57 protein-coding genes and 1 pseudogene (1 of these 58 cut by a window edge) are annotated in these 56,293 nt (G+C 62.2%); 39 read left to right on the plus strand and 19 right to left on the minus strand.

What is annotated here, in order from left to right; all coding sequences use genetic code 11:
* The first annotated feature begins 147 nt into the window (after positions 1-147).
* Positions 148-552 (plus strand): hypothetical protein, encoded by a 405-nt coding sequence (locus FFI94_RS08030; RefSeq protein ID WP_138872503.1) that lies wholly within the window; start codon positions 148-150, stop codon positions 550-552.
* A gap of 7 nt (positions 553-559) precedes the next feature.
* On the opposite strand, the gene FFI94_RS08035 is transcribed toward FFI94_RS08030, so the two are convergent.
* The 3 genes from FFI94_RS08035 to FFI94_RS08045 all read right to left on the minus strand — a co-directional run bounded on the left by FFI94_RS08035 (position 560) and on the right by FFI94_RS08045 (position 4,719).
* Positions 560-754: a YbdD/YjiX family protein gene (locus tag FFI94_RS08035; RefSeq protein WP_138872504.1), complete on the minus strand. Its 195-nt coding sequence runs from the start codon at positions 752-754 to the stop codon at positions 560-562.
* A 2-nt stretch (positions 755-756) separates the two neighbouring features.
* Positions 757-3,039 carry a carbon starvation CstA family protein gene (locus FFI94_RS08040; protein WP_138872505.1) on the minus strand — a complete coding sequence of 761 codons (2,283 nt, stop codon included), beginning with the start codon at positions 3,037-3,039 and terminating at the stop codon, positions 757-759.
* A 102-nt stretch (positions 3,040-3,141) separates the two neighbouring features.
* Positions 3,142-4,719: an FMN-binding glutamate synthase family protein gene (locus tag FFI94_RS08045; protein WP_138873668.1), complete on the minus strand. Its 1,578-nt coding sequence runs from the start codon at positions 4,717-4,719 to the stop codon at positions 3,142-3,144.
* 91 nt (positions 4,720-4,810) lie between these two features.
* Here FFI94_RS08045 and FFI94_RS08050 point away from each other — a divergent pair, with 91 nt between their 5' ends.
* From FFI94_RS08050 to FFI94_RS08070, 5 genes and pseudogenes are all read left to right on the plus strand, one after another.
* Positions 4,811-5,257: a CD225/dispanin family protein gene (locus FFI94_RS08050; protein WP_138872506.1), complete on the plus strand. Its 447-nt coding sequence runs from the start codon at positions 4,811-4,813 to the stop codon at positions 5,255-5,257.
* A gap of 70 nt (positions 5,258-5,327) precedes the next feature.
* Positions 5,328-6,407, plus strand: coding sequence for a redox-regulated ATPase YchF (gene ychF, locus FFI94_RS08055; protein WP_138872507.1), 1,080 nt, complete (start codon positions 5,328-5,330; stop codon positions 6,405-6,407).
* 129 nt (positions 6,408-6,536) lie between these two features.
* Positions 6,537-6,884 carry a hypothetical protein gene (locus tag FFI94_RS08060; RefSeq protein WP_138872508.1) on the plus strand — a complete coding sequence of 116 codons (348 nt, stop codon included), beginning with the start codon at positions 6,537-6,539 and terminating at the stop codon, positions 6,882-6,884.
* Positions 6,885-6,994: 110 nt separating this feature from the next.
* On the plus strand, positions 6,995-7,657 hold the full coding sequence (locus FFI94_RS08065) for a hypothetical protein (protein ID WP_138872509.1): 663 nt from the start codon (positions 6,995-6,997) through the stop codon (positions 7,655-7,657).
* Between the two features lie 876 nt (positions 7,658-8,533).
* A pseudogene (locus FFI94_RS08070) lies at positions 8,534-9,262 on the plus strand (DUF933 domain-containing protein); the annotation flags it as partial.
* A gap of 110 nt (positions 9,263-9,372) precedes the next feature.
* Here FFI94_RS08070 and FFI94_RS08075 read toward each other — a convergent pair.
* Positions 9,373-10,338, minus strand: coding sequence for a pseudouridine synthase (locus FFI94_RS08075; protein WP_138872510.1), 966 nt, complete (start codon positions 10,336-10,338; stop codon positions 9,373-9,375).
* Between the two features lie 501 nt (positions 10,339-10,839).
* On the opposite strand from FFI94_RS08075, the gene FFI94_RS08080 reads away from it, so the two are divergent.
* Positions 10,840-11,766, plus strand: coding sequence for an arabinofuranosidase (locus FFI94_RS08080; RefSeq protein ID WP_138873669.1), 927 nt, complete (start codon positions 10,840-10,842; stop codon positions 11,764-11,766).
* Between the two features lie 61 nt (positions 11,767-11,827).
* Here FFI94_RS08080 and FFI94_RS08085 read toward each other — a convergent pair whose 3' ends face one another.
* Positions 11,828-12,670, minus strand: a complete 843-nt coding sequence (locus tag FFI94_RS08085; protein ID WP_138873670.1) for a PE-PPE domain-containing protein — start codon at positions 12,668-12,670, stop codon at positions 11,828-11,830.
* Between the two features lie 109 nt (positions 12,671-12,779).
* On the opposite strand from FFI94_RS08085, the gene FFI94_RS08090 reads away from it, so the two are divergent.
* From FFI94_RS08090 to FFI94_RS08120, 7 genes are all read left to right on the plus strand, one after another.
* Positions 12,780-13,745, plus strand: a complete 966-nt coding sequence (locus tag FFI94_RS08090; RefSeq protein WP_138872511.1) for an L-lactate dehydrogenase — start codon at positions 12,780-12,782, stop codon at positions 13,743-13,745.
* Positions 13,746-13,785: 40 nt separating this feature from the next.
* The gene (locus FFI94_RS08095; RefSeq protein ID WP_138872512.1) at positions 13,786-14,169 is read left to right on the plus strand and encodes a phage holin family protein; all 384 of its coding nucleotides are present in this window, start codon (positions 13,786-13,788) and stop codon (positions 14,167-14,169) included.
* A gap of 20 nt (positions 14,170-14,189) precedes the next feature.
* The gene (locus FFI94_RS08100) at positions 14,190-14,534 is read left to right on the plus strand and encodes a VOC family protein (RefSeq protein ID WP_138872513.1); all 345 of its coding nucleotides are present in this window, start codon (positions 14,190-14,192) and stop codon (positions 14,532-14,534) included.
* A 77-nt stretch (positions 14,535-14,611) separates the two neighbouring features.
* Complete coding sequence (locus FFI94_RS08105; RefSeq protein ID WP_138872514.1) at positions 14,612-15,088, plus strand: SRPBCC family protein; 477 nt, start codon at positions 14,612-14,614, stop codon at positions 15,086-15,088.
* A 32-nt stretch (positions 15,089-15,120) separates the two neighbouring features.
* The gene (locus FFI94_RS08110) at positions 15,121-16,458 is read left to right on the plus strand and encodes a WS/DGAT domain-containing protein (RefSeq protein ID WP_138872515.1); all 1,338 of its coding nucleotides are present in this window, start codon (positions 15,121-15,123) and stop codon (positions 16,456-16,458) included.
* A gap of 12 nt (positions 16,459-16,470) precedes the next feature.
* Positions 16,471-17,034, plus strand: coding sequence for a mismatch-specific DNA-glycosylase (locus FFI94_RS08115; RefSeq protein ID WP_138872516.1), 564 nt, complete (start codon positions 16,471-16,473; stop codon positions 17,032-17,034).
* 52 nt (positions 17,035-17,086) lie between these two features.
* Positions 17,087-17,437, plus strand: a complete 351-nt coding sequence (locus FFI94_RS08120; protein WP_138872517.1) for a hypothetical protein — start codon at positions 17,087-17,089, stop codon at positions 17,435-17,437.
* Between the two features lie 59 nt (positions 17,438-17,496).
* Here FFI94_RS08120 and FFI94_RS08125 read toward each other — a convergent pair whose 3' ends face one another.
* Positions 17,497-19,194 (minus strand): fumarate hydratase, encoded by a 1,698-nt coding sequence (locus FFI94_RS08125; RefSeq protein ID WP_138872518.1) that lies wholly within the window; start codon positions 19,192-19,194, stop codon positions 17,497-17,499.
* A gap of 172 nt (positions 19,195-19,366) precedes the next feature.
* On the opposite strand from FFI94_RS08125, the gene FFI94_RS08130 reads away from it, so the two are divergent.
* The 6 genes from FFI94_RS08130 to FFI94_RS08155 all read left to right on the plus strand — a co-directional run bounded on the left by FFI94_RS08130 (position 19,367) and on the right by FFI94_RS08155 (position 25,277).
* A complete protein-coding gene (locus tag FFI94_RS08130; protein ID WP_138872519.1) occupies positions 19,367-20,401 on the plus strand; it encodes an alpha/beta hydrolase family protein in 1,035 nt (344 codons plus the stop codon).
* 10 nt (positions 20,402-20,411) lie between these two features.
* Positions 20,412-21,419, plus strand: a complete 1,008-nt coding sequence (locus FFI94_RS08135) for an alpha/beta hydrolase family protein (protein ID WP_138872520.1) — start codon at positions 20,412-20,414, stop codon at positions 21,417-21,419.
* Between the two features lie 84 nt (positions 21,420-21,503).
* Positions 21,504-21,977 carry a VOC family protein gene (locus tag FFI94_RS08140; RefSeq protein ID WP_138872521.1) on the plus strand — a complete coding sequence of 158 codons (474 nt, stop codon included), beginning with the start codon at positions 21,504-21,506 and terminating at the stop codon, positions 21,975-21,977.
* A gap of 119 nt (positions 21,978-22,096) precedes the next feature.
* Positions 22,097-22,864, plus strand: a complete 768-nt coding sequence (locus FFI94_RS08145) for a CPBP family intramembrane glutamic endopeptidase (protein ID WP_138872522.1) — start codon at positions 22,097-22,099, stop codon at positions 22,862-22,864.
* 51 nt (positions 22,865-22,915) lie between these two features.
* Entirely contained in the window at positions 22,916-24,316 is a 1,401-nt protein-coding gene (locus FFI94_RS08150) for an amidohydrolase family protein (RefSeq protein WP_138872523.1), read from the plus strand.
* 1 nt (position 24,317) lies between these two features.
* Positions 24,318-25,277: an antibiotic biosynthesis monooxygenase gene (locus tag FFI94_RS08155; protein WP_138872524.1), complete on the plus strand. Its 960-nt coding sequence runs from the start codon at positions 24,318-24,320 to the stop codon at positions 25,275-25,277.
* Here the strand turns inward: FFI94_RS08155 and FFI94_RS08160 are convergent.
* Positions 25,265-25,492: a PLDc N-terminal domain-containing protein gene (locus FFI94_RS08160; protein WP_138872525.1), complete on the minus strand. Its 228-nt coding sequence runs from the start codon at positions 25,490-25,492 to the stop codon at positions 25,265-25,267. The genes FFI94_RS08155 and FFI94_RS08160 overlap by 13 nt on opposite strands.
* A gap of 840 nt (positions 25,493-26,332) precedes the next feature.
* Here FFI94_RS08160 and FFI94_RS08165 point away from each other — a divergent pair.
* Positions 26,333-27,097, plus strand: a complete 765-nt coding sequence (locus tag FFI94_RS08165) for a DUF1906 domain-containing protein (protein ID WP_138873671.1) — start codon at positions 26,333-26,335, stop codon at positions 27,095-27,097.
* Here the strand turns inward: FFI94_RS08165 and FFI94_RS08170 are convergent.
* Positions 27,084-27,584, minus strand: a complete 501-nt coding sequence (locus FFI94_RS08170) for a nuclear transport factor 2 family protein (protein ID WP_138872526.1) — start codon at positions 27,582-27,584, stop codon at positions 27,084-27,086. The two genes, FFI94_RS08165 and FFI94_RS08170, sit on opposite strands and share 14 nt — an antisense overlap.
* Positions 27,585-27,623: 39 nt before the next feature.
* On the opposite strand from FFI94_RS08170, the gene FFI94_RS33610 reads away from it, so the two are divergent.
* Positions 27,624-27,800 (plus strand): hypothetical protein, encoded by a 177-nt coding sequence (locus FFI94_RS33610; RefSeq protein ID WP_185993158.1) that lies wholly within the window; start codon positions 27,624-27,626, stop codon positions 27,798-27,800.
* A 29-nt stretch (positions 27,801-27,829) separates the two neighbouring features.
* Here the strand turns inward: FFI94_RS33610 and FFI94_RS08175 are convergent, their stop codons facing one another.
* Positions 27,830-29,290, minus strand: a complete 1,461-nt coding sequence (locus FFI94_RS08175; protein ID WP_138872527.1) for an MFS transporter — start codon at positions 29,288-29,290, stop codon at positions 27,830-27,832.
* Positions 29,291-29,365: 75 nt separating this feature from the next.
* On the opposite strand from FFI94_RS08175, the gene FFI94_RS08180 reads away from it, so the two are divergent.
* A complete protein-coding gene (locus FFI94_RS08180) occupies positions 29,366-29,872 on the plus strand; it encodes a MarR family winged helix-turn-helix transcriptional regulator (RefSeq protein WP_260683948.1) in 507 nt (168 codons plus the stop codon).
* On the opposite strand, the gene FFI94_RS34145 is transcribed toward FFI94_RS08180, so the two are convergent.
* From FFI94_RS34145 to FFI94_RS08195, 3 genes are all read right to left on the minus strand, one after another.
* Entirely contained in the window at positions 29,863-30,162 is a 300-nt protein-coding gene (locus FFI94_RS34145; RefSeq protein WP_138872529.1) for a hypothetical protein, read from the minus strand. The genes FFI94_RS08180 and FFI94_RS34145 overlap by 10 nt on opposite strands.
* A 79-nt stretch (positions 30,163-30,241) precedes the next feature.
* Positions 30,242-31,003, minus strand: coding sequence for a hypothetical protein (locus FFI94_RS08190; protein ID WP_138873672.1), 762 nt, complete (start codon positions 31,001-31,003; stop codon positions 30,242-30,244).
* 262 nt (positions 31,004-31,265) lie between these two features.
* On the minus strand, positions 31,266-31,565 hold the full coding sequence (locus FFI94_RS08195; RefSeq protein WP_138872530.1) for a 4a-hydroxytetrahydrobiopterin dehydratase: 300 nt from the start codon (positions 31,563-31,565) through the stop codon (positions 31,266-31,268).
* 16 nt (positions 31,566-31,581) lie between these two features.
* Between FFI94_RS08195 and FFI94_RS08200 the strand changes: the two genes are divergently transcribed.
* A complete protein-coding gene (locus tag FFI94_RS08200) occupies positions 31,582-32,025 on the plus strand; it encodes a (deoxy)nucleoside triphosphate pyrophosphohydrolase (protein ID WP_138872531.1) in 444 nt (147 codons plus the stop codon).
* On the opposite strand, the gene FFI94_RS08205 is transcribed toward FFI94_RS08200, so the two are convergent.
* A complete protein-coding gene (locus tag FFI94_RS08205; RefSeq protein WP_144298282.1) occupies positions 32,003-32,224 on the minus strand; it encodes a hypothetical protein in 222 nt (73 codons plus the stop codon). The two genes, FFI94_RS08200 and FFI94_RS08205, sit on opposite strands and share 23 nt — an antisense overlap.
* Positions 32,225-32,512: 288 nt before the next feature.
* Here FFI94_RS08205 and typA point away from each other — a divergent pair, with 288 nt between their 5' ends.
* The 5 genes from typA (at position 32,513) to FFI94_RS08230 (ending at position 38,518) form a co-directional block, all read left to right on the plus strand.
* On the plus strand, positions 32,513-34,420 hold the full coding sequence (typA, locus tag FFI94_RS08210; protein ID WP_138872532.1) for a translational GTPase TypA: 1,908 nt from the start codon (positions 32,513-32,515) through the stop codon (positions 34,418-34,420).
* A gap of 156 nt (positions 34,421-34,576) precedes the next feature.
* Positions 34,577-36,364: an ABC transporter family substrate-binding protein gene (locus FFI94_RS08215; protein WP_138872533.1), complete on the plus strand. Its 1,788-nt coding sequence runs from the start codon at positions 34,577-34,579 to the stop codon at positions 36,362-36,364.
* Complete coding sequence (mshB, locus tag FFI94_RS08220; protein WP_138872534.1) at positions 36,361-37,242, plus strand: N-acetyl-1-D-myo-inositol-2-amino-2-deoxy-alpha-D-glucopyranoside deacetylase; 882 nt, start codon at positions 36,361-36,363, stop codon at positions 37,240-37,242. The genes FFI94_RS08215 and mshB overlap by 4 nt, the downstream gene beginning before the upstream one ends.
* Entirely contained in the window at positions 37,239-37,658 is a 420-nt protein-coding gene (locus tag FFI94_RS08225; protein ID WP_138872535.1) for a hypothetical protein, read from the plus strand. The genes mshB and FFI94_RS08225 overlap by 4 nt, the downstream gene beginning before the upstream one ends.
* Positions 37,659-37,672: 14 nt before the next feature.
* Entirely contained in the window at positions 37,673-38,518 is an 846-nt protein-coding gene (locus FFI94_RS08230) for a uroporphyrinogen-III synthase (RefSeq protein WP_138872536.1), read from the plus strand.
* Here FFI94_RS08230 and FFI94_RS08235 read toward each other — a convergent pair.
* Positions 38,478-40,025 carry a PH domain-containing protein gene (locus FFI94_RS08235; protein WP_185993160.1) on the minus strand — a complete coding sequence of 516 codons (1,548 nt, stop codon included), beginning with the start codon at positions 40,023-40,025 and terminating at the stop codon, positions 38,478-38,480. The genes FFI94_RS08230 and FFI94_RS08235 overlap by 41 nt on opposite strands.
* Positions 40,022-40,525, minus strand: coding sequence for a PH domain-containing protein (locus FFI94_RS08240; protein ID WP_138872537.1), 504 nt, complete (start codon positions 40,523-40,525; stop codon positions 40,022-40,024). Before FFI94_RS08240 ends, FFI94_RS08235 begins: the two co-directional genes overlap by 4 nt.
* A gap of 81 nt (positions 40,526-40,606) precedes the next feature.
* On the opposite strand from FFI94_RS08240, the gene FFI94_RS08245 reads away from it, so the two are divergent.
* From FFI94_RS08245 to dapC, 5 genes are all read left to right on the plus strand, one after another.
* Positions 40,607-40,795 (plus strand): hypothetical protein, encoded by a 189-nt coding sequence (locus FFI94_RS08245; RefSeq protein WP_033234459.1) that lies wholly within the window; start codon positions 40,607-40,609, stop codon positions 40,793-40,795.
* Positions 40,796-40,890: 95 nt separating this feature from the next.
* Positions 40,891-43,443, plus strand: coding sequence for a bifunctional FO biosynthesis protein CofGH (locus tag FFI94_RS08250; protein ID WP_138873674.1), 2,553 nt, complete (start codon positions 40,891-40,893; stop codon positions 43,441-43,443).
* Positions 43,443-44,201 carry a hypothetical protein gene (locus FFI94_RS08255; RefSeq protein ID WP_138872538.1) on the plus strand — a complete coding sequence of 253 codons (759 nt, stop codon included), beginning with the start codon at positions 43,443-43,445 and terminating at the stop codon, positions 44,199-44,201. The genes FFI94_RS08250 and FFI94_RS08255 overlap by 1 nt, the downstream gene beginning before the upstream one ends.
* A gap of 59 nt (positions 44,202-44,260) precedes the next feature.
* Positions 44,261-44,584 carry a ferredoxin gene (fdxA, locus tag FFI94_RS08260; protein WP_033234456.1) on the plus strand — a complete coding sequence of 108 codons (324 nt, stop codon included), beginning with the start codon at positions 44,261-44,263 and terminating at the stop codon, positions 44,582-44,584.
* Positions 44,585-44,589: 5 nt separating this feature from the next.
* Complete coding sequence (gene dapC, locus FFI94_RS08265) at positions 44,590-45,699, plus strand: succinyldiaminopimelate transaminase (protein ID WP_138872539.1); 1,110 nt, start codon at positions 44,590-44,592, stop codon at positions 45,697-45,699.
* A gap of 25 nt (positions 45,700-45,724) precedes the next feature.
* Here dapC and FFI94_RS08270 read toward each other — a convergent pair whose 3' ends face one another.
* Both FFI94_RS08270 and FFI94_RS08275 read right to left on the minus strand, forming a co-directional pair.
* A complete protein-coding gene (locus tag FFI94_RS08270; RefSeq protein WP_138872540.1) occupies positions 45,725-47,377 on the minus strand; it encodes a thiamine pyrophosphate-binding protein in 1,653 nt (550 codons plus the stop codon).
* The gene (locus FFI94_RS08275; protein ID WP_138872541.1) at positions 47,374-48,150 is read right to left on the minus strand and encodes a cyclase family protein; all 777 of its coding nucleotides are present in this window, start codon (positions 48,148-48,150) and stop codon (positions 47,374-47,376) included. Before FFI94_RS08275 ends, FFI94_RS08270 begins: the two co-directional genes overlap by 4 nt.
* A 102-nt stretch (positions 48,151-48,252) precedes the next feature.
* Here FFI94_RS08275 and pruA point away from each other — a divergent pair, with 102 nt between their 5' ends.
* The 3 genes from pruA (at position 48,253) to FFI94_RS08290 (ending at position 53,086) form a co-directional block, all read left to right on the plus strand.
* Positions 48,253-49,887: an L-glutamate gamma-semialdehyde dehydrogenase gene (gene pruA, locus FFI94_RS08280; protein WP_138872542.1), complete on the plus strand. Its 1,635-nt coding sequence runs from the start codon at positions 48,253-48,255 to the stop codon at positions 49,885-49,887.
* An 87-nt stretch (positions 49,888-49,974) separates the two neighbouring features.
* Positions 49,975-51,393: an acyl-CoA synthetase gene (locus FFI94_RS08285; RefSeq protein ID WP_138872543.1), complete on the plus strand. Its 1,419-nt coding sequence runs from the start codon at positions 49,975-49,977 to the stop codon at positions 51,391-51,393.
* 97 nt (positions 51,394-51,490) lie between these two features.
* The gene (locus tag FFI94_RS08290; protein ID WP_138872544.1) at positions 51,491-53,086 is read left to right on the plus strand and encodes a substrate-binding domain-containing protein; all 1,596 of its coding nucleotides are present in this window, start codon (positions 51,491-51,493) and stop codon (positions 53,084-53,086) included.
* On the opposite strand, the gene map is transcribed toward FFI94_RS08290, so the two are convergent.
* Complete coding sequence (map, locus tag FFI94_RS08295; RefSeq protein ID WP_138872545.1) at positions 53,083-53,844, minus strand: type I methionyl aminopeptidase; 762 nt, start codon at positions 53,842-53,844, stop codon at positions 53,083-53,085. The genes FFI94_RS08290 and map overlap by 4 nt on opposite strands.
* 56 nt (positions 53,845-53,900) lie before the next feature.
* Between map and FFI94_RS08300 the strand changes: the two genes are divergently transcribed.
* The gene (locus FFI94_RS08300; RefSeq protein ID WP_138872546.1) at positions 53,901-54,155 is read left to right on the plus strand and encodes a helix-turn-helix domain-containing protein; all 255 of its coding nucleotides are present in this window, start codon (positions 53,901-53,903) and stop codon (positions 54,153-54,155) included.
* Here FFI94_RS08300 and FFI94_RS08305 read toward each other — a convergent pair.
* Entirely contained in the window at positions 54,152-55,381 is a 1,230-nt protein-coding gene (locus tag FFI94_RS08305) for an HNH endonuclease signature motif containing protein (protein ID WP_138872547.1), read from the minus strand. The two genes, FFI94_RS08300 and FFI94_RS08305, sit on opposite strands and share 4 nt — an antisense overlap.
* Positions 55,382-55,619: 238 nt before the next feature.
* On the opposite strand from FFI94_RS08305, the gene FFI94_RS08310 reads away from it, so the two are divergent.
* A protein-coding gene (locus FFI94_RS08310) for a hypothetical protein (protein WP_138872548.1) crosses the window boundary here: on the plus strand, positions 55,620-56,293 show its 5' portion. 178 nt of this gene lie beyond the right edge of the window; the window shows 674 of its 852 coding nt (coding positions 1-674); it begins with the start codon at positions 55,620-55,622; the stop codon falls past the right edge of the window.

Raw genomic sequence — 56,293 nt, forward strand, 5'->3', positions numbered from 1 at the left:
TTCGGTCGGCGTGGGACTACTCCCCGCCGATGTATTTGACGTGATCTCGCTTGCCTGATCGTATCGCTGTCCGAATTACTGCAGTCCACAGGACGTTGACCGGTGATCGGTATTCGGTGGTCGGGGTGCGCGACTACCATTTCCGTTATGAAAATTGCAGCAGCAGTTGTGGCAGCAACAATCGTCGTTCTGGGTCTCACCGCGTGCAGCGAGGAGCAGACGAACGATGCACAGGACAAGGTGAACAGCGCGATCACCAGTGGACAGCAGGCTTTGGAGACCGCAAAAGAGTCAGCGGGAAATGCCATCGATCAGGGGAAAACTGCTCTGTTCGTGGCGACGTTCCGTGGTGCGTACGCGCCGTTGGCGGCTGATCGTGATGATGCGGACATCGAGAAGATCCTGACGACAACGTGTGATGAAGTCGCGAAGGGCACCGACGAGGCAGCGGTGAAGGCGGAGATCATCACTCTGGCGGAGAACAACGGAACTGTTCCGACTCAGGAGCAGGCCGGCCACATTTACTCTCTGGCCAAGGCCGCCTGCCCCTGATCGTGAGTCAGCAGCAGCGGGCACCCGGATTGTTGTCCGCTGCTGCGTGACGGCGACGCCAGAACTCTCGTTCGCTCAAGAGCGGCGCATCGCTGTGGTTCCGCCGGGTGTGCTCGACGTATCGGGCGTAGTCCAGATCGCCCATCACCGAGCGGATCCACCACAGGATGCCGCGCAATGTTGTTCCGACTCGAGCGGTCATGGTCAGTGCCCACCTGCATGCGCGGCGCCAGGTGCGCGGACCTTACCGGCCTTGATGAGCTCATCCCATTCCTTCTGAACTTCCTTCTCGGCCGGTGTGGGGATGAAGCTCGCGGGACCGAAGATCTTCGACGGTTCCTCGGGGGATTCGGTAGTGGGTAGGCCCCCGACCCTGATTGCCTTGATGCACACGATGATTCCGGCAATCACCACGACGATGACAAGCGACGCGAAGATGATCGACAACGTGCCCTGAATGAACGTATTGCGAATAACGGCATCGATTGCTTCCGGTGTCTTGGCGGAGCCGTGGGACGTCTCGCCGGCGGCTTTGGCGTCCTTGAACACGTTGTGCTGAGCCCAGTATCCGATAGCCGGATTGTCGGAGAAGATCTTCTGCCACGACGCTGTCATGGTGACGATCAAGTCCCACACCAACGGAACTCCGGGGATCCAGGCCCACTTGAACAGTCCCTTTTTCATCACGATCGTCATGACCACTGTCAGCGCGATGGCCGCGAGCAGCTGATTGGCGATGCCGAACAAGGGGAAGAGCGTGTTGATGCCGCCGAGGGGATCGGTGACACCCATCAGCAGGATTGCGCCCCAGGCCGCAACAACGATCAGCGAGCACAGCCACGCGCCGATACGCCACGACGGGTCCTTGAACTTCTTTGCAGGACCGCCGAAATTGCCCAGCGAATCCGACAGCATGAACCGCGCAACGCGGGTGCCGGCGTCGATGGTCGTGAGGATGAAGAGCGCTTCGAACATGATCGCGAAGTGATACCAGAACGATTTCAGTGAGTCGCCGCCAAAAACGTCGCTGAGGACTTCGGACATGCCGAACGCCAGCGTCGGAGCGCCGCCCGTTCGCGAGATGATCGATTCCTCTCCGACGGCCTCAGCTGCCTGGGACAGGACGTCGGGGGAGATCGGAGCGATGCCGAGGGGCAGGTTGTTGACGTATTCTGCTGCGGTTTCCGGTGTTCCACCGGTCAGTGCGGCGGGAGCGTTGAGTGCGAAGTACAGGTGCTGATCGAGGATGCAGGCGGTGACCAGGGCCATGATGGCGACAAACGATTCGGTCAGCATGCCGCCGTACCCGATCATCCTGGTCTGGCTTTCCTTTTCGAGGAGCTTCGGTGTTGTTCCCGACGCGATCAGTGCGTGGAACCCCGAGAGTGCGCCGCAGGCGATGGTGATGAACAGGAACGGGAACAGAGTGCCGGCAAAGGCAGGCCCCTCTCCGTTGGACGCGAACGGCGTTACCGCAGGCATGTTCAATACCGGTCGTGCAACGAGGATTCCGATGGCGAGCAAGGCAATTGTGCCGACCTTCATGAATGTCGACAGGTAGTCGCGGGGCGCGAGCAGAAGCCACACGGGCAGGACCGAGGCGGCAAATCCGTACGCGATCATCAGCCACGCGATGGTGACCTTGGAGAGCGTGAACCAGTCTGCGCCCCAACCGGTGTCGGCGACCCAGCCGCCGGAAACGATGGCCAGCAGCAGCAGGACTACACCGATCAGCGAGACCTCGGAGACCTTGCCGGGCCGAAGGTAACGCAGGTAGACGCCCATGAACAGTGCGATGGGGATGGTCATCGCGATAGAGAAGACGCCCCAAGGACTTTCGGCGAGTGCGTTGACCACCACGAGCCCGAGAACGGCGATGAGGATGATCATGATGACAAAGACGCCGATCAGCGCCGCGACGCCGCCGACGAGGCCAAGTTCTTCACGGGCCATCTGACCGAGACTGCGGCCGCGCCGTTTGGACGAGATCCACAGAACCAGGAAATCCTGTACTGCACCGGCAAAGACAACTCCGATGATGATCCACAAAGTGCCTGGCAGATATCCCATTTGCGCTGCCAGGACGGGGCCGACGAGTGGGCCGGCTCCGGCGATGGCGGCAAAGTGATGGCCGAAGAGAACCCGTCGATCCGTCGGCATGTAATCGGCGCCGTTTTCCATGATCTCGGCGGGCGTAGCGACGTCGTCACGCGGCTTGACGAGTTTGCGTTCGATCAACCGCGCGTAGAACCGATAAGCGATCAGGTAGGTACAGATCGCGGCCAACACGAACCAGACGGCGCTGATGTGTTCATTTCGAACTATCGCAATCATGTACCAGGCGAGGCCGCCCACCAGTCCGATGACCAGGAAGACAAAGCGAGCCGTCGGCGAGATGGGGGTGCGGTCCACCACGCCGACGGGTGGCAGGTCAGGGTCTGTTCTCAGGTACTCGACATTCGGTTCCGGCGCCGTCGTCAGGCTCATCGTCGAACTCCGTCCACTAGTACAAATGTGGCCGCCGTCACAGCGGGCCATCTGTCACTGTAGGACTAGAAGTGTGAATCCGCGCGGCACCTGGCCGGTATTTCAGAATCGATGGGCGTCGGCGTCGATCCAGTCGGTGAGCCAGCTTTGTGGCGGGGAGTCGAGGAGTTCGCCAGGCATGAGCCAGTCGAACAGATCGGCATAGGTCCGCGTCGTGAGGCCGTCGATCCGGCGGTTGAGCATCGCCGGTTCCAGCTGATCGAAGGAGTCGATACCCATCGATGCGATCATCTGTTGCGCGCTTGCGACGGTTGCCTTCTGGAATCGATACACGCGTTCGCTCTTGTCGGGGATGTCGAGGGCGCGGGTGCGGGCCGGGTCTTGAGTCGCAACGCCGACGGGACAGCGGTTGGTGTGGCACATCTGGGCCTGAATACAGCCAACGGCAAACATCATGGCGCGGGCGGCCATCGTGAAATCGGCTCCCTGAATGATGCGTTTGACGATGTCGGAGCCGCTGGCAACCTTGCCGGACGCGCCGACCTTCACGAGACCCCGTAATCCCGTCCCCACCAACGCATTGTGGACCAGCATCAATCCCTCGGTCAGCGGCATACCCATGTGGTCCTCGAACTCGACCGGACCTGCTCCGGTTCCGCCCTCGGAACCGTCGACGATGATGAAGTCGGGCGTGATGCCGCGCTCGATCATCGCCTTGCAGATGCCGAGGAACTCACGACGCGAGCCCACGCAGAGTTTCAGTCCGACCGGCTTGCCACCGGACAATGTCCGCAGAGTGTGAACGAAGTCGACCAGTTCGACGGGGGTGCTGAATGTGGTGTGCGCAGGCGGCGATATGACGGTCCGGCCGACGGGAACGCCTCGGGTGTCGGCGATTTCGGGGGTGACCTTGACCCCGGGAAGTACCCCACCCAATCCGGGCTTGGCGCCTTGCGAGAGTTTGATCGAAATAGCTTTCACCTGGTCCAAGGTTGCGCGTTCGGCAAAGCGTTCCGGATCGAATTGCCCGTCCTCGGTTCGGCATCCGAAGTAGCCGGACGCGATTTCCCAGATCAGGTCGCCACCGTGTTTGCGGTGATACGGACTGATGGCACCTTCTCCGGTGTCATGGGCAAAACCGCCCTTCGCGGCGTCCGCGTTGAGCGCCTCGATTGCGTTGGCGGACAACGATCCGAAGCTCATCGCGGACACGTTCAGAAGAGCGATGTCGTACGGTTTGGTGCAATCGCGTCCGCCGAGGCGAACTCGCGGAACAGTGTCGGGGGCGGTGCGGGCCCGGATCGAATGTGTCATGAACTCGTAGCCGATCGCATTGACATCGCGCTCGGTTCCGAAAGGTTCCTCGGCCAGCGTTCCCTTTGCGCGCTCGTACACCAGATCGCGTGTCTCCCGATCGAATGGCGTTCCATCGGTGGATGATTCGACGAAGTACTGCTGAATCTCCGGTCGGATTTTCTCGAGCAGGAATCGTGCGTGGCCGATAATCGGGTAGTTACGCAGAATGCTGTGCCGCCGCTGAGTCAGATCGTAGGTACCCACCGCAGCCAGTGCGAGTGCGACAACCGCGATCACCCACCATCCCGGCGAGACGACGCTCGCGAGCGTCGCCGTTCCGAGTCCGACAATCCATATGGCGAGCACAATCAGCATCCGAGTCACTTCGAGAGCGTAGGCGCTCACCACGACACAGCGACGCGCGCTTCCATTAGGTTCTGCGGTAGAGAACCGAAACCGAATCTTTGGGGGATTGATGACCGAACCGCAGGAACCGAAACCGACCTACGGCGAGATACCGAGCTACGACCAATCAGCCGCCGCCGCCGGCCAGCAGTATCAGCAGTATCCGACCGAGCAGTACCCGACGGGCCAGCAGTACGGCGCGCCGCAGCAATATGCAGCCCCGCAGACCTACGCGCAGCCGCAATACGGTCCGCCCAAGTCCAATGCAGGCTGGGCCGTCGCGTCGATCATCTTCTTCTGGCCGGTCGCGTTTGCCGCGTTCAACCACCTGCACGACATCTATCCCAAGTGGGCGATGGGCGATCACCAGGGCGCTCAGTACGCGTCGGAGCGGGTGAAGAAGCTCGGGCAGATCGCGCTCTTGATCGCTGTCATCGGATGGGTTCTGCTCATCGCGTTCTACGTCATCTTCCTGGTCGCGATCGTGGCGTCCGTCGACAGCTACAACTACAACTGATCACCTGCGGCGACGTGACGGTGGGGCGAGTACCCGTCACGTCGCCGCGAGGCCGTAGAATCCACAGACCGTGAGCCTTACCCTCGGAATCGTCGGACTGCCCAACGTCGGCAAGTCCACCCTTTTCAATGCACTGACCAACAACGACGTGTTGGCTGCGAACTACCCGTTCGCGACCATCGAACCCAACGTCGGCCTGGTCGAGCTGCCCGATCCGCGGCTGCAGAAGCTCGCCGAGATCTTCGGCTCCGAGCGCATCCTTCCCGCGACCGTGTCTTTCGTCGACATCGCCGGAATCGTGAAGGGCGCCTCCGAGGGCGCGGGCCTTGGCAACAAGTTCCTCGCCAACATTCGTGAAGCCGACGCAATCTGCCAGGTAGTGCGCGTTTTCGCCGACGACGACGTCATTCACGTCGACGGCAAGGTCGATCCCGCCTCGGACATCGAGGTCATCGAAACCGAGCTCGTGATCGCCGACATGCAGACTCTCGAGAAGGCTCTGCCGCGTCTGGACAAGGAAGCTCGCAAGAACAAGGAGCTCAAGCCGGCCCACGACGAGGCGCTCAAGGCTCAGGCTTTCCTCAATGAGGGCACGACGCTCTTCAGCGTCAAGGACAAGCTCGACTTCTCCTTGCTGCGCGAGCTGAGCCTGCTCACCACCAAGCCCTTCCTGTACGTCTTCAACGCAGACGAATCGGTGCTCACCGACGCCGCGAAGATCGCCGAACTGCGCGCTTCCGTCGCTCCGGCCGACGCCGTGTTCCTCGACGCCAAGGTGGAGCAGGAACTCCTCGAACTCGACGAGGAAGACCGCCAGGAAATGCTCGACTCGATCGGCCAAACCGAGCCCGGCCTGCATGCTCTCGCGCGTACCGGTTTCCACACCCTCGGGCTGCAGACCTACCTGACGGCTGGTCCGAAGGAAGCTCGCGCCTGGACCATCCACAAGGGCGATACTGCGCCCCAGGCTGCCGGTGTCATTCACACCGACTTCGAGCGTGGCTTCATCAAGGCTGAAATCGTGTCCTTCGACGATCTCGTCGAGGCAGGTTCCATGGCTGCAGCCAAGGCTGCCGGCAAGGTCCGCATGGAGGGCAAGGACTACATCATGGCCGACGGCGATGTGGTGGAGTTCCGCTTCAACGTGTAGCGACAGCGCGTATTGAGGCGCTAGTACAGTAAAAGCGCCCCAGCGGCGTAATCTGCTATGGACCAGAGGCCGATCGGGGGCGCTGTGACAAGTATAGCGCTTAGAGTCAACTGAGATCGTGGGGAGCTATTGACTGATCCGACCGCGTGGATCACCCAACGTCGCTTCGACGAGTACCTGGTGGCGGCCAACCACGATCCCGTCGCTGCGCGCGAACTTTACGAGTGGAACGTAGCTATCTCGGCGGCATTCTTCGAGTTGATTTCTCATGTCGAGGTTGCGCTACGTAACGCTGTCGACGTGGTGCTCCGGCCTCTCGAGACTCCGGAGTCGGCCCGAGTTGCCCCCTGGCAGGGTGGTGGTTCGCGAATCCGGCATTCTTGGCTGACCACGACTTGGAGTTCCACCGAACGGCACGCAGGCATCTGGGTCCCCGGGCGGACGGAGCCTCGCGCGATAAGTTTCTGGCATCTGTGACATTTGGTCTCTGGGAAAGCGTTTTTGGCCCAAAATACGAGCAATTGTTTCGGAGACACCTCGTCTACGCGTTCCCGAACAGGGCCAGGGCGGGTTTTAAGCGTGACACTGTGCATAAGAACGTGCTCGCGCTTAAGACGCTGCGCAACCGCGTCGCTCACCATCAGGCAATCTTCGATCTTCCTCTCGAAGAGCGATTCGAACAAGCGATGGATCTGCTCAGATGGATCGACGCTGATTTGGAGCGATGGGTCTCGAGCTTGTGCAGAGTGCCAACTCTGTTGGACGTGCGCCCGAAGGCAGCCGAATCCATCGCCGTCGTCGTGCCCGCACGTAAAGCATGGCCGTTCTATCTGGCGCACGGTGCCTATGTTTGCCAACCCGGCAGATACATTCGACAGGTCAGTCACGTCGCGTTCTATGCCGATGCTGCGGTGCAGCGCGAGGTACCAAAGGTACTTGAAAGGATTGACCACATCGTCTGGACGCCCGAGGAGATTGGTCGAAGGATGGTCTCGGGCACCGAAGAAGATAAGCGTATCGCGGGAATTATCAAGGGTGCCCGGGACCTTGGCTGGGAGGGGAACGAGTATCAGCTCTTTCTCCTCACTCATCCCGACGATGAGGGGCGGAGACTGGGGCACGTGACGTTGGGCACCGAGCTTCGGCGACAGGGAAGCGGGCGAGGAAGCGCGTGGGTGCAACGACAGCGATACGCGGTTGTTGCTGCAATGTCGGCGGCGCGGACTCTGGGCGACCTCGATCAGTTGTAGGGAGAATCTGTCGAAAATCCCTTCCCTGTCTCCGCATTGGCGGTTCGTCGATGCGGAGGCTGCTCAACGATTGGTTAACGATGGGACGTGGTGGGGTCCTGATTGATGCTTAACCCAGTAGTGGATCACTCAGTCTTCTCCGTAGTAGTCGCCGAGCCTGCGTGCAGCGTAACGCACTTGGACCTTGATCCGATTCTGCAACTGTTCCAAGCTCGAGGCGTTGTCGTGGGAGGTGTTTACTCGGACGTTGAAGGCTGAGCCTGTGCATCGTGAACACCAGGGGCGGTCGATAACATCTTCAGCCACCAGCGGTTGGCCGAAGATGTGCAGGGCGACGGGCCCTATATGCGGCGAGGCTGGACCCCCGTCGCTGTCGATTATGTAATCGACAGCTTGGCAGCCAAAGGGGCTACCCCAGTGTTTGACTCGTCCCCCTCCGCCTTTCGAGTTGACCACCTCGGGGCACGGTGCCTGGACGCAATACAGAGTCGGTTCACCATAGATGTTTGGCGCTATGAAATGCATATGGGGATCTGTCAATCCACATCGTTGGCACCAAGCCTGGGCTGCTCCCGTTGCGAGAGCGAGCGCCAAAACCCGGTCGTCGTCGGTGGGTACGTCTACCGTCCCTGCAGTGTCTGGTGACTGTCGCCATCCGTCGCGAGAGTAGTCGCGATTGCGAATCCACGCGGTGTGCTCCAGCGACCATTTGACCCTCATACCGCCGCCTCGATCGTGATCCAAAACCACTGCATACAGCTTTGAAAATGCATCAAGTGGATTGGTTATGCCCATGGGTCGATCCTGCACCAGATCGCGGAACCGGCGTGGGGGTTTGGGCATGATTCGATCGAGTGCATCGTGGCGCTGGTCCGTCCCGCTTCCGTGTCATTCGTCGACATCGCCGGAATCGTGAAGGTCGTCTCCGAGGGCGCCGGCCTTGGCAACAAGTTCCTGGCCAACATTCGTGAAGCTGATGCAATCTGCCAGGTAGTGTGCGTTTTCGCCGCCGACGACGACGTCATTCACGTCGACGGCAAGGTCGATCCGGCCTGGGACATCGAGGTCATCGAGACCGAGCTCGTGATCGCCGACATGCAGACACTGGAGAAGGCTAAGCCCTTCCTGTACGTGTTCAACGCCGACGAGTCGGTGCTCACCGACGCGGCGAAGGTCGCTGAATTGCGCGCATCCGTCGCTCCGGCCGACGCCGTGTTCCTCGACGCCAAGGTGGAACAAGAACTCCTCGAACTCGACGAGGAAGACCGCCAGGAAATGCTCGACTCGATCGGCCAGACCGAGCCCGGCCTGCACGCTCTCGCGCGTACCGGTTTCCACACCCTCGGACTGCAGACCTACCTGACGGCTGGTCCGAAGGAAGCTCGCGCCTGGACCATCCACAAGGGCGATACCGCTCCCCAGGCTGCCGGCGTCATTCACACCGACTTCGAGCGCGGCTTCATCAAGGCTGAAATCGTGTCCTTCGACGATCTCGTCGAGGCGGGTTCCATGGCTGCAGCCAAGACTGCCGGCAAGGTCCGCATGGAGGGCAAGGACTACATCATGGCCGACGGCGATGTGGTGGAGTTCCGCTTCAACGTCTAAATCCGTCGTACTGTCGCAGGGCAATTGTGCAGCCGCAGGGAGAACTATCCTCGCGGCTGCACAATTGCCCTGCGGCGTCTCACCCGCGCCTTCCGGCGGGCGCTCAGCAGTTAGACGGGCATCTCGCTGAGTGTCCGATGTGTGACGAACCGCCGCGGCCTCCCCGACAACGGATCGGTGAATTCGAGTTCCCGCGCGAGCAATTGGAGTGGGAGGGAATGATCGTCCGGCGCATCGGGCAGTAGGTCGGGGTATCGCCGGTCGCCCAGGATTCCGGCGCCGAGAGCCGCCAAATGTACCCGCAACTGGTGCATCCGACCGGAGTGCGGACGTAGAACCGTGTGCAGCACAGTGCGTCCGGAGGCGCTCACGCCCGTCCCTCGTGCCTCGATCATGGTCTCGGAGTTAGGTTCACGGCTGTCGTCGACGAGGACCCGCAACTCGCCGCGCCGAGCTTCGATGTGGTTGCGGTAGACGAGGGGACCGTCGGATTCGGCGAGCCCCGGTGCGCCCTGGCCACAGGGCGGTCGTGCTGACACCGCCTCGTAGACCTTCGTGACCTGACGCTTCTCGAACAGTGACTGGTACGCACCGCGCGTCGCGGGGCGGGCCGAGAACATCACCACCCCTGCGGTGCCGCGGTCGAGTCGATGGATCGGGGTCAGATCCGGGTTGTCGAGGCGGACCCGCAGTCGGACGAGCGCCGACTCACGCAGGTAGCGCCCGCTGGGTGTGGTCGGGAGAAAATGTGGTTTGTCGATCACGACGAGATCGTCGTCGACGTGCAGGATCTCCTCGTGGAACGGCACCGGGTCCTCCGCCGGCAACTCACGGTAGTACCAGACAAACTGGTGCGCGCTGAACTCTGTGCTCCGGCAGATCGGGTGGCCGTCGATACCCACGAACTCGCCGTCGTCGAACCGCCGATACAGGTTTTCGGCGTCCAGATGGTCGAACTTCGCCACGACGTACTCAGCGATTGTCGCCCACGGCCCGGACGGTGGGATGCGTAGGCGCGTCGGGCCAACGCCGTTCTTGACGGGCAGCGGTGGGGGCATTGGCACGCAGGCAATCATCCCATCGACTGCTGATCAGCGATGATTCGGTGTGGCGTCGACGGGGACGTCCCCGCGGGGACGCGGGGATTCATCTCGGAGCGTGGTCGCCGCAACCCAGAGACCGTCGAGTTACCGACACCTACGCGCAACGACCCGAGGCCCGCAGCCTGGCCAGCTGTTCAACCAACCTGAGGCGATGTTCTCTGAACCGCCGAGCAGCATCGCCGTTGCCCATGAGTTCCGCGTCAGCTAGTAGGTATTCGCAGTTGTCCAGCTGATCCGTCAAGGTCATCACCGGAAATCACCTCTCATTGCCCGAATAAGTACCTGTCAAGGATGCGGGCGGGGGAGGCTGGAGACATCCGCTGAACTACCTATGCAGGTACCTATCCGGCGCGACCACACCGCCGTCTGTAACGATCCAGATACACCTGCGGCCAATGTTGCGCATGGTGCGCTTGCGTCGTAGATACTTCACCGGTGAATCCGACAAAACGGACCGTCCTTTCCGCCATATCGATGGTGACGCTCGTTATCGCAGGATTGCTGGTCGCGGCCCCGGCCAGCGGCGCTGAACCGCCGGCCTGGCGGTACACGATGGTGGCGTTCAGCAATGGCAGCGACCGCGACATGGATGTATACGAGTCCGCGGACGGCACTGGATTCCAACTCGTCAAACCGTCGGCGTATCGGCCTCCGTCCGGGCTGGTTCGTGATCCGAGCATCTTCCGGAATACAGACGGAATGTATTACCTCACCTACACAACGGGCGGAACGAGTATCGGCTTCGCACGCAGTAGCGACCGCATCACCTGGACACCTCTGGCGAACTATTCGCTCCCGTTCTGCTGTGCCTTCATGCCAGGCACCGGGGACGGCACGGGTTCAGCGAGCCCGCCGGGCTTCTCGGGGTCGGCCGGCTTCAGCGACGGCCCGTCGTTGTCACCGTTCGTCACCAAAGCCTGGGCGCCCGAGTGGTTCGTCGACGGCGGCCGCGTCAACGTCATCGTGTCTATGTCGACCGGTGGAGGATTTGTGCCGTATCTGATGACGGCACTGGAACCGTCGCTGCGGCTGTGGAGCCTGCCTGTTCCGCTCGCCGGGATCGGTGCGGACCATATCGATACCACCGTGGTCAAGGTGGGGTCGACCTATCATGCGTTCACCAAGAACGAGACGACGAAGGTTGTCGAGCATGCGGTCGCGCCGTCGGCAACGGGCCCCTATTCCTTTGTCCCGAACGGAAATTGGGGAACGTTTGTGGAAGGTCCGGCGCTGGCTCAGCTGCCGAACGGCGACTGGCGAATCTATCTCGACGCCTATGTCGAAGGAAAGTACCTGTATTCCGACAGCTCCGATGGGCTGAACACCTGGTCGCCCGTGCAAGAGCTTCCCGGCCTTTCCGGTACGGCCCGCCACGTTGGCGTAATGGCAGAGCCGGCATAACGACGACTACCTGGAGGGCAATTCTGCAGACGCAGGGGTAACTGGCCCTGCGTCTGCAGATTCAGGCTGCGGCGGGGAGCAGCTTGACATCCTGAGCCTGTGCCATCATCCAATCGGCCAGCAGTTGGCAACCCGTGCGTCCGCTGGAGTCGAGGGGTTCGCTCGCGTAGCTGACATGCCGCCCGCCGCGGGGGTTCCGGATCTGAAAGCGTCGCCAGCTCACTCGGCTGGGTAGGTATCCCAGGACTTCGAGGAATGCCGTCTGGAGGCGTCGTAGATCTTTGCGCCACTGCTTCGGGCTGAAGTGAGTTTTCTGCGCGTTCTGAAAAGTGTTGCTTCGGAGCAGTTCCCACACCTTGTTTGCCCATACTCTCGCCTGGGTGAAGGACATCCAGCCGGTGAGGTCGGCGATGTCACGAATGTAGCTGTCGTCGCTGGCGTTACAGATCAAGTCTTGCGGGTGTCCGATCCATTTGACCGGGATCCAGGACGGAATTTCCGGTCCGTCGCCGGCGACGCCATACCCCTCGCAACCCGTGAGAACCCCGACTGGTTGTTGCGGATCGGAGATCAACCCGATCCCGATGATGTTGCTGCCGTTCACTTTCGGTAGGGCGGCGCGAATGACCGAGCATCCTTGTGAGTAGCCGATGAGCATGACGGGTCCGCGGACCTCGGCGAGAGCCACCACAAGCGCCTGGGCGCCCATTTCGGTGCTGTGACGGAAACTCGAGCCGCCGTCGGCAACAGGTCCGTACGACGCGGGGTAGGGCACCCACGTGGCGTCGAATCGATCGTCGAGTTCACGTGTCACCGCGCTCAGCAGTCCGACTACGTGGGTGCGGGTGTCACCGTCGTACGACTCGCCGGTGCCGCCGACTGCAAAAACCGTTACCTCTGCCATGTCCACCATGGTGTACGGCAATTCTGAGAGGTCTGCGATCAAAGCCTGAGAGAACGCTGGCAATCCCGATACCCTGCGAAATCGTTATAAATGGCGCACCATCAAAGCTATGACGACGGCATATCGCTCTCGGAAGAAGAAGGTTTCCATCGTCGGCGCCGGCAGTGTCGGCACGGCCATCGCTTATGCGTGCCTCATCCGTGGATCAGCGGACGTACTGGCCCTCTACGACACGAACGCCGCGAAGGTGCGTGCGGAGGTGCTCGATCTCAACCACGGCACTCAATTCACCCCACCGTGCTCGGTGGATGGTGGTGACGACATCGCCGTGACGGCAGGGTCCGATCTGGTGGTGGTGACAGCCGGGGCCAAGCAGAAACCCGGGCAGTCTCGTCTCGAGTTGGCAGCGGTCAACGTGAAGATTGCGCAGACTTTGACGGAGCAACTTCTCTCGCAGTCGCCCGAAGCGATCATTCTTTTTGTCAGCAATCCCGTCGACATCGCGACGTACGCCGCGGTTCAGGCCGCGGGTCCGCCGTACCGTCACCGGATCTTCGGATCTGGGACGGTGCTGGACACGGCACGCCTGCGCTTTCTCATGGCGTCGAAGTTGGGCGTTGCAGTCGAGAATGTGCACGCGTTCATCGTCGGCGAGCACGGTGACTCCGAAATTCCGTTGTGGTCCAGCGCCACCATCGGCGGTGTTCCGGCGACGGCATTTGTGGGTCCTTCGGGGAACACACTCGACAGCACGATCCGCGACGAGGTCGCGACTGCGGTGGTGCAAAGCGCGTATCAGATCATCGAAGGCAAGGGCGCGACGAACCTTGCAATCGGGTTGTCGAGCGCCTTCATGGTCGAGGTGGTGCTGCGCGACGAGCAGAGGGTTCTGCCGATTTCGACTCTGCAGAACGGGGTGCACGATCTGGACGGGGTATGCCTGTCGTTGCCGACATTGGTCGGCGGGGCGGGCGCCGGCCGCGTACTGGAAGTGCCGTTATCGGAGTGTGAGCGCGCGGGTCTGCATGCGTCAGCGCGAACGTTGCGCGATGTTCAACATTCTCTCGGATTGTGAAGTACTGCCATGTCGTATATCGGGCATATAGGATCAGCTAATGATTAGCTTTTTGATTCGCGCCGCGATTTTCCTGGGGTCTGCGGCCGTCGGACTTCTTGTTGCGTCGTTGATTCTTTCGGGCTTCTCGGCACCCACATCAGGATTCATCGTGGCGGTCGTGATCTTTGCGATTGCGCAATCGGTTCTGGCGCCGTTCATCGCCAAGATGGCAAAGCGCCATGCCCCGGCATTCCTCGGCGGAATCGGATTGGTGTCGACATTTGTTGCTCTGCTCCTGGCATCGGTTTTCTCCGACCTGTCGATCTCCGGTGTCTCGACGTGGATTCTGGGAACGGTCGTCGTCTGGCTGGTAACCGCAGTTGCGACGCTGGTGCTTCCACTGTTGTTCGTGCGTAAGAAAGTGCAGGAGCGGAAGGCTTAGCCGTGCGCCCGACTATCGGAATGGATTACACAGTCCTGGACTGTCCGGATCCGGCTGCGCTGGCACGCTTCTACGAACAAGTACTCGGGTGGAGAACCATACGCGCCGAGGATGATTGGCACGTGATCGAAGGGGCGCCGGGCCAGCGCCTGGCATTTCAGCTCGCCCCGGATTTCGTTCCGGTGGACTGGCCGAACGTGGGCGTGGGAATCCACCTCGATCTCGTCGTCGACGCTTTGGATCCCGCCGAAGAGTGGGTACTGAGTCTCGGTGCGGAGCGCGTCGACGCAACCCCCGAGCATCCGACTTTCCGCGTCTACCGCGACCCGGTCGGCCATCACTTCTGTCTATGCCTGCGCGATTGAGTTCTGTCTCGACGGCGTCAGCGTCAGCATGGATAATTCCGGAGACTGATCGCCTCTAGAACTTTGGAGAGAAGACTATGGCTTCACCGAATTCCGACGAGTTTCTGGTCGAACGCTCCGCCGTTGTCAATGCGGAGGCCGCTACTGTCTTCGATCTGATCAACGACTTCCACCATTGGACCGCTTGGTCCCCGTGGGAGGGCCTGGACCCGGCGATGCAGCGGACGTACTCGGGACCCGATTCCGGCGTGGGTGCGTCGTACGCCTGGTCTGGCAACAAAAAGGCCGGTTCGGGTTCGATGAAGATTACGGAATCGGTTCCGGGTAGCCGTGTCGTGCTGGATCTTTCCTTCCTCAAACCGTTCAAAGCTCAGAACGTCACAACCTTTCTTCTGGAACCGCAGAACAGTGGCGTGCGAGTGACGTGGCAAATGACAGGGAAGAAGAACTTCTTCTTCAAAATTTTCGGATTCATTTTCAGCATGGACAAGATGGTGGGCAAGGACTTCGAGAAGGGCCTCGCGCAGTTGAAAGCCGAAGCCGAAAAGGGTTGATGCCGCGGTGGTACCGTCACCCGGTGTTACGGATGACGCCCACCGACGCCCAAACATTCTGGATTTCGGAAAAGATCCCCAACGATCAACTCCTGCTGTACTGCTTCGAGGGGCAAACGGAATCGCTCGAGGATGTACGACGCGCGGTCCTCGATCGCGCGTCGTCGATGCCGGATTTGAGTGTGCGGATTCGTGAAGTGCCGTGGCATCTGGATTATCCGCTGTGGGAACCGATGCCGGTCAACGAGTCGTTGGTCGTGACGCATCGACTTCAGTACTCTTCGTGGGACGAGTGCATCAACGCGATCGAAGTGCTGCTCGAGAATCACGTCAACCCGCGCGTGACCCCATGGCTCCTCCATCTTTTCGAGGGTGTGCGCGGCGCGCCACGCTGCGATGGGCCTGCGCTGATTGCCGTTCTGCAGGTGGCTCATTCATTGGCGGACGGCAAGCGGGCGAGCGCCATTGCCCGCACGCTCTTCGCAGCAGACGAGCCGAAACGTGAAGAGATCGACCGGCGTTCGAGCAGTTCGGCAGAAATACTCGCCCGTGCGGCGCTGCGACTGCCCGGTCAGATCTACCACCTTTTCCGTGACGGTCGCGCCGGTCATCGGGCTCAGCTACAACTGGAGGCCGACACGGAAGCGGGAGTTGTTGCGCCGCAGGCTCCCAACCGGCCGAAGGTTACCTCGAACATTCCCCCCAATGCGCACCGGTTGGTGCGCATGGTGGTGCGCGACGCGGCAGATCTTCGAGCAGAAGGCGTGTCCGTGACGGTGGGGGCGATGACGGCGATCTCGGTGGCCATGACCAAGTATCTGCAGGCGGCCGATGGCGTTGTACCTCCCGAGCTAGGCGCCGAAGTGACCATCGCGAAGGACGGAAAACCGAAATCGCGCAATCACTTCCGCAACGCCGGTGTAGGCCTGTTCCCGGAGGTAGTGGATCTTCGCGAGCGTGCCCACCGCATCACGGAATCCTTGGCCGAGCGCCGGGCGAGAGCAGCGCACCCATCCAGTGCGGCGTCGGACCGGGCGCTGGAGGCTGTCCCGGGGCCGCTCATTCGTTGGGGTGTACAGCAATACGATTTCACGGCGATTCCCGAGACGGTGACGGGCAATACAGTGGTGTCGAGTGTGGCCCGCGGTGCCGCTGATCTGGTGTTCGGCGGCGCGACGGTGCGATTCACTGCCGGTTTTCCTAGTCTGTCGCCGGTCATGTCACTCACACACGGTGTGCACGGTATCGGTGACACCGTGACCATCAGCATCACAACCAGTCCGTCGGCGATTGCGGATATCGACCACTACGAACAACTGATGCATGACGCGATCGACGAGGTGCGCGATACCTTTGCGCGACGGGTCTGATGTACTGGCCCTATGGGATTCACGCGCGCGGAGTTGGAGTCGTATCGCGACGCCGAGATTGACGATCTGATCGGACCGGGCTGCCGATTGCTGTTCGTGGGCATCAATCCGGGATTGTGGACGGCGGCAACGGGTGCACATTTCGCGAGGCCGGGTAATCGTTTCTATCCGGCGTTGTTGCGGGCCGGCATCATCGAGCGGCCGATAGATCCGTCGGACGGTATGTCGGCAGCAGACACACAACACCTGATCGACCGGGGAGTGGGCATCACCAATCTCGCGGTGCGGGCAACGGCGCGGGCAGATGAATTGACGTCGGAGGAACTCGCGGCCGGCGGCGTTCGGGTGCGAAACGTCGTGCGGGAAACGAAGCCCGTAGTGGTTGCCTTCGCCGGGATCACTGCCTATCGAACAGCTTTCGGCAAGAAGAAGGCCAAGGCCGGTCGTCAGGACCACGATTTCGAAGGCTCGAAGCTCTGGATCGTGCCCAATCCCAGTGGACTCAATGCGCACGAAACGGTGGACACGCTCGCTGCCAAATATCGCGATGCGGCACGAGACGCCGGAATCTTGTAATCGATATCGGAGTTCAGTAAAAGCGGCGCAAATTAGGCGCTACAGTGCAGGTATGTCATTTCTTTACAATGTCTTTGTAGTCATTCACCTGCTCGGTATGGCGGCCCTTGTCGGTAGTTATTTCACAGTCCTGAAGGCTCCCACGGTTACCGAGGTGATGGTCTGGGGAGCGCGCCTGCAGTTCCTGTCGGGCCTCATCATCGTCGGACTCGGGGAAGGCGCTCTGGACAAGAACTACATTCACGCGAAAATTGCTGTGAAGCTGGTACTTTCACTGGTCATCGTCGCGCTGGCGGAGATCACGCGGGCCAGGCAGAAGAAGGGGCAGCCCAACCCCAACCTCGTGCACGTCGTCGGTGGACTGTCCATCGTGACCGTCTTTGTGGCCGCACTCTGGACCTGACAAACACACAAGAGCCCCGGCGAATCGAAAATCGCCGGGGCTCTTTGCTGTTGACGTGTCTACAGACCCGGACGCTTGCCGATCGTCAGAGTTACCTCACCGGTATGAGCAAAGAAGTCGTTGCCCTTGTCGTCGACCACGATGAACGCGGGGAAGTCCTCGACGTCGATCTTCCAGACAGCTTCCATCCCCAGTTCGGCGTACTCGAGGATGTCGACCTTCTTGATGCAGTCGAGGGCCAGACGAGCGGCCGGTCCACCGATGGATCCGAGGTAGAAACCGCCGTGTGTGTTGCATGCGTCGGTGACCTGCTTGGACCGGTTTCCCTTGGCCAGCATGATCATCGAGCCGCCGGCGGCCTGGAACTGCTCGACGTACGAGTCCATGCGGCCGGCCGTGGTGGGTCCGAAGGAACCGGAAGCCATGCCGTCGGGTGTCTTGGCGGGGCCGGCGTAGTACACCGGGTGATCCTTGAGGTACTGCGGCATTTCCTCGCCGGCGTCGAGGCGTTCCTTGATCTTGGCGTGCGCGATGTCGCGGGCCACGACCAACGGGCCGGTGAGCGACAGACGCGTCTTCACCGGGTGCTTGGAGAGCTCGGCGAGGATTTCGGCCATGGGCTTGGTGAGGTCGATCTTGACCGCTGCGCCCTTGCCGGTTCCGGAGATTCCGTCGGTGTCGGCGTCGAGCTGTGCGTCGGTGACCTCGGGCAGGAAACGGCCCGGGTTGAATTCGAGCTGCTCCAGGAAGACACCCTCGGGCGTGATCTTGGCCTTGGCCTGACGGTCTGCGGAGCACGACACGGCAATGGCAACGGGCAATGAAGCGCCGTGGCGGGGGAGCCGGACGACACGGACGTCGTGGCAGAAGTACTTACCGCCGAACTGTGCGCCGATGCCGATCTTCTGGGTGAGCTCGAAGACCTTCTTCTCGAGTTCGTGATCGCGGAAGCCGCGGCCCGTGATGGCGCCTTCGGTGGGGAGCTCGTCGAGGTAGTGCGCCGACGCGTACTTCGCGGTCTTCATCGCGAACTCGGCCGACGTGCCGCCGACGACGATCGCGAGGTGGTACGGCGGGCACGCTGCGGTGCCGAGCGAGCGGATCTTCGCCTCGAGGAACTGCATCATCGAGTCGGGGTTCAGGATCGCCTTGGTCTCCTGGTACAGGTAGGACTTGTTGGCGCTGCCGCCGCCCTTGGCCATGAACAGGAATTTGTACGAGTTCTCGTGTCCGGCAGCAGTATCGGCATACAGCTCGATCTGTGCGGGCAGGTTGTTTCCGGTGTTCTTCTCGTCCCACATCGTGATGGGGGCGTTCTGCGAGTAACGCAGGTTGAGGCGTGTGTACGCGTCGTAGACACCACGGGCGATGGACTGCTCGTCGTCACCGGGGGTGAGGACGTGCTGTCCGCGCTTGCCCATGACGATGGCGGTGCCGGTGTCCTGGCACATCGGGAGAACACCCGCGGCGGCGATGTTTGCGTTCTTCAGGAGATCGAGGGCAACGAACTTGTCGTTGTTGGACGCCTCGGGATCGTCGAGGATGCTCGCCAGCTGCGTCAGGTGGTCGGTGCGCAGGTAATGGGAGATGTCGTGCAGAGCCGTTTCGGTCAGCAGACGCATCGCTTCGGGCTCGACCTTCAGGAAGGTCCTGCCGTCCGGACCTTCGACTGTCGACACCCCTTCAGTGGTGAGCAGTCGGTACTCGGTGGTGTCCTCACCGATCGGCAACAGGTCCTCATAGAGGAAGTCGGCCATCATTTCTCCTGAACAAGGGTGCGTGCGAAGGTCTCGTTCAGGTTATCGTTGGGGGTTTTCCTCGATTACGCCGGGAGGTCGGACGGTGGTGGTGACTGAGTCGTTCGCCCTCGAAGCGGAACATTTCGGGCAATAATGTCCGTCTGTGCTCGGTGACTAGGGGGACGGTTCGATGAGAGGTATCCGGACAGTGGGCGGATTGATCGCTGCGGCGATTCTCCTGGCCGCGCCGTCGACGGCTGTGGCCGCCGGTCCGGCCGCGTACGGCGCAGAATCCGACGGTCCGCGAGTGATCAGTGCCGTGCCCGGCGAAGGTCGCCTCGTCGACGTCGTCGTCTACTCACCGTCGATGGATCGCGGAATTCCGGTCCAGGTGCTTCGTCCGGCCGACACGTCGACGCCGGCGCCGACGCTGTATCTGCTCAACGGGGTAGACGGTGGGAAGAACGACGCGACGTGGTCGGTGCGCACGGATGTCCCGGAGTTCTTCGCCGACAAGCACGTCAACGTCGTCACCCCGTTGGACGGCGCGTTCAGCTATTACACCGATTGGCTCAGGCCGGACCCGGGTCTCGCGAGGATCAACGAGAACAACGGTGTGAACATGTGGACCACGTTCCTCACCGCGGAACTGCCACACGTGATCGACGAGTATTTCGACACGACAGGGGAGAACGCACTCGGCGGGATCTCCATGGCGGGCACGTCGGTGTTGAACCTGGCGATGGCTGCGCCGACGGTCTACAACAGTGTCGGTTCGTTCAGCGGCTGCGCGATGACCAGTCCCGGTCCGGGGCAGGACTTCGTGAAGGTGGTCGTCGGAATCGGCGGCGGCAATGCCGAGAACATGTGGGGGCCGTACAACGACCCGGCGTGGGTGGAACACGATCCGGTGGTGAATGCGGAGAAGCTACCGCGAATTCCGATGTACATCACGACGGCGACGGGCATTCCCGGTCAGTACGACACGTTGGCCGATCCGCGGATCGACAACAGTGTCGCGGCGTTGGCCGCAACCCTGGCTCTGGGAGGGGGCATCGAGGCTGCCACGCACTTCTGCACAACGCAGTTGGCGGATCGGACCACTGCACTGGGTATGGATAACATCCGATACAACATCAAACCGGCCGGTACCCACTCGTGGGGTTACTGGCAGGACGACCTGCACGATTCGTGGCCGATGTTTGCCGCGTCCCTCGGCCTGTAAGGACTTTTGCATGCGTATCTCTCATATCGCACTGGCATGCGCCGTGTCGCTGGCGTCGGTGGTAGCCCTCCCGGTTATTGCGGCCGCCGACGAATCGGCACCGCCGGCCTACACCGTGTCCGCAGACGCGTCGCCGCGAATCGCTGCCACCACCCCGGTCTCGGATCGGGAAGTGCTGCTCGACGTCGACAGTCCGGCAATGCAGCGCACGATGCAGGTCAGAGTGTTTCTCCCGGCTGATGGTTCGGAGCCTCGCCCCGTGGTGTATCTGCTCGACGGAAACTCGGGCCAGATCGAGGACAACAACTGGTTCGATCCGAAGAAGGGCAACGCGCGGGAGTTCTTCGCGGACAAGAATGTGTTTGTGGTGGCGCCGATCGGTGGAACCGGAACCATGTACACCGATTGGCAGGAAGACCACCCGAAATTCGGCAAGCTCAAGTGGGAGACCTTCCTGACCAAGGAATTGCCGCCGTTGATCGACGGGGCTTTCGACACCAGCGGGCGCAACGCAATCGGTGGCATCTCGATGGGTGCAGAGGCTGCGCTGATGCTTGCTCAACGCGCACCGGATCTGTACGACGCCGTAGCTGCTTACAGCGGGTGCTACACGACGGTAGGCGGTTTCGGTAAGGCACTGACAGACCTTGTCGTCATCAACGGAATGGCTACGTCGGAGCAGATGTGGGGTCCGGTCGACAGTCCCGCGTGGCGCGAACACGACATCTTCGCCAACGCGGACAAGCTGCGCGGCACCACGGTGTATCTGTCCTCGGGGACAGGTTTGCCGGGTCCTCACGAAACCCTCGAGACGCCCGAGCTTGCTCGGGTTGTGATCGTCGGCGGTGTCATGGAACTGGGCTCCAATCTGTGCACCGATCAGATTGCGGGTGTACTGCGCAGCCAGGGCGTCGACGTCACACGAAGTGCGCAACCGGTGGGCACACACGGCTGGCCGTACTGGCACGACGAACTGGTGCGTTCGTGGCCGGTGATCGAGTCGGCTCTGCTCGACTGAAACGTGCGCGATGATTTAACGGGCGCGATGATTTCCGGCGGCCACGACGGTCTATCCCTACGTATACCGACGTAAGGAGTAGTCATGCCATCGATCACCCCGTGCCTGTGGTTCGACACGCAAGCGGAGGAAGCAGCACATTTTTACATCTCGGTGTTCGGAAGCGGGAAAATCCTCGAAATCGAGCGATACGGAGAGGGATCGCCGTCCGGTCAACCGGCAGGGTCGGTGATGACGGTGGTGTTCGAACTGGATGGTCAGCGGTTCACCGGGTTGAACGGCGGACCGATGTTCACGTTTTCCGAGGCGGTGTCCTTCGAGATTCCCTGTGCCGATCAGGCGGAGGTCGACCACTACTGGTCGGCTCTGACGGAGGGCGGCGAGGAAAGTCAGTGCGGGTGGCTCAAGGACAAGTTCGGTCTGTCCTGGCAGGTCGTTCCGAGCCGATTGCTTGAATTGATGCACGATCCGGATCGCGCAAAAGCCCAGCGTGTGATGGACGCGATGATGCAGATGAAGAAGATCGACGTGGCAGAACTCGAGCGCGCCGCACTCTGAGACAGCACTCTGAGAGTCGACTGTGAGTGTCGACGCAATCATGGCGGTCACCGCGGTGGCGTCGGTACACTTGAATTAGTGAATTTTCAGCTAACTGCGGCGATGGGTGACGGCCTGATATGAGTTTTTCAACCGTGTCTGATGCCGGCGTGCTCAACACGGCACCGTCCAACCCACGCTTTCCGCACGTCCACGCGTACATCGACATCGCAGTGGTCATCGCAGTCCTCGTGGGCACCAACCTGATTGCGCACTTCACCACGGTGTGGGCGAGCATCGCGACGGTTCCGATCTCGGCGCTCGTGCTCCTTGCCATGAGCAAGCGCAGAGGGCTGGGTTGGGCGGAACTCGGCCTGTCCCCGAAGCATCTCAAGAGCGGTTCGAAGTACGCGCTCATCGCGGTCGGACTAGTCCTGACCGTCGTGGCGGTCGGCGCGTTGTTGCCGCTGACCAGGCCGTTCTTCATGGCTGATCGTTACGCCACCATCTCGGGCGCCATCATCGCGTCGATGATCATCATTCCTCTGCAAACGGTCATTCCCGAGGAATTGGCATTCCGCGGTGTCCTGCACGGGACGCTCAACCGGGTCAGCGGATTCCGGGGCGTCGCCGCAGCGGGTTCTTTGACGTTCGGACTGTGGCACATCGCGTCGTCGATGGGGTTGACCAGTGGAAACGCCGGTCTGTCCGGCTTCCTCGGCAACGGGGTCGTCGGTCAGATCGCCGGTATTCTCGGCGCGGTTCTGGCCACTGCAGCCGCCGGGCTCGTCTTCACGTGGCTTCGCCATCGAAGTGGCAGTCTTCTTGCCCCGATTGCATTGCACTGGTCTTTGAACGGCGCGGGCGCTTTGGCCGCAGCGTTCGTGTGGCACGCCACCATGAACTGACCCGGACAATTCGAACGCGCGGTATCGCCCCGACTGTGATTTGCTCAATGAGTGATACAGCTGCATCGGGGCCATATCTTCCACATTTCCGGTAGCCCAACAGTCGAAGGCGCAGCCGACGCGCTCGTCTCCCTTCCTGACGGTGTGCTCGCGATCGACGACGCCGGTGTCGTGGCATTCTGTGGTGAATTCGACGCGTTGCCGCAGCATCTGCGCAGCGACGACGTCCACGATCATCGTCCAGGGTTTCTGCTCCCCGGATTCATCGACACCCACGTTCACTTTCCCCAGATCTACGCCGGCGATGCCTACGGCGGCGGACAACTTCTCGAGTGGCTCGATCTCTGCGTGTTCCCGTCGGAATCGCGACTGTCCGATCCGGAATTTGCGACCCACGCTGCGGCCGCTTTCTGCGCCCGCCGAATAGCCACCGGAACTACTGCGGCCATGGTCTTCGGTTCCGCTTTTCCGCACGCGCAGGACGCGCTGTTCGCGGAAACTCAGCGAACCGGCCTTCGCATCGTCAGTGGCCGTGGCATCCAAACCACGGGGCCCGAATCTGCAGCCGCGCTCATCACTTCCGAGGACGATGCGATCACGCTGACCCGCGACGAGATCGATCGCTGGCACGGAGCCGACACCGGTGATGTCGACACTGCTCTGCTGCACGTTGCCGTCGTACCGCGGTTTTCCTTGGCCGTGACGACGGAGACCCTGAAGAACCTGGGGGAGTTGTACGACTCGGTTCGAGACCGTGGCGTGTACTTCCACAGTCATCTCAATGAGAACAACAGGCCGGGTACCGGCGAGGTGGCAACGACGCTCGAGCGCTACCAGGTTCAGTCGTACCTCGATACGTACGACGGCAAGTTTCTGCCGGGCTCAGAGGTCGGTGGCAAGTCGTTCCTCGGGCCGCGCGCCATTCTCGCGCACTCCGTCCACTGTCAGGATTCGGAATTGGCGCGGATGGCGGAGACCGGAACGTCGATTGCGCATTGCCCGACTTCGCAGCAGTTCCTCGGTTCCGGCACGATGCCGTGGAAGCGAACGTTGGCGGCGGGAGTCAACATCGCGATCGGTTCGGACTTCGGCGGCGGCGACGAATTCCTCCTCTCACGGGTTCTGGGCGATGCATTCAAAGTGCATATTTCGGAGGACGGGGACAGCGCGCTTTCGCTGCACCCGGCCGAATTGCTGTTCACGGGCACACTGGCCGGCGCGCGTGCGCTGGACCTGGAGAACCGCATCGGAAACCTCGACGCCGGTAAGGAAGCAGATTTCCTCGTCATTGATCCTGCCGGGTGGCCGGCGCTGGGCAATCTGATCAACTTCGGCACGCGGTCGTCGGATCCGATTCTCGCGCGTGATCAGACGCTGTTCGGCTTGTTGATGGCGATGCGTGAGCCGGCGATCTCGCACGTCTACGTCCAGGGCCGCAGGGTTTCGACCTGACGTGCCCGGTTCGGCGACGGTTGTCACGGCCTTTCACCGCCCCGAAAACGGCGACGGTGAGGTGTTCGCTGGGTGGACCGCGCAGGCCGTCAGTGCAGCGAAGGCGGCTCGCGGCTATCTCGGCAGTGCTGTCAGCGACGGCTTCGGGCTATCCGATTACGGTGTGTCCCATACCTTTTCCAGCGTCGAAGAGTTGCACGGCTGGCTCGACTCGCCAGCGCATTCACGTGTCCAGGCGCAAGGCATCGAGTGCGGAGTTCGGGCCAAGAGTTCTGATCTGGTACTGGTGGAAGACGCCGCGCCCCCACCGGGCATCGGAGTGTACGACCACACGGTAGTTGCCGGACGGCAGGACGAATTTCTGCGGACCCAACATCTCTTGATCGCCGAAAGTTCACTGTTCTCGGGCTACGAGAGTGCGTTGCTGTTGTGTTCAACCGCTGATGCGACGCGGTGGCAATCGGTTCTGCGGTTCCGGACCGAGCCGCAGCTGGCAGCATGGATGCACTCGGAGCAGCGGGCGGCGGTGTTGCCTGCGCTACGCGAGGAGTTGGCGGAAGACTTCACCGAATCCGTGCGCTCCACACCTTTCGGCACGATCTTGCGCACCGAGAACGGGCAGACGCGGGCGACTCCGAACTGGAAGACCGCGATGATCGTTCTCCTGGTCCTCTACCCGACAGTGATGACGTTGTCGCGATTTCTCGGACCGGTGCTCGACGACGCAGGCGCACCGCCCTGGCTGTCGATGTGGCTGAGCCAGATCATCAGCGTTGGGGCGATGACGTGGTTCCTGATGCCGGCGGCAACGCGATGGTTCGGTCGGTGGCTCGACCCGTTCGACGGCGCGAAATTACGCGCGAACGTCCTGGGTACCGCCGCTGTCCTGGCGATATATGTCGGGACGCTCGCGCTGTTCGCGTCTGTGAAGTGGTTGCAGTTCTGGGATTACTTCGACTGAATCCTGCCGCGCTTGAAGTACGTGATCGGTCCGAAAAAGTTGATCGCGATGATCGCTGCCCATTTGGCCTTGCTGCCGTTGACCGACGCACGATCGCGCTTCGCGAGGTCGGCCCAGGCGGTGATAGCCAGAATCGACTGGATCGTGCCCATCACGATCACGACGCGACGTTGGCGCGGTGAGAGTTCACTCCATGACTTTTTGTTGCGGTTCATAAGTCAACTGTGCCCGATCCCTCTGCATCAGCCCGCCAATGCAGTGTGAATAGCATCACGTTCGCGAGAGGGCGGGGGGTTTCAGGTCCGTTGCCGACCGGCCGGGGGCGTCGTCAATGTTCTGTTAATTGCTGCCGTGGCTGGAGAGTTGCACGGCGTAGCAAATGTGGACTGACCGGGTTCGCACGGAATTGTCTCATTCCTGGTCAGGGCGACGATAGTGCTGAAACAGGAGTTCTGAAGTAAGGCTTACCAACATAAATTGGCTGGATTCGAAGATTGCGAACTAATAACCATTAATGGAAATCGTGTTCGGATATCGTCAAGAAATGGGCAAATTATCTCGATCGGATCACGCACTCCGAGCGTTACCTGTGAATATGCGTTTGCCGGGTAGGCCCGGAGATGTAACGTCCCGGACACATTTGGTGTCGCGGAAGTAACGGAAGACCTCTACTCTTAGCCCAGCAGGTCAGCAAGTCGGCCTGTAAGACCACTGATGTTTCATCTTCGACAGGAGTACACACATGACCAGCGCTGAACTCTCGGGCCAGTTCTCTTTCATCACCGACCTCCTCAGCAACGCAACTGACCTGTTCAGTGCTCTGACGTTCTTCACGTCGCTCAGCTGATAGCTTCCGGCCGCTACGGCCGATAACGATGGCCCTCGAAACGAAAGTTTCGGGGGCCATCGTTTTTGTTGTCGCTGGTCACGATGGTGGTGTGACTGGTGTTGATCAAGTGCCAGGCGGTGGCGTTGTGACTGTGGTGCAATCGAGTGAAGAAAGAAACTCGACTTTCCGCCTAGATCGGGCGGGATACGCCGATGATCGGAGCAGCGTGCACGTCTCACGAAGAAATCTGTTCAAGTACGCGGCCGCAGGTTCTGCCGCCGCAGGACTGGCCGCGCTCAGCGGCACGGCGACGGTGGCCAATGCCGGCTCGCTCGGAACTCTGCTCGACTACTCTGCCGGAGTCCCGTCGGCGCAATCGATTCGTGCGGGCGGCTACGCGGGCGCGATCCGTTACGTCTCCGACCGCCGCCCCGACGCGAACTGGATGGTGGGCAAGCCGGTCAAGGCGGGCGAAGTGAACGCACTGACCGCAGCGGGACTGCAGGTCGTGTCCTGCTATCAGTTCGGAAAAGGTGCGACGGCTGACTGGCGTGAAGGCCGCGAAGGCGGCAAGAGGCATGCAACACGGGGCCTGGAATTGCACCGCCAGGCCGGCGGACCTGAGGGGCGTCCGATCTACGCGTCGATCGACGACAACCCGACGACAACCGAGATCAACAATCTCATCCGGCCGTACCTCGAGGGATGGGCGTCGGTGGTCGGCAATCAGAATCTCGGTATCTACGGAAACACGCGTGTGCTCGACGCGATGATCGGCGCGGGTGTCGGAACCTGGTACTGGCAACACAATTGGGGATCGCCGGCGGGGTATGTCCATCCACGGGCGCACCTGCATCAATTCGAGATCGACAAGCGCAAGGTTGACGGTATCGGCGTCGACCTGAATTCGATCCTGGCGCTGGACTACGGGCAGTGGTCACTCGCCGGGTCTGTCGTACCGAATATTCCGATCGGCTCTATCGCACCATAGCGCCGAATTTTGCCAACCAGGCGCGGGCATCCTCGGGGAGGTTGCCCGCGGCTTCGGCGGCCAGGCACCAGGCTTTGGTCATCGCCAGGAAATTCATCGGGTTGTATGCGTCTTCCTCGCGTGAGAACAATCCGTCTCCGGCGTAGTGCAGGATCGTGATGTTTGCGGCGCCGTGAGTCGATCCGTCGCCCGGATCCTCCATGGGATTGTCGATCTCGCAGATGATCCACCCGCGCTCCTCGTCGATCACGTACCAGTTTGCGGGGAACTCCGTCATTCGTTTTCCCGGGAACTCGGTCATCGTGCGGGTGACCCACTTACGCACGGCCTCACGGCCGTTGAGAGTTCCGAAGGCATGTTCGACGTACACGACATCTTCGGTGAACATGTCGGCAAACGCATTCCAATCGCCACTGCGGGTGCATTCGACGACGGTGTTCTGGAAACCTGCAAAGGCCTGATCGAGTTCAGCGCGTGTCCATGCCATGTGTGACTCCTCGGGTAGACGACCGAGTCAAATTAGAACATGTTCTCGCGGCCGGGTGGTGGGGATTCGACCGATCTCGTGTGTGCGGTACCGTCGTTGCCGGGTCGGGACCCGTATTGCGAGAGGAAATATTTCATGGAGTTTCTCATCGACTTCATCTACACCCTGCTGTCGAAGCTGCAGATTGCCGGCAGCATCGACTCTTCGGAGAAGTAACACCTCCCGCAGTTCTTGCGGCCGTGTGATCAAAGCGGCCGCGACGTGGTTGATTCCCTGTGCGGCGCTGTCCGTTTGGGAATCAACCACGCGAAGATCATCGACACCGCCGCGGCAACGATCGAGATCACGAACGTGGCCTTGAACATGTCGAGCGTGGGGTAGATACGGTCGTGGACCACGATCGTGGCGCCGGCAAGCACAACACTGACCACGGCGGCGGAACTCGACGTCCCGATCGATCGCATCAGTGAGTTCAAACCGTTGGCTGCGGCTGATTCGGTGATCGGAACCGAACTCATGATGAGTGCCGGCATCGCCGAGAATGTCAGTCCCACACCCGCTCCGATCACCATTCCGGCAAGCGCGACAAGCCAGACGGCGGATGTCGCGAAGTAGGCTGTGACGTAACCGAGTCCGATGACGAGCGCTCCCGTCAGCAAGGTGATCCGCGGACCTTTCCAGTCCGAGATGCGCGCGGACACGGGGGAGAGCGCCATCATCACCAGCCCGGCGGGAGCGAGTACCAGACCGGTGGTCACCATCGACAAACCGAAACCGTAGCCGGTGTCCTTCGGAGCCATGAGAAGTTGCGGTAGCGACAGTGAATTTCCGTACATGGCAAAGCCGACGGCAATGGAGGCGAGGTTGGTGAACAGCACCTGTTTGCGTGCCGCGATTCGCAGATTCACCAGTGGTGCACCGCGTCTGAGTTCCCAGAAGCCCCACGCCACGAAGATCACGACGGACGACGCCAGCAGTCCGAGCGTCTTGGGATCGGACCATCCCCACGTGCCACCCTTGGTGATCGGCAGGAGAAGCGCGATCAAGCCGGCGGCGAGTCCGAGTGCGCCCACGAAGTCGAAACGTCCCGGCTTGCGGATGGTGGACTCGGGAATGACAAAGAACACCAACAACATACACAGGCCACCGAGAGCCGCGGACACGACGAACAGGAAGTGCCAATCGGCGCTTTGAGCGATGATCGCCGCGATGGGCAGACCGACAGCGCCGCCGACGCCCAGGGTGGCGCTCATGACGGCCATTGCGCCGCCGACCTTCTTCGGTGGCAGGACGTCGCGCAGGATGGCAATGCCGAGAGGGATGGCACCAACGGAGGCGCCCTGTAGTGCGCGTCCGATCACCAGTCCGATGAGCGACGAAGACAAGGCGCAGATAACGGAACCGAGGACCACCAGACCGAGGCTCACCAGGATCATGCGTTTCTTGCCGAACATGTCGCCGAGGCGGCCACTGATCGGGGTGATGACCGCAGCGGCGAGCAGCGTCGCGGTGATGGCCCACGACGTGTCCGCTGGTGACGCGTTCAGCAAGCTCGGAAGCTGGGGGATGATCGGGACGACCAGCGTTTGCATGAGGGCGACGACGATCCCGCACAGACCGAGGACGGTGAGGATCAGTCGTGGACGTGGGGACACTGTCGCGTCGACGACTGTATCCGCGTTCGACGGATGGGCGTGAACGGACATTCGGCTCCCGAAGTATGTGGGCGGCGCCTGCCACCTTTTCTGTGCACGCTACACATTTTGTGTATCCTGCACAACGTGACGAATGCGCGCGGAGAAATCCCGGCCACTGAGCGTGAACCTGTGGACCGCGACCTTGTCGACGTCGAATACGAACTGACGCTGCTGTCGCGATATCACGCACTGGCGCAACGCTCGGACCTTCATCTGGACCGCTCGGCGTACCTCTTGCTCGGCCGCCTCGAACTGCAACAACCGATGAGTCTGAAAGAACTGTCCTGCGCGTTCAGACTGGACATCTCGACCATCAACCGACAGATCGGCGCCCTCCGTCGACAAGGCTTGGTCGAACGCGTCGAAGACCCGGCTGGCGGATTGGCGAGAAAGGTCCGCCCCACCGCGTCCGGTCTGGCCCAGCTGCGGGCAGACCGCGTACATTCGACTGCCGGAGTGGGGAAGGTGTTGCGGGACTGGACGCCGGAGTCGCGTCGGGCATTGGGTGAGCTACTGCGGCAATTCAATCAATCGGTGGAAGATATCGAAGGCCGGGCGTGGCCGCGCCCGACGCCCGACGATCACGTCTGAGTGTGAGCCAGGGTCGAATCCGGTTCCGGCGCAATGACAACCAGTTTCGGTCGATCTTCCGGCGACGAGTGGTTTCCGCGCCACGACATCAGTGACCATCGAGACAGTGCGGAAAATGCCGATCCGAGACTGGCAAAGGAACCGGAGCTCAGGATCGAGCCGGCTGATCCGATGCTGCCGATCGACAATATCGAGAATGCGCTGCCGATCGACAATATCGAGTGAGTGCTACCGATCGAGAGAATTGATCCTTCTGAACGGATCGACAGAATTGATCTGGAATGTCCCATTCCCTGGTTTATCACGAGCACCGGACGCACAAAAGAGGCCCGCCGAAAATTCGGCGAGCCTCTTTCAAGCAATTGTGGATCAAGCCACTGCGAACATACCCACGGTCGGCAGGAAGCTGCAGGTGATGCGATCTGCGCCTTCAGACTGGGTGGTCAGCGAACCGCTGATCACGGACAGCACACGTCCCGGGCCGGTGTCGGCGATAACCGACAGGGTGGCGGGGCCGTCCGGGTTGATGTGAGCGGCCGTCGTGAGGTTCTGCGTTGCGCTACGACCGTTGTCGATGTTGATCCAGGTGACCGTCAGCGGGACGGGCTGGTCGTCGGTGGCCGGAGCAGTGCCGAGTGCGGTGAAAACAAATCCGGCCTGACCTGCGGCAGGTCCCGGAGGCGGCAGGTGCGCCGGGCCGGGAACGGCAAGTGCGGTGCCGACGGAATCAGCCGTTGCGGAGATGCAGCCCTTACCCAGCGTCGGGTACAGGAACTGTGCGATGACGGGTGCGTTCTCGTCCGGAATCGCCGGTCCGCCGCCGCCGCTGCCGTCGAGGAAGGTGATGACCTTCTCGAGCGTCGCCTTGATCTCAGGCGGGAGGCCGGCAGAATTGAGAATGGCGCGAGCCTGAGCGAGGAGATCGGCCTGCGGATTGCCGGCAACCTGGGTGACACCCTGGGCGTCGACGGGGCCTGCAGCTGCGCCGATGATGGCGGGAGCAAAGGATGCCAGGAACTCGATCGGCACACTGTCCGGTGTGGGGGCGGGAGCCGGATCGGCCATTGCCTGTGCCGGCAATGCGAGTCCTGCTGCTGCGGCAATTGCGACGGCGGTGAACGCCCTACGCATACCTCGGGTTCGAAGCACTGTTTCCCCATCCTTAGTCAGACCGCGCAGGCGCCGTAGCGACCGCGTTGACGGCTCGAGGGGTCACTCTATGTAAGTGAGCCCCGGGTTGTACAGCCGTTCAGTTTCTGAGCAGCTACGGATCCCGGTGGAGTCTATTACATGACTGGCCTCGAAATGATTGCTTGCCGACCATACCCTGTGACAGAAGTGATCAATGTGAATATTGATGCAACTGTTATGTCGGTTTAGGCGGTTTCAGACGTCAGCTTTTTGCCGCATCGGCGACGAGCGCATCGATTTTCCGAGCAAACTTCACGTCGAGTTCGGTGATGCCGCCAGCTGAATGTGTCGACAGCGAATAGGTGACTTTTCGCCACCGGACGTCCATGTCTGGATGATGATCGGCGGCTTCGGCAGCTGCGGCGACGTCCTGAAGCAATGCGATAGCTTCGGGAAATGTCGGAGATTCGACCACCCGCGTAATCGCGTTGTCGGTTCGCTGCCAGTCGGGCAGTTCCTCGAGTGCGGCGTCGATCGCGGAATCGGACATCACGGAAGCCATACTCCATCATGGTGTCATGAGCGACGAGGCTGCAAGGGGCGGCGAAGCTGCCGACGAGTACGAGATAGTCGCCGGCGCGATTTTCCGCGACGGCCGGTTGTTGCTCGCGCAGCGCATCTGCCCGCCTGAGTTGGCGGGGATGTGGGAGCTTCCCGGTGGCAAAGTCGAGGCACTCGAGACGCCGCAACAGGCTCTCGAGAGGGAACTGGCAGAAGAATTAGGTGTTGTAGTCCGGTGCGGGCGCAGAATCGGCGTCGACGTTGCACTGGGGAGCCGACGAGTTCTGCGGGCGTATCGAGTCGAAATTCTGGCCGGGGAACCGGCGGCACTCGATCACGCGCAGCTCGCGTGGGTGGACGGGGACGCTTTGGAAAAGTTCGACGTGGTGGGCAACGATCGGGCCTGGATCCCGGACCTGCTCGCCGAATTGCGCAGGCTCAGGCAGCCCGAGCCATCTTGAGGCCGACCTTCAGTTCCTTCTTGGAGGCGCCGTTGTTCTCGAGCTTCCGCATCCGCATGATCACGACCGGGCACTTCACGCAGCGAGTCTTCTTGCGGCAGCACTTTTTCTTGGGCTTGAGCTGCGAGACTTTGCTTGGCTTAACTTTTCCCATGTGGCACTGCGTCTTTCCTTCAGCGGCGATGGCGGAGAACCGCACTGCAAACAAGGTTAGCGTAACCTTAAAAGTGCTGAATTACCAGCAAAAGTTTTAACCCATGTCATAGTGGCGAAAATCACTATCTGCAGGTCGTAGCCGTGATAGAGGACGCACTTTGCGCGAGCAGTCGTTCGGAGCGAGTAGTATTTACTAGGCCGCGGTGCCTTCTCGAGGCGATTCGTGCACGTACTCGGATCACACATTCGTGCAGCGGCCACCAGAAGAGCCGTGCGATGCGAGTTTCGCGTGGCCGAATTAGCCGAATTACTCAGCCAGGAGAGCCATCGCGTGACCACCACCAGCTTCCGTAACGTTGCCATCGTCGCACACGTCGACCACGGCAAGACCACCCTCGTTGACGCCATGCTTCGTCAGTCCGGCGCCTTCGAGGAGCGCGCCGAGCTGGTCGATCGCGTCATGGACTCAGGAGACCTCGAGCGCGAGAAGGGAATCACGATTCTCGCGAAGAACACCTCCGTACACAAGCGCAACGACGACGGCTCGATCACCGTCATCAACGTCATCGACACCCCCGGCCACGCCGACTTCGGTGGAGAGGTCGAGCGCGGCCTGTCCATGGTCGACGGTGTCGTTCTGCTCGTCGACGCTTCCGAGGGCCCGCTTCCTCAGACGCGCTTCGTGCTGCGCAAGGCGCTTGCCGCCTCGCTGCCCGTCATCCTGGTCGTCAACAAGACCGACCGCCCTGACGCTCGCATCGAAGAGGTCGTCTCCGAGGCACAGGATCTGCTCCTCGACCTCGCATCTGACCTGTCCGACGAAGCCGCCGAAGCCGCTGAGCTCGCGCTCGGTCTCCCCGTTCTCTACGCCTCGGGCCGTGAGGGCAAGGCATCGACCGTGCAGCCCGAAAACGGCCAGGCACCCGACGCTGAAGACCTCGCAGCACTTTTCCAGGTTCTGATGGAGTACGTCCCGGCCCCCAAGGGCACGTCCGACGCACCCCTGCAGGCTCACGTCACCAACCTCGACGCGTCCGCATTCCTCGGCCGCCTCGCGCTGGTTCGTATCCACAACGGCGAGCTGCGCAAGGGCCAGACCGTGTCCTGGTGCCGCGAGGTCGACGGCGAGCCCGTCATCACCAAGACCAAGATCACCGAACTGCTCACCACCATCGGTGTCGAGCGCGTTCCGGCAGAGGTTGCCTACGCCGGCGACATCTGCGCAGTGGCAGGCTTCCCGGACATCATGATCGGCGACACCCTCGCTGATCTCGAGAACCCGGTTCCGTTGCCCCGCATCACCGTCGACCAGCCGGCTATCTCGGTCACGATCGGCACCAACACGTCGCCGCTCGTCGGTCGCGTCAAGGGTCACAAGCTGACCTCGCGCATGGTCAAGGCTCGCCTCGACCAGGAGCTCGTCGGTAACGTCTCGCTCAAGGTCCTCGACATCGGTCGCCCCGATGCGTGGGAGGTCCAGGGTCGTGGAGAGCTCGCTCTCGCCATCCTCGTCGAGCAGATGCGTCGCGAAGGCTTCGAGCTCACCGTCGGTAAGCCGCAGGTTGTCACCCAGGTCGTCGACGGCAAGGTTCACGAGCCGTTCGAAGAGCTGACCATCGACAGCCCGGAGGAATACCTCGGCGCCATCACGCAGCTCCTCGCAAACCGCAAGGGCAAGATGGTCCAGATGTCGAACCACGGCCAGGGCTGGGTTCGCATGGAGTTCATCGTTCCTTCGCGTGGCCTCATCGGTTTCCGTACGGAATTCCTCACGGATACCCGCGGAACCGGTATCGCCAACGCCGTGTTCGACGGTTACGGCCCGTGGGCCGGCGAGATCCGTGCGCGCCACACCGGCTCGCTCGTCTCGGACCGCTCCGGCTCCGTCACCCCGTTCGCCATGATCCAGTTGGCTGACCGTGGAACGTTCTTCGTCGAGCCCGGCGCAGACACCTACGAGGGCATGGTCGTGGGCATCAACCCGCGTCAGGAAGACCTCGACATCAACGTCACCCGCGAGAAGAAGCTGACCAATATGCGTCAGTCTTCCGCAGACGTGATGGAGACCCTCGCAAAGCCGATCAAGCTCGAACTCGAAGCTGCCATGGAGTTCTGCTCCGGCGACGAGTGCGTCGAGGTCACCCCGGAGGACGTCCGCGTCCGCAAGGTGCACCTCAATGCAACCGAGCGCGCTCGTGAGCGCTCGCGCAGCAAGTCTCGCGACAAGGCTTCACTGTAAGTCTTTCGCAGTAACAATCATGACAAGGCGAATGTGCCTTTTGCTCGGTGTTCTTCCGGCAAAAGGTACATTCGCCTTCATGGTTTCCAGGCAGTGTGTTGGCTGGGTAACCGTGGACTGAGGCTGCACGTGCCTTGAAACGGAAGGAATATCTCTGTGGTTGCTGGACGTCGGTACCTGGCGTTGGCCGTGGCGGTGACAGCGTTGTCTCTGACGGCGTGCACTGCTGATCCGCCGCCGCCTGTCGAGAGCACCGAGACGGTCAAGCCGACTACGACGCCTGTCACACCGGCAATGAAGGTCGTGTCGGTGGGGATCGATCAGGTGGGTGACGGATTCAATCCGCACCTCCTCGCCGATTTGTCCCCGGTGAACTCTGCTGTCGGTAATTTGGTGTTGCCCAGTGTATTTCGTCCGATCAGCTCGCCCGTTCAGCCTGACCAGGCCGAGTGGGTCCTCGACGACTCGTTGGCTGTCTCCGCGGAAGTTGTGTCGGAGGCGCCGTTCACGATTCGCTACCAGCTCCGCAACGAAGCGCAGTGGTCCGACGGTGCGCCGATCGCCGCCGAGGATTTCCGCTACCTGTGGCAGCAGATGATTTCGGTTCCCGGTGTTGTGAACCCCGCCGGGTACCAGTTGATTTCGGACGTCACCTCGTCCGGCGGCGGAAAGACCGTGAACGTCGTGATGCGCGCGGCGTATCCGGCGTGGCGTGAACTTTTCTCGGATCTCCTTCCGTCTCACCTGATCAAGGACACTCCCGGCGGTTTCAGTACCGGGTTGAGTGAGGGAATTCCGGTGTCGGGGGCACATTTTCACGTGCGTTCCGTCGACCGTGGCCGTGACGAGATCATCCTCGAACGCAACGACCGGTTCTGGGGAGAACCGTCGGATCCCGACCAGATCGTGATGCGCCGGGCCGGGTCGGCTGCGCAGTTGGCCGAAGCGATGCGCACCGACGATTCGCAGATCGCTCAGATCCACGCGGGAAGTGCCACCGACATTCAGCTGTCGGCAGTTCCGGGAGTGAGCACGGCATTTACTTTTGTACCCCGCACCCTCGACATGACGGTCAACGGACGCAGTGCCACCTTTGCCGACGTCCGGGTTCGCAAAGCTGTTCTGGGACTTCTGGATTCCGATCTACTGGCAGTTGTCGCCGCGGGCAGTGAATCTGCTGCGGTTCCGGCAAAAGCGCAAATCCTGTCGCCCTCCGATCCCGGCTACGTGCCGACGGCGCCGCCCAAGCAAAGTCGTGAGCGCTCGATGGAGCAATTGGTGGAGTCCGGTTACGTCGTCGTGCCGTCGGCGGGACCGGTTGTGGTCGGGGGAACAAACGGAACCGTCGTCCGTGACGGTAAGCCGCTCGAACTGACGCTTGGGGCGCCGGAAAACGACGACATCGCGATTGCGGTGGCCAACACCGCTGCCGACGAATTGCGGGACGCAGGAATTGCGGCAACCGTGAAATCGCTTCCGGCAGAGGAGCTGTACGGTCAGGAGCTCACGACAGGGAACATCGACATGGTGGTCGGCTGGATTCGCGCCGGCGTCGACCCTGCGACGTCGTTGGCATCTCGGTTCAGTTGCCCCCTGACTCCCACCGTGCCGGTGACCACAACGGAAACTCCGGAGTCGACCTCGGTCGCGCCGACGCCGACTACGGCTCGCGAGTCCGATTCCGAAGCGCCGAGCAATATTTCGGGACTGTGTGACCCGTCGCTGCAGCCGCGGATCGACGAAGCGCTCAGCGGGATCGGTGATTTCGGGGCGCTGATTGCCGACGCCGAACCCAAGTTGTGGGATCTCGCGGCGGTTCTGCCCATCGTGCAGGACCGCACGTTGGCAGCATTGGGAACCGGAGTCGAAGGTGTCACCCTGACCGGTCCGGTTCAGGTCGGAATATTCAGTGACGCAACCAACTGGGTGAGGGTGAAGGAATGACCGTCGCAAAGAAGAGACTTCTGCTGGTTCACGCGCATCCCGACGACGAAACGATCACCACCGGCGGCACCATCGCCCGGTACGTCGACGAAGGCGCCGAAGTGACCGTCCTGACCTGCACGTTGGGTGAGGAGGGGGAGGTGATCGGCGATCGGTGGGCCGGACTGGTTGCCGACGCCGCCGATCAACTCGGCGGTTATCGGATTGCGGAGCTGACCACAGCGTTGGCTCGTCTCGGTGTGAGTGAACCCCGATTCCTGCTGGGAGCCGGTCACTTTCGTGATTCCGGGATGGCCGGGACGCCATCAGCTGCGAATCCGCGGGCATTCGTCAACGCTGATCTCGAAGTTGCTGTTCGTGCCGTGGTCGAGGTGATCCGGGAGCTGCGTCCGCAGGTGGTGATCACGTACGACACCAACGGCGGGTACGGCCATCCCGATCACATTCAAGCCAACGCCATCACCACCGCTGCCGTTGCTGCGGCCGGAACATCGGTGTATCCCGAAGCCGGTGAGCCGTGGAGCCCACAGAAGTTCTACTGGACCGTGACCGAACGAAGCTCCCTGGAACGGGGAATCGCGTCGATCGCGCAGGTGCCGGCGCAGTGGCGGCTGCCGGAGCCCGGTGAGCTTCCCTGCGTGGTCGACGCGGATGTCACGACGGCGATCGATGTCGGTGCCGTTCTCGAATCCAAGGCCGGCGCCCTGTCCGCGCACGCCACACAGGTGACTGTCGCGCCGAGTCGTACCGAGTTCGCGTTGTCCAACAACGTCGTGCAGCCCATCGCTCCGGTCGAGCATTTTGTGCTCGTTCGCGGTGAGTTGGGCCCGGTCGACGCAGACGGCCGTGAGTCCGACCTCTTCGGTGGGATCTCATGACCAGTGCTTCACCGGAGACACCACAAGACGGTAGGTGGGCGTTTCTCGACCCGGTCATCCTCGGCGTCTTGATCTTCGACGGATTTCTGTGCGCGGTACTGTCGGTGATTTTTCTCCCGAGCTACCTCGGCACCACGCCGTTTCCGGTCAGCATTCTGGTGGCCGCCGTGGTCAACCTCGCGTTGGTGATCGCGGCGCGGACCGTGACGACAACCGGTAAGGCGGCGCTTCCGCTGGCCGGCTGGATCGCCGGATTCCTGTTCTGCATGGTCGGCGGGCCAGGCGGCGACGTTCTGGTGTTGTCGTCGCCGCTCACCTTCCTGCTGCTTGTGGGCGCGCTGGCTCCGGCGATCGTGTTTTTGTTTCGAGTGGCAAGCAAGGCTCTCGCGTCTACCGGTACTTCGAAGCGTTCATAAGGGACACTTGCTGTGTGGCTGAACTAGATCTTGCGGGCGTCACGATCGCCCTGACTGCAGAGCGTCGCTCGGAAGAATTTGCGACGCTCCTCGAACGGCGAGGTGCGGAGACGGTCCGGACCCCGGTGATTCACGTGCTTCCTCTGGTCGACGACGCTGATCTGCGAGTTCAGACTCAGGCGTTGATCGCGGATCCGCCGGAACTCGTGGTGATCAGCACCGGAATCGGGTTCCGCGGTTGGCTGCAGGCGGTGGAGTCGTGGGATCTGACAGAGCAGTTTCTCGGCGCACTGAGCCGCACCCGGATCGTGGCTCGCGGCCCGAAGGCAATGGGGGCGATCCGCGGCGCGGGTTTGCGTGAAGACTGGTCGCCGTCGGGGGAGTCGTCGGAGGAAGTCCTGGCGCACCTGGCGAGCGAGGGCGTCGATGGCGTTCGGGTGGCTGTTCAACTGCACGGAATCATCACCGAATGGGAACTGCTGACCGATCTGAGTGCGTCGCTGGCCGACATCGGCGCCGTGGTCACGGCCGTCTCGGTTTACCGGTGGATTCGTCCGCCGGATCAGTCGCAGGTGCGGGCACTGGTCTCCGCTGTGCGATCGGGCAGCATCGACGCACTTACTTTCACCAGCGCCCCGGCTGTGTCGTCGATGCTCAGCACGGCCAAGGAGATGGGGGAGCTGGAACGCTTTGTCGCCGCGATGCGAACCAGCGTGCCCACCTACTGCGTCGGCCCGGTGACGGCCGCGCCGTTGGAACTTCTGGGGGTCCCCACCATCCAACCGGAACGCTCGCGTCTCGGTGCCTTGGCGAAGTTGATCATCGAGGATTTGCCCAGACGTCGCGCGCTCCGGGCGTGACGGCTTCGATCAGGCCCCACGCGTTCTCGGCGGGCAGGTCGATGACGTCGTAGCTCCCGGTACCGGCCGGTGTTGCGGCGATGACGGTGGCAACGCCGGCGCGTCGCTGGAAGAACGTTTCACGAACCGTCCAGCCGATCACGCCGTCGGCTTCGAGGCTGTGCCGCTTGCGGTCGAGGGAACCGCTGCGGGTGATGAGCCATCCGGGTAGTACCGCGTGTCCGAGACCGTTGTATCGGTCGTAGGCAAGCCCTGCTCCGCCCGCAGCGAGCACGACAACGCCGACCCAGACGTAGGTGGGCACGTGAACTCCGAACCCCGTGCAGATCGCGGCCGCCACTGCAGCGATCACAGCGGGGAACAAGGCTCGGGTGTATCGGCGTCGACGGGCGGCGCCGCCGTGGGAGCGGAGCGGGACGGACGCCTGGCGCGAGTCTCCGATGACCGTTGCCATGACGCGTTCGGCTTCGGCCCGTGGTCCTTGCGGCAGCAGGAGTGAGGATTCCTTCTTCTCCGCACTCACACCCGTCATGATCGCGTCGAGGCGCGCACCGCCTGCAAGTCGAAGCAGGAGAGGCTCTTTGAGCGTCGTACCGCGGAGCCTGGCCCGGTCCAGAGTTGTTGCCCTGGTCTTGAGCAGTCCGTGGCTGACGTGCAGGATGCGGCCGTTGTCGGTGAGTGTCATGTTGCCGAATGCGATCAGATACTGAATGCACGCAAAGGCGCTGGAGAGGATGAGCAGCGCCACCAGCAGAACGATGACCAGCACGGTGACGCCCAGACCCTCGAGCGATTCGACGCTGCCGGTGACCGCGGACGACTTCGCGATCGCGGTGCCGATGCCGTATTGGAAGGCGATGCCGACGATTGCCGCGATGATTGCGATTCCCGTGAAGGAGAAGGGTGCAAACCGAACCCAGCTCACCTGCCAGTGACCGATTTCGGCGTCGGCAGATACCGGCGCGGTCGGAGTTTCGGGCGTTGGTTTGCCCCGAGATTCGCTCAGCAGCGCCGCGCGCAGATCGGGAACCAGTGCGCTCGAGAGTGCGTTGAGTTCGAACTTGTTGGAATCGTGACCGCTTCCGGCGCGTTGCCCGGTGCCGATTCGTACGATCGACAGCCCCAACACGCGGTGCAGCACTCCGGCTTCGACGTCGACGGACCGAATGCGACTGCGCGGTACCGAGAGCAACTTCTTCTGGAAGACACCGGTGCGCAGCTGAACGTGGACGGGGCCGATGCGATACGTGGTGGTGAAATAGCGCAGGAGACCGTAGATCACGAGCAGCGTCACCACGCCGAGTCCCCAGTAGTGGTTACCACTCTGGCTGCCGAGAACAAAGGAAATCAGCAGGACCGGAAGCAGTTTGACTACCTCGTTGATCGGATGGACCAGCAGCATCCGTCGGTCGAGGCGAAGCCACGGCTGTTCCTGCTCCGCTGCTTCGGCAGCCGCGGACTCGGCTTCGTCGGGAATCTCGATCATGAGTTTGTCGATCTCGCTCATGTCGCGTCACTCGAATTGGTGCCGGCAATTGCAGTCAGTTGTGCAACCGTACGGTCGGCGACGTCCTGATCGAGGGCAGAGATCTTCACCGCGCCCGCCGACGACGCCGTCGTCACGGTGACGGTCGCGAGTCCCAGCATCCGGTCGATGGGGCCACGTTCGGTGTCGACGGTCTGGACCCGCGAGATCGGGGCGATGCGTCGTTCCTGCGTGAACCATCCCGTGCGGGTGTACACGGCGGTGTCGCTGATTTCCCAGCGATGCACCCGGTAACGCCACACCGGCACCATCAGAATGTGCACAGCTGCGCAGAAAACGGTGACCGCACCTACTACCCCCACCACCCAGGTAGGCAGGCCGGAGATGAGGATTGCGCACACGATTTCGGCGACGATGACCGGTGCCCAGAAAAGTGCTGCGGTGATGGCCCACAATCGGGGTGCTTTGGTGCTCGGACGCCACAGCGGATCGGCCATGGTGATGGTGCTAGACGCGGTCATGATGCTTACTTTGGTCGAGTTGAGGCGATCTGTCGACAACCACCCTATGGTGGAGTGTGGCGACCATGAAGGGAGCACGTGATGACTGAACAAGATTCGGCATTCAGCTCGGAGGCACCGGAGTCCGATGCTCTGGAACAGGCAACACCGGTAGATCCGAATACTCCCGACGAACCTGACCTGACCGATATTCCCCTCGACGCACCCGCTGCCGATGTTGTCGATCAGCGGCGTGAGGTGGCGATCGACGAGGAGTATCCACCTAGCTGAGTTCTGGTACTTCCGGCACCGAGTGGCAGTAGTCGTCGGGTATGGCGCATGATCGCTAGGTGAACCGAACTGGTGATGACTCCGGCAAACCCACCATGCTTCCGATGCCTGGCCTGTCTGCGTCGGCAACTGGGGCCGCGTCGCCGAGCCCATCGGCAATGCGACGCGTGCTGCGTCGCGCTCGCGACGGCGCGACATTGAACGTCGACGAGGCAACGACGCTGCTGCAGGCCCGCGGAACAGATCTTGCGGACTTGTGCGCGTCGGCGGCCAAGGTCCGGGATGCGGGATTGTTAGCCGCCGGGCGCCCGAACACGGTGACGTACTCGCGCAAGGTGTTCATTCCGCTGACCCACCTGTGCCAGGACAAGTGCCACTACTGCACGTTTGTCACGGTCCCCGGCAAGTTGCGGGCCGAGGGACGCGGCATGTACCTCGAACCGGACGAGATCCTCGAGATTGCTCGTCAGGGTGCTGAATTGGGTTGCAAGGAAGCGCTGTTCACGTTGGGGGACCGCCCGGAAGCGCGGTGGCCGGAAGCGAAGCAGTGGCTCGACGAGCGCGGATACGACTCCACTCTCGACTACCTGCGGGCGATGTCGATTCGCGTACTCGAGGAAACCGGCCTTCTTCCGCACCTGAACCCGGGTGTGATGAGCTGGCAGGAACTCTCGCGTCTCAAGCCGGTGGCACCGTCGATGGGCATGATGCTCGAGACCACCGCTACCCGGCTGTTCACCGACAAGGGTGAATGTCATTACGGCAGTCCGGACAAGGACCCGGCCGTCCGGTTGCGCACCCTGACCGATGCGGGGCGCCTGAACGTGCCGTTCACCACCGGCATTCTGGTGGGTATCGGCGAGAACTTTGCCGAGCGGGCCGAGTCGATCATGGCGATCCGTAAGTCGCAGAAAGCTTTCGGCCATATTCAGGAAGTCATCATCCAGAACTTCCTGGCCAAGCCCGATACCGCGATGCGGGATTCCCCGGACGCGTCTCTCGACGAGTTCCTGGCCGCGATCGCCGTGGCGCGGCTGCTGCTCGGTCCGTCGATGCGGATCCAGAGCCCGCCGAATCTTGTCTCCAACAGCGAGTGCCTGGCACTTCTCGGTGCGGGCGTCGACGACTGGGGCGGGGTGTCGCCCCTGACTCCGGATCACGTCAATCCCGAACGCCCGTGGCCCAACCTCGACACTCTGGCAGCGATCAGCGCGGAGGGCGGCTTCACTCTCACCGAACGCACCGCCGCTCAGCCTGCCTATGTGCTGGCCGGTGCTCCCTGGATCGACCCGCGTATCGCCGGTCACGTTCAGGCGCTTGCCGATCCGAAGACGGGACTGGCCAAACTCGACACCAAGCCGGTGGGCCGGCCGTGGCAGGAACCGGACGAATCCTGGGAGTCCAGCGGACGCGTCGACCTCAACACCGAGATCGACACCGACGGCCGTAACACCGAGACTCGTAGCGATCTGGGCAGTGCTTTCGGCGACTGGGAAACCGTGCGTGAGCAGGTTCTGGAATTGAGTGCTCCGGTTCGGGTCGACACGGATCTTCTTGCGGCGCTGCGCAGTGCCGAGCGTGATCCTGCCCGGTGTTCGGACGACGAGTACCTGGCGTTGGCCACCGCTGAGGGGCCGGGCCTGGAAGCTGTTGTGGCACTGGCAGATGCGCTCCGCAAGGATGCGATCGGCGAAGACGTCACCTACGTGGTGAACCGGAACATCAACTTCACCAACATCTGCTACACCGGCTGCCGATTCTGTGCGTTTGCGCAGCGCAAGGGTGACGCCGACGCGTTCACACTCTCCGCCGAGGAAGTGGCGGATCGGGCGTGGGAGGCACACGTCGCCGGGGCCACCGAGGTGTGCATGCAGGGTGGTATCGACCCGGAGCTGCCCGTCACCGGTTACGCCGATCTGGTGCGCGCGGTCAAGAAGCGGGTGCCGTCGATGCACGTTCACGCGTTCTCGCCGATGGAAATCGTCAACGGTGCCTCACGTAGTGGTGAGAGCATTCGCGACTGGCTCACGGCCCTGCGCGAGGCCGGTCTCGACACGATCCCCGGTACCGCGGCGGAGATCCTCGACGACGAGGTGCGCTGGATCCTGACCAAGGGCAAGTTGCCGACGGCGGAGTGGATCGAAGTGGTCACCACGGCGCACGAGGTGGGCCTGCGATCGAGCTCCACCATGATGTACGGGCACGTCGATCAGCCGCACCACTGGGTCGGCCACCTCAACGTGTTGCGTGGAATCCAGGACCGCACAGGCGGATTCACGGAATTCGTGCTGCTGCCGTTCGTGCATCAGAGCGCTCCGCTGTATCTGGCCGGTGCGTCGCGTCCCGGTCCCACCATCCGCGACAACCGCGCGGCGCATGCGCTGGCGCGCATCATGCTGCACGGCCGGATCTCCAACATCCAGACCAGCTGGGTCAAGCTGGGCATCACCGGAACGCAGATGATGCTCAACGGCGGCGCCAACGACCTCGGCGGAACGCTGATGGAAGAGACCATCTCGCGGATGGCCGGATCCGAGCACGGCAGCGAGAAGACCGTCGCGGAACTGCGGGCCATCGCCGAAGGCATCGGTCGACCGGCTCGTGAGCGCACCACCACGCACGCCCGGCGCGACGGGGTGGCCGTCTGATGGCGGACGTCCTGGGTGATCGGCGCGTTGTCGAGGTACTCGATCGAGCGGTCTGGGGCATCAACCCCGTCCTCGACCTCGCGTACAGCGATCCGTTCGGCATCAAGCGTCGCACCTTCGAACCCACGGATTCCGAGCGCAACGCGGCCGAGGCAGTTCTCGACGCCGTTGCCTGGGTTCTGGACGTGATCAAGTTCCCCGGTACCGCGGCGTGGTCCGTCATGACGGACGTGCAGCGATCGAAGTGGTGGACCACCCGACTGGGCGCACTCAACACGGTTGCCGTGGCATTCCCCGGAATTTTCGGGGTTTTGCTCAACAGGTTCCCGATCCAGGATTTGCTGGCCTTTGCCAACCAGGCCGTTGTCCTGGTGGCCGTCGCCCGCGAGCACGGCGTGACCGGACGCGATCAGCAGGTTGATCTCCTGGCGTCCGTTCTGTGCCGCCGCGAAGTCAGCTCTCGTGAACTGCTGGACGCCGAGGACTTCACCGAAAAGGCTGTCACCAGCACCGACGAGACATGGCGGCCATTCGCTCTGATCGCGACGCTGTGGCAAACAGCACAAACTTTTCGTGCAATCGGTGACGAACTGCATAAGCGTCCACTGCGCACCAAGCCGTACGAGATCATGGGCAAGATTCCGGTGATCGGCGTGGTCGCGGACTATTTCGGCGAGCGCGGCGCGCTTGTCCGGGCTGCGTCCGCAGGCGAGAAGTGGATCGCGATTCGGTCGCGGAACGCCACCACAGTAGGCTGAAATGTGTTAAGTCGCTTGCGCGCAGCAGGCGCACCTCTGGAAGGCAGGGAGAGAAGGCAGTGACCTACACGATTGCTGAACCGTGTGTAGATGTGATGGACAAGGCATGTATCGAAGAATGCCCCGTCGACTGCATCTACGAGGGTGGGCGCATGCTCTACATCCACCCCGACGAATGTGTCGACTGCGGCGCGTGTGAACCTGTCTGTCCCGTCGAAGCGATCTTCTACGAAGACGACGTTCCGGAGCAGTGGAGCCCTTACATCAGCGCAAACGTCGACTTCTTCGACAACCTCGGTTCGCCGGGGGGAGCCGCCAAGCTCGGCAAGGTCGACTACGACACGCCGTTCATCAAGGCGCTGCCTCCCATGGGTGAGGAATAGAAATCTTGTCTCGTACTCCGGTGGCCGCCGGGCTTCCCGATTTTCCCTGGGATTCCCTGGCGGATGTCACAGCCACGGCACACGCACATCCCGACGGCATCGTGAACTTGTCGGTGGGCACCCCGGTGGATCCGGTGGACCCGCTCATCCAGGAAGCTCTCGCATCCGTTGCGGAGATCCCGGGTTACCCGACCACACACGGCACGCTCTCTCTGCGTGAGGCGATCGCCGAGTCACTCGATCGGCGATACAACATCCCGGATATCGATCCGGCGGCCGTGCTGCCCACGATCGGTACCAAGGAAATGATCGCGTGGCTGCCGACCCTGCTGGGTCTCGGTGGCGATGATCTTGTGGTCATTCCGGAGTTGGCCTATCCCACCTATGAGGTTGCCGCGAAGCTCGCCGGCGCACGGATCTTGCGGGCCGACGGCTTGAACAAGCTCGGTCCCGAATCGGCGTCGTTGATCTTCGTGAACTCGCCGTCCAACCCCACGGGCAAGGTTCTCGGTCTCGAGCACTTGCAGAAGGTGGTGGCGTGGGCACGCGAGCGCGGCGCGATAGTCGTGTCCGACGAGTGCTACCTCGGACTGACGTGGGAATCGGATGCACTGTCCATCCTTGATCCCCGAGTCAACGACGGCGACCTGACCGGTCTGCTGGCCGTGCATTCACTGTCGAAGACGTCGAACCTCGCGAGCTACCGCGCCGGGTTCGTCACCGGAGATCCGGCCTTGGTCGCGGAACTTCTCGAAGTTCGCAAGCATGCCGGCATGATTTTGCCGTTGCCCATCCAAGCTGCGATGGAAGCCGCACTCGGCGACGATCTGCACGAGAACGTGCAGCGTGAGCGTTACCGTGAGCGTCGTACCATCCTGCTCGACGCGGTGCGCAGTGCAGGATTCACCGTCGACAATTCCGAGGCCGGTCTCTATCTGTGGGCTACACGCGGCGAGGCATGCCGAGACACGGTTGCCTGGTTCGCGGAGCGAGGCATCCTGGTTGCACCTGGCGAGTTCTACGGCCCGACCGGCGGTCAGCACGTACGGATCGCACTGACCGCGACAGACGAGCGGATTGCCGCTGCGGCAAAGCGGCTGACTTCGAACCCTTAGTGGCCCTGCCTTAGTGGCCTTGCCTTCAGTGACCCTTGAAGGCTTCGGCTAACCACCAGGATCCGCCGTCGCTGCTGATCTTGGCGTCGATGACGAGCGGGCCACTACGTGGCCCGCTCACCCAGGTGCGTACGGCGTCGAGGTCTTGGGCCGTACGTACCGTGACGCCGTCGAGGCCGTAACCGCGGGCAATGGCCGCGAGATCGGTGTCCGGAAACGTCACGGTGGTGCGGTCCATGTCCGGGTCGGTGAAATGATGGACTTCGGCCCCGTAGGCGCCGTCGTTGTAAATCACGATCACCATGGGAAGTTTCAGCCGCACAACGGTTTCCAGTTCCGAAATGCCCATGAGGAAGCCGCCGTCGCCGAGGGCTGCGACGGGTAGGCGTTCCGGCTGTGCCAACGCTGTTCCGATGGCGGTGGCCAATCCCAATCCGATGGATTGGAAAGCCTGCGTGAAACAGAACCCGAAGTGATCCGGCACCGACAGGTAGGCACTGGGGTATCCCATGAAGTTCCCCGAATCCACGGACACGGTGCGCTCCGTGGGGAGGATGGTGTCGAGTTCGAGTGAGAGCAATCGGGGATCGATCGAGTGATCGGTGCTGAGATCCTCGAACGGAACCTGGCTCCACTTCGATTCCGCTGCAATGGAGTCCCGAACTGCATCGGTGCGGTAGCCGATACGGACGGGTGTCTTGTCGAGTGCGTCCAAAGCATCGGTGGCTGTGGCAGCGCTGTCGCCGACGATACCCAGGTGAATCGGACGGTGGGCACCGAGCGCGGATGAGTCGAGATCGATTTGAACCACCGTAGTGTCTTTGCCGATCAGATGCCCCTGGCGCATGGTCCACATGTTGAGCGCGCATCCCCACCCGACAACAAGGTCGGCGCCGGCGATGAGTTCCGCGGATCGAGGGGATGAGAAACCGCCGGAGATGCCGAGGGCGAAGGGATCCGAACCGAACAAACCGTTGGCCACGGCAGACGTCGCAACCAGGGCGCCGGTGTGGCGAGCCAGTTCCGCGATCTCGGGTCCGGCGTCGCGGGCGCCGCGTCCGGCAACAAAAACTGGGCGGTCGGCGGCGGCGAGCAGTTCGAGGAACGTTTCGAGTGCAGTCCCATCCGGCCGAATGCGGTGGAGCGCAGGCACGTTGGGTGGTGTGTTGGCAGCGGTAGCGATCTGGCTTTGCACATCGAGTGGAAGATTCAGCACGACGGTGCGGCGTTCACGAAGGGCGGTGGTGAACGCTCGAACGGTATCCGCGACAGCAGAATCCGCGCTGTGTACCCGTTCGGCCACTGCGCCCACGCTGCGGGCGAGGCCGTCTTGGTCGATGGCAAAGTTGGATTGCACTGCCGCGCCGGCGGTATCGGCCGTCAGTACGATCAGCGGGGTGCGGCTCTTGGCTGCTTCGGTGATGCCGGTCAGTGCATTGGTCAAACCACATCCCTGATGGGTGGTGACCACAGCGACCGTTCCCGACATGCGTGCGTAGGCATCGGCCATGGTGGCAGCGCCGCCCTCGTGCCGGGCGGCGACAAACGGAACTCCGTGCCGCCGTAGCGCATTGGTGACGGTGAAGTTGCCGCTGCCGACCACACCGAACGCGTACCCGACGCCCAATTCGGCCAGGGTGCGTCCGACGAGGTCGGCAACGGTGTTCGGAGAAGTCACGAGCGTTCGACCAAAGCGAAGACCCGGGCCGGACTGCCCGTTCCACCGACAATCGGTAGGGGCGAGACCACGAGCACAGCGCCGAGCGTCGGTAGTTTATCGACATTCAGCAGCTGGGTCAGGCCGTATTTGTTGTTGCCCAAGAGGTAATAGTGCGCCGGGAACATCGGCTCGAAACCACCGGCACCGCCCGCATCGATTCCCACCGTCTCCACGCCGAAACCGCTGATGGGGCTGGATTCGGCCAGCCACTTCGCTGCCGCCGACGAGATCCCCGGGGTGTGCGGACCATCGGCGTCGGCGTTGGCAAAGCGCTCCGGGTCGCCCACCCGCGAACCCCATCCGGTGCGCAGGATCAGCCAGGCACCCTCGGGTAGTGGCCCGTTCTCCGATTCCCAGGCCTCGATGTGCTCGGGTTCGAGCACGAAGTCCGCGTTCTTCTCGACCTCGGCGGTGACGTCGATGACGGCAATGGGCCCGATCAACCGGTTCGGCGGGATCTGATCGACGCTCAGGCCGTCGCGGCCGCTTACCCAGTGCGTCGGTGCATCGAGGTGAGTGCCGGTGTGCTCACCGGTGTGCAGATTGTTCCAACTCCACATGGGGCCGGCGTCGTCGAAATTGCTGACGGGTTCAAGGCTGGCGGGGATGGTGTTGGCAAACGGCTCGGGCAGCGACAGGACCGGGGTGGTGGAACTCAAGGGGGCGGTGAGGTCGACGATCTCGATGCTCTGTGAACCGATTTTCGTGAGCAGGTCGTTCAGTGTGGTCATGAGCCATCCTTCGATTCGAGCGCTGCGGGTGTATTCGCACACTATCGAGGGCATTCCGGGGGAGATACTGAAGGTAGGCGTTTTTCGGTTACGGAGGTCGACATGGACGGCGTTACCGCGGTACCGATTCCGGCCAACGAGCCGGTTCATTCCTACGCGCCGGGCAGCCCCGAGCGAGCACGGCTCCGATCGGCGCTTCGCAGTCTGTCCGACGAGCACCTCGAGATTCCGCACGTGATCGGTGGAGTAGAGGTACGCGGTGCGGGTGCGCCGGTCGATGTTGTCGAACCGCACCGGCACTCGCACGTGCTCGGCACGTTTCGCAACGGCACCGGCGAAGACGCTGCCCGGGCGATCGAGGCAGCCTCGGCAGCAGCGCCAGGTTGGCGCGAGCTGTCGTTCGACGACCGAGCTGCCGTGCTTCTGAGAGCTGCCGATCTTCTGTCCGGCCCGTGGCGCGAGCGGATCGCGGCGGCAACGATGCTTGGTCAGTCGAAGTCCGTGCAACAGGCCGAGATTGACGCTCCGTGTGAGTTGGTGGACTTCTGGCGATTCAACGTGCACTTTGCGCGTCAGATCCTGGAGGAGCAACCACAATCGTCGCCGGGGGTCTGGAATCGAATGGACTACCGGCCGCTCGAAGGATTTGTCTACGCCATCACGCCTTTCAATTTCACGGCGATCGCCGGCAATCTTCCGACCGCCCCGGCGCTGATGGGTAACACAGTTCTCTGGAAGCCATCGCCGACACAAAGCGTCGCCGCTTATCTGACGCTGAAAGTTCTCGAGGAAGCCGGTCTGCCTCCCGGCGTGATCAATCTGGTGACCGGAGACGGCCCGGATATTTCCGCGGTGGCACTGCAGGATCGGCGCCTCGCGGGAATTCACTTCACGGGTTCGACTCGAACGTTCAAATCGCTGTGGGCGCAGGTCGGTGCAAACATCGACAAGTATGCAGGTTATCCGCGTCTGGTCGGCGAGACCGGCGGCAAGGACTTTGTTGTCGCGCACGCCTCGGCAGACCCGGAAATCCTCACGACGGCCCTGATCCGAGGCGCCTACGAATACCAAGGCCAGAAGTGTTCGGCGGCCTCACGCGCCTACATCCCCCGAAGCCTGTGGGCATCGATGAGAGACGGCCTTCTCGGGCAGGTCGACGCAATCAACTACGGCGACGTCAGCGATCTCGAGAATTTCGGCGGCGCAGTCATCGACCTTCGGGCGTTCGACAAGAGTGCGGCGGCAATCGAGCGCGCGGGGGTCACCGCCGGCATCAAGATCGCTGTCGGAGGTAAGGCCGACGACAGCGTCGGATACTTCGTTCGGCCAACGGTTCTGCTGGTGGACGATCCGCGTGATGAGGCCATGACACACGAGTATTTCGGCCCGATCCTGTCGATCCACGTCTACGACGACGATTCCTTTGCCGCGGTCCTGGCCGAGGTGGATGCTGCGACGCCTTACGCGTTGACCGGATCGATTTTTGCCACCGATCGAGCGGCGGTAGCTCAGGCCACCGGTGCACTGCGTTTCACCGCCGGCAATTTCTACGTCAACGACAAGCCGAGCGGGGCAGTAGTGGGACAGCAGCCTTTCGGTGGTGCTCGCGGATCCGGCACCAACGACAAGGCGGGTTCGCCCATCAACCTGTTGCGCTGGGTGTCGGCGCGCACGGTCAAGGAAACCTTTGTCGCTCCGACGGACTACCGATATCCGCACATGGGGAATGAAACGTGAAACCGTCTGCTGCGCTCACCAATGCGGCGCACCGCGACATAGATGCTGCGGCGCAGTGGGTTCACTGCGTTGTGAGATGCTGTCAAAATGCTGCTTCGATCACTGAATCCCCTTGCCATTGCCCGCGGCGACGATGTCGACGATGCGATCACCATCGGGGATACGGTTCTCTCGCGCGGCCATATTCTCGGCGCTGCGACCTCGGTTGCCGAGCGCGTTGCGCAGGCCGAGCGCGTTGCAGTGCTGGCGACCCCCACGGCAAAGACCATTCTGGCAGTAGTCGGAGCGCTGATCGCCGGTGTCACTGTTGTTCCTGTGCCGCCGGATTCGGGAACAGCTGAGCGCGAACACATACTGAAGGACTCCGGCGCCCAGGCGTGGCTGGGGGAGACCGACGAATTGTGTGTCGGCCTGCCGGTGGTTCCGGTTCGCCTGCACGCCCGTTCGTGGCACAGCTACCCCGAACCGGCGCCGCAGTCCACTGCATTTGTCCTCTACACCTCAGGAACGACCGGACCGCCGAAGGGCGTGCTGCTGAGCCGGCAGGCAATTGCCGCAGGTCTCGACGCATTGGCCGAGGCTTGGCAGTGGACGCATCGAGACACCGTTGTGCATGGGTTGCCGCTGTTCCACGTCCACGGACTGATTCTGGGCGTGCTCGGACCGCTGCGGGTGGGCAGTCGGCTGATCCACACGGTCAAGCCGACACCGCAGGCGTATGCGGAGGCCGGCGGCTCGCTTTACTTCGGGGTGCCGACGGTGTGGTCACGAATTGCCGACGACGAGGCGTCCGCCCGGGCGTTGGCTTCGGCCAGGTTGCTCGTGTCCGGAAGTGCACCTCTGCCGGTGCCGGTGTTCGAGAAGTTGCGCGACCTCACCGGCCACGCGCCCATCGAGCGCTACGGAATGAGCGAAACCATGCTGACCCTGAGCACCCGCGCTGACGGCGAGCGTCGGCCAGGCTGGGTGGGTGTACCAGTGCGCGGCGTGGAGACCCGGTTGCGCGACGAGGCCGGTAACGACGTGCCTCACGACGGCGAGAGCATCGGCGGACTTCAGGTTCGTGGACCCATGTTGTTCGACGGCTACCTCAATCGCCCCGATGCCACTGCCGAATCGTGGACCGACGACGGGTTCTTCAAGACCGGTGACGTCGCTGTCATCGACGAGGGCGGATTCCATCGCATCGTGGGGCGTGAATCCATCGATCTGATCAAGTCGGGCGGCTTCCGGGTGGGTGCCGGCGAGATCGAGACGGCCATTCTGGGGCATCCCTCCGTCGCCGAGGTCGCGGTGGTCGGTGTTCCCGATCCGGACCTGGGCCAGCGGATTGTGGCGTGGGTTGTCCGGCGGGCCTCCGCACCGGACGTTACGGAATCGGACCTCGTGGATCTGGTGAGTGCGGAGCTGTCCGCGCACAAACGTCCGCGCGAAATTCGGTTTGTCGACACACTGCCGCGGAACGCGATGGGCAAGGTGCAAAAGCGCTTGTTGCTGCCCGAATAATCTTGTTTGGTTGGTTTTTCTGTGTTTTTCGCTACACTACCCGCCGGTAAGACTTGCACCAGTTGCGCGCGCAACTGGCATCGGAGGGACAGGTTTCATGGCGGGCGGACGGCATTCGAGCGCTGACAGCGGGCGATCATTCGGTTTTTACGCAGTCGGCGGGATGGTTGCGCTGGCGCTCGTTGCCACCGGAATTGTCGTGTTCAAGGCCGTGCAACCCGATACCTGCGACAGTGTCGACGAATTCACCCTGGCCGCAGACCCGTCCATCGCGTCGTCGGTATCCGAGGTGCTGGCTGGAACGACCCCGGAGCAGACGGACTGCATGCACGTCGTCGTCGAAGCAGCACTGCCAGGCGACGTGGTCGGGCGACTGGGGAAGGGCGCCGACGCACCGGACCTGTGGATTCCGGACTCCACGTCGTGGATAAGCAAGGCGGCTCTCACCGCCGCCGGTCCGGTTGCTGCCGTCGGTGGTTCCATCGCGACGTCCCCAGTGGTGTTGGCATCCGGCGGCGAGGAGTTTGCCGATTGGCTGTCGGTGCTCAAAGTGCCGGACCTGGCCCTCGGCAATCCGCTGTCCACCGGAATCGCGTCCGCCCCGATCCAGGCTGCACTTGCCGAGAGCGGGAGCAGTGCAGATTCGGTACGCACCGCGCTGGTGCCGCACGCTCAGGCAGAGAGCGTGCGCGCTGAGGACCAACCCGTCGGCGCGAAGATGCTGACCGAACTTGTCAGTACCGGCAAGGTCGGGGTGTCGACCGAACAGCAGGTTACCCAGTTCGCGAACGCGTCCATCAGCGCCACGGTTCCGTCCACCGGAACCGTGCTGATGGACTATCCGTTGGCGGTGAGTGCCTCGGCGCCGGATCGCCACTATGCCGCGGCGCAGAAAGCCAAAGTTCTCGCCACGGTGTTCGCGAGCGACGAGGCGCAGGAAGTTCTGGCTCGCAACGGTTTTCGTGACCAGTCCGGTGAGGGGCAGGTTGCCGGCGGTGTCGGAGCCGTCCAGGCTCTGCCGGTGCCGGATCAAGCCGCACTCGACAAGACGCTCGGGGCCTGGGCGTTGTTGGCCAAACCGATCCGCACCCTCGTCGCCATCGACGTGTCGTCGTCGATGGACTTCCCGGCCGCCGGGGGGAAGACCCGCATGGACCTCACGACAGCTGCCGCACTCACCGGAAACCAGGTGTTCCCGGACAGCGTCGCCGCCGGACTCTGGGCCTTCTCCCAGGGCATGAACGGAACGCAGGACTACCAGGAACTGGTTCCGATTCGCCGCTACGACACCATGGTTGGCGGAATATCGCAGCGTGCACTCATGGCTGAGCAGACCAAGAAGCTGACACAACTCAAGCGCGGTGCAACGGGCCTCTACGACACCACGCTTGCGGCGTTTCGGAAAGTTCAGGAATCCTACGACCCGCGCGCCGTCAACAGCGTGATCATTCTGACCGACGGTGCCAACGAGGATCCCGACAGCATCACGCGCGAGCAATTGCTCGACGTGCTCGAACGGGAACAGGATCCGGCGCGACCGGTGATCATCGTGACTATCGGAATTACCGACGACGCCGATGCGGCTGCGCTGGCGGACATTTCACGCGTGACCGGTGGGTCCACCTACATCGCCCGTGATCCGTCGGAAATCTCCGGCGTGTTCGTCAACGCACTGGCTCACCGCGGCGCTTAGGCAGTCAGCACGAGTGGGTCACCGTCGGTGACGGCAATGGTGTGTTCGCTGTGCGCGGTGCGTGATCCGTCGGCTGAGCGGATAGTCCATCCGTCTTCGTCGAAGACGATCTTGTCGGTGGTGAGAGCGAACCACGGTTCGATCGCGATGGTCAGCCCGCGTCGCAGTTTCATGCCACGACCTGCGCGTCCGGTGTTGGGGATGTGCGGATCTTCGTGCATCGTGCGGCCGAGTCCGTGGCCACCGAACTCGGTGTTGACCGGGTAGCCGTAATCAGCTGCGACGCCGCCGATTGCAGCGGAGATGTCGCCGAGGCGGTTGCCTGGGCGGGCCACTGCGATAGCTGCGGCGAGGGCGCGTTCGGTAGCTTCGATGAGGCGTTGGTCCTCAGCACGGGGAACGCCGACGACGAGACTGCGTGCCGAGTCGGCAACCCACCCGTCGATGGAGACCGCGATGTCCATGGTCAGCAGATCGCCGTCCTGCAACACGTAGTCGTGCGGAAGTCCGTGCAGCACTGCGTCGTTGACGGACAGGCAGATGACATTGCGGAACGGTCCACGCCCGAAGGATGGTGAGTAGTCCCAGTAGCAGGACACGGCGCCGCGTTCTTTGATCAGGTCGCGGGCACGGTGCTCGAGGTCCAGGAGATTGACTCCTGGCTTGGCGCGAGCAGCGAGGTCGGTGAGTAGTTCGGCAATGAATGTGCCGGTGACGCGCATTGCTTCGATCTCACGGTCGGTCTTCAGTTCCACCATCGGGGGATTCCTTTCGTTGGTATTAAAATACCACTGAGGGTTGGTATGCTGTTCCCATGGTCCGTCTTCCGCTCACTCCCGCGCAGATTGCACTAGGTCAGCAGTTGGGCGCGTACCTGCGTCAAGCTCGGGGCGAGCGCACGCTCGTCGATGTGGCGGAGGCCGCCGCGATTTCACCGGAGACGTTGCGCAAGATCGAGACCGGGCGCATGCCGACGCCGGCGTTTGTCACGATTGCCGCGCTCGCCGATGTACTTTCAGTGCCACTCGATGAGCTTGCCCGGATCTGCCTCGCCCGCGTAACCGCTTAGGCGGCTTCGGGATTGGCCCACGGTATCGGGAGCGGCTGCGCGACCGACGAGTATCGGTGACCGGTCGGTGTTGTCGTGGTGAAGGAGTGCCTGGTACCGGGTGTGTGATCGTCGGTTTCGGCGTACCAGTCCAAGCCCTGTTTGGCGTAATTGCATGCCGCGCACAGTCCTGCACCGTTGACTGCGCTGGTGGCGCCGCCTCTCTGATGCTCGCGAATGTGGTCGCGATGACGAACGGGTGCATCGCACCACGGAGTGCGACAACTTCGATCGCGGAGATCGATCAACTGCGCCAGTCCCTTCGGGAAGATCCTGGACTTGGACTCCATCGCTGTCAGCTCTCCCGTCGTGGGTTGGGCATAGAGCTTCCGGATATGTGCGCTGGGGTGAGAGCCCTTGCCCGATTGTGCAATCCATTGTCGGGCAATGCCCGCTGGGATGGGTCCGTAACCGTTGACGTGCGCGGGGTCCGTGGCATCGCCGAAGAGCGTTCGGTCGGAAATTACAAGATTTACAGTGACGGGAGTGGGCGTGGCGCGGCCGATTCCGGTGACTCGCTCGACGAGGAGATCGGCCATGATCTGAGCGCGCGTGCGATCGTCTCCGTGAGCCAGGACGGAATCCGCATCTCGCATCAGCGTGGCGTGAACGGCAACGCCTTCGGCGACCGGGAGTAGAACGCTGAGATAGCACATGGTGTCTGGTGCCGGCCGCGACGTCACGCGTCGGTCGCCTACGGCTTTGCGGGCGCGCCTAACCACACTTTCGGCATCTACCTCGGCGGTGCGGGCGCGGATTCTGGCGGTCAATTGTTGGTCGCCGCAGCCGGCTAGGTTCTCGGCGTCGCAGCAGAATTCGCGATCCACTGCGGCGCGATCTTGGACTGTGAGACAGGCGGTTTCGCGCATGAGAATGGTGGCCCGTTGCTCGCTGATGCTGCCGTGGATCAGGAGCCTGAGTGTGTACGGCATCTCGTCGTTTAATGCGCGGGCAAGGCTCAGGTGTTGAGTGCCTGACCAGACTGATTCGCGTCGAGCGAGAGCAACTTGGGCGTTGATTCCGCGGCTCTGATGTACAACTGGAACGCCGCGTTCACCACGGTCTTTGCGAGTGGAAGCATCCAGATCGGCAGCGAGCAATGCTTGTGCGCCGGCGCAACTGGCTTTCAGTTCCTCGAGTGCGCGCAGCAGGTCGATGCGTGCTGCGTTGTCGACAGATCGGTCCATGTCGATGAGTAATAAACGGAACTGCTTGACCGTGTGATCTGAAACTGCCGTCGTCATCATTGCCCCCCGGTAATGTCGAACGTGCATTCGATCTTACCGTCGAACACTTACCTGCGCAATAGTTTTGACAAATAGAGAAGGTCTTTCGGCTCATTCATTGCGTCGCGGACGTCCGCAAAAGCAATTCGATCCCCGGCCATTGCCGCGCGGAGCAGATCTGGACCGATACGGTGTGCTCATGCTCCGCCGATGGTTCGCAATCATGATCGTTGTACTCGCTGTCGCCGGCATCTGGCAGCTGACCACCCCTGACCGTCCTGTTGCCGTAATTGTCGGCGCCGAGACTCTGGAGTGCGCGACCCCGTATCCCATCGGCCCACTCCAGGAGACATCAGGGGCGACGGTTCCGGACGATTTCGTACCCGTCGCGGCCGTCACGTGCGACCCGATTGTCAGCGGCGACGTGGCGGCCGACCGAACCGTCAGCTTCTCTGCGCACCGTTGGGAGGGCGATTTCGGTTGGGCGGTGGAACTGCTGAACCGCTCGTCCTCGCACAGGACCGGGTTTCCCGGCTGCGGCGACAACTACAGCTTGGCCGTGCTGGAGGAATTCTGGTTGGTCGACGACCGAGGCCGCGCAATACGGCCGGGGTATCCCTCCGACTCGTGTGGATCACCGAAACCCGGTGGCCTGGCTGCTATCAAAGAACTGACGTCGGTTGGCAGTACCGAACATCGAATACCGTTGTCCGAAGATCAGATCTACGAACTGTCGAATTGCCGGCCGACGTTCCAACCTCCGACGATCGGTACCACAATGCCGACGTCGCTGTCGGCGGGCAGCTATTTCTGTCGATTCTCCTCTACCGAATTTGTCGGTACATCGTCGACAATGGAAACCATCGACGGTCT

Source organism: Rhodococcus sp. KBS0724 (assembly GCF_005938745.2).
Lineage (GTDB): Bacteria > Actinomycetota > Actinomycetes > Mycobacteriales > Mycobacteriaceae > Rhodococcus_F.

Coding starts and splice junctions, on each gene's coding strand:
- FFI94_RS08030 (WP_138872503.1), top strand. CDS start 148: ATGAAAATTGCAGCAGCAGTTGTGGCAGCAACAATCGTCGTTCTGGGT.
- FFI94_RS08255 (WP_138872538.1), top strand. CDS start 43,443: ATGGCGGACGTCCTGGGTGATCGGCGCGTTGTCGAGGTACTCGATCGA.
- FFI94_RS08120 (WP_138872517.1), top strand. CDS start 17,087: ATGTCATTTCTTTACAATGTCTTTGTAGTCATTCACCTGCTCGGTATG.
- FFI94_RS08195 (WP_138872530.1), bottom strand. CDS start 31,565: ATGGCTTCCGTGATGTCCGATTCCGCGATCGACGCCGCACTCGAGGAA.
- FFI94_RS08100 (WP_138872513.1), top strand. CDS start 14,190: ATGGATTACACAGTCCTGGACTGTCCGGATCCGGCTGCGCTGGCACGC.
- FFI94_RS08300 (WP_138872546.1), top strand. CDS start 53,901: ATGGTCCGTCTTCCGCTCACTCCCGCGCAGATTGCACTAGGTCAGCAG.
- FFI94_RS08085 (WP_138873670.1), bottom strand. CDS start 12,670: ATGGCAGAGGTAACGGTTTTTGCAGTCGGCGGCACCGGCGAGTCGTAC.
- FFI94_RS08090 (WP_138872511.1), top strand. CDS start 12,780: ATGACGACGGCATATCGCTCTCGGAAGAAGAAGGTTTCCATCGTCGGC.
- FFI94_RS08040 (WP_138872505.1), bottom strand. CDS start 3,039: ATGAGCCTGACGACGGCGCCGGAACCGAATGTCGAGTACCTGAGAACA.
- FFI94_RS08240 (WP_138872537.1), bottom strand. CDS start 40,525: ATGACCGCGTCTAGCACCATCACCATGGCCGATCCGCTGTGGCGTCCG.
- mshB (WP_138872534.1), top strand. CDS start 36,361: ATGACCGTCGCAAAGAAGAGACTTCTGCTGGTTCACGCGCATCCCGAC.
- FFI94_RS08225 (WP_138872535.1), top strand. CDS start 37,239: ATGACCAGTGCTTCACCGGAGACACCACAAGACGGTAGGTGGGCGTTT.
- FFI94_RS08190 (WP_138873672.1), bottom strand. CDS start 31,003: ATGCGTAGGGCGTTCACCGCCGTCGCAATTGCCGCAGCAGCAGGACTC.
- FFI94_RS08285 (WP_138872543.1), top strand. CDS start 49,975: ATGCTGCTTCGATCACTGAATCCCCTTGCCATTGCCCGCGGCGACGAT.
- FFI94_RS08105 (WP_138872514.1), top strand. CDS start 14,612: ATGGCTTCACCGAATTCCGACGAGTTTCTGGTCGAACGCTCCGCCGTT.
- FFI94_RS08170 (WP_138872526.1), bottom strand. CDS start 27,584: ATGGCATGGACACGCGCTGAACTCGATCAGGCCTTTGCAGGTTTCCAG.
- FFI94_RS08135 (WP_138872520.1), top strand. CDS start 20,412: ATGCGTATCTCTCATATCGCACTGGCATGCGCCGTGTCGCTGGCGTCG.
- FFI94_RS08095 (WP_138872512.1), top strand. CDS start 13,786: ATGATTAGCTTTTTGATTCGCGCCGCGATTTTCCTGGGGTCTGCGGCC.
- FFI94_RS08075 (WP_138872510.1), bottom strand. CDS start 10,338: ATGATTGCCTGCGTGCCAATGCCCCCACCGCTGCCCGTCAAGAACGGC.
- FFI94_RS08200 (WP_138872531.1), top strand. CDS start 31,582: ATGAGCGACGAGGCTGCAAGGGGCGGCGAAGCTGCCGACGAGTACGAG.
- FFI94_RS08275 (WP_138872541.1), bottom strand. CDS start 48,150: ATGACCACACTGAACGACCTGCTCACGAAAATCGGTTCACAGAGCATC.
- FFI94_RS08160 (WP_138872525.1), bottom strand. CDS start 25,492: ATGAACCGCAACAAAAAGTCATGGAGTGAACTCTCACCGCGCCAACGT.
- FFI94_RS08305 (WP_138872547.1), bottom strand. CDS start 55,381: ATGGACCGATCTGTCGACAACGCAGCACGCATCGACCTGCTGCGCGCA.
- FFI94_RS08235 (WP_185993160.1), bottom strand. CDS start 40,025: ATGAGCGAGATCGACAAACTCATGATCGAGATTCCCGACGAAGCCGAG.
- FFI94_RS08140 (WP_138872521.1), top strand. CDS start 21,504: ATGCCATCGATCACCCCGTGCCTGTGGTTCGACACGCAAGCGGAGGAA.
- FFI94_RS08050 (WP_138872506.1), top strand. CDS start 4,811: ATGACCGAACCGCAGGAACCGAAACCGACCTACGGCGAGATACCGAGC.
- pruA (WP_138872542.1), top strand. CDS start 48,253: ATGGACGGCGTTACCGCGGTACCGATTCCGGCCAACGAGCCGGTTCAT.
- FFI94_RS08115 (WP_138872516.1), top strand. CDS start 16,471: ATGGGATTCACGCGCGCGGAGTTGGAGTCGTATCGCGACGCCGAGATT.
- FFI94_RS08145 (WP_138872522.1), top strand. CDS start 22,097: ATGAGTTTTTCAACCGTGTCTGATGCCGGCGTGCTCAACACGGCACCG.
- FFI94_RS08035 (WP_138872504.1), bottom strand. CDS start 754: ATGACCGCTCGAGTCGGAACAACATTGCGCGGCATCCTGTGGTGGATC.
- FFI94_RS34145 (WP_138872529.1), bottom strand. CDS start 30,162: ATGGGACATTCCAGATCAATTCTGTCGATCCGTTCAGAAGGATCAATT.
- FFI94_RS08245 (WP_033234459.1), top strand. CDS start 40,607: ATGACTGAACAAGATTCGGCATTCAGCTCGGAGGCACCGGAGTCCGAT.
- FFI94_RS08250 (WP_138873674.1), top strand. CDS start 40,891: ATGCTTCCGATGCCTGGCCTGTCTGCGTCGGCAACTGGGGCCGCGTCG.
- FFI94_RS08080 (WP_138873669.1), top strand. CDS start 10,840: ATGGTGACGCTCGTTATCGCAGGATTGCTGGTCGCGGCCCCGGCCAGC.
- FFI94_RS08290 (WP_138872544.1), top strand. CDS start 51,491: ATGGCGGGCGGACGGCATTCGAGCGCTGACAGCGGGCGATCATTCGGT.
- map (WP_138872545.1), bottom strand. CDS start 53,844: ATGGTGGAACTGAAGACCGACCGTGAGATCGAAGCAATGCGCGTCACC.
- FFI94_RS08125 (WP_138872518.1), bottom strand. CDS start 19,194: ATGGCCGACTTCCTCTATGAGGACCTGTTGCCGATCGGTGAGGACACC.
- FFI94_RS08175 (WP_138872527.1), bottom strand. CDS start 29,290: ATGTCCGTTCACGCCCATCCGTCGAACGCGGATACAGTCGTCGACGCG.
- FFI94_RS08110 (WP_138872515.1), top strand. CDS start 15,121: ATGACGCCCACCGACGCCCAAACATTCTGGATTTCGGAAAAGATCCCC.
- FFI94_RS33610 (WP_185993158.1), top strand. CDS start 27,624: ATGTTCTCGCGGCCGGGTGGTGGGGATTCGACCGATCTCGTGTGTGCG.
- FFI94_RS08130 (WP_138872519.1), top strand. CDS start 19,367: ATGAGAGGTATCCGGACAGTGGGCGGATTGATCGCTGCGGCGATTCTC.